Raw genomic sequence first — 57,262 nt, 5'->3', positions numbered from 1 at the left:
GAGCCCGTCGTGCAGGGCGCCGGCGGCATGCGCTTTCACGACCCGCGCTACCTGCGCGACCTGCGCGACATCTGCCGGCGGCACGACGTGCTGCTGATTTTCGACGAGATCGCCACGGGCTTCGGGCGCACCGGCGAGCTGTTCGCCGCCGACCACGCCGGCGTGAGCCCGGACATCATGTGCGTTGGCAAGGCGCTGACCGGAGGGTATCTGACGCTGGCCGCGACCTTGTGCACGGCCGACATCGCCCACACCATCAGCGGTGGCCAGGCCGGAGCGCTGATGCACGGCCCCACGTTCATGGCGAACGCGTTGGCCTGCGCGGTGTCGGTGGCCAGCGTCGAGGTGCTGCTCGGGCAGGACTGGCGGGCGCGGGTCGGCGAGATCGGCGCCGGCCTGGCGGCCGGGCTCGAGCCGGCGCGGGCGCTGCCCGGCGTCAGCGACGTACGGGTGTGCGGCGCCATCGGCGTCATCGAATGCGAAAGCCCCGTCGACCTGGCAGTGGCCACCCCCGCGGCGCTGGACGGGGGCGTCTGGCTGCGCCCGTTCCGCAACCTCGTCTACGCGATGCCGCCCTACATCTGCACGCCCGACGAGATCGCCCAGATCACCTCGGCGATGGTGCAGGTCGCCCGCCTCGTAGGCTGAACGCCGATGAAGGCACCGATCGAGGTCTCCCCGCTCGCCTGGCTTGAAGCCGTGGAGCGGCAGCGCCGCGAGGCCGGGCTGCGCCGCTCGCTGCGGCCGCGTCCCGCGGTCGCCACCGAGCTGGATCTGGCCTCCAACGACTACCTCGGGCTCTCGCAACACCCCGACGTGATCGATGGCGGGATCGCCGCGCTGCGCATGTGGGGTGCCGGGGCGACCGGTTCCCGGCTGGTTACCGGCGACACCGAGTTGCACCAGCAGTTCGAGTCCGAGCTGGCCGACTACGTCGGCGCGGCAGCCGGACTGCTCTTCTCCTCGGGCTACGCCGCCAATTTGGGCGCCGTCGTCGGGTTGTCGGGCAGGGGTACGCTGCTGGTCTCCGACGAGCATTCGCACGCGTCATTGGTGGATGCCTGCCGGCTGTCGCGAGCGCGGGTGGCGGTGACGCCGCATCGCGACGTCGGCGCCGTGGAGGCGGCGCTGCGGGCGCGTGACGAGGAGCGCGCGGTCGTCATCACCGAGTCGGTGTTCTCCACCGACGGCGCGCTCGCGCCGCTGCGCGAACTGCACGAGGCGTGCCGTCGTCACCATGCCCTGCTCATCGTCGACGAGGCGCACGGTCTGGGGGTGCGCGGCGGCGGGCGCGGGCTGGTGCACGAGGCCGGGCTGGCCGGTGCGCCCGACGTGGTCATGACCACCACGCTGTCCAAGGCGCTGGGCAGTCAGGGCGGTGCGGTGCTCGGGCCGGCATCGGTGCGCGCCCATCTCATCGACGCGGCGCGGACGTTCATCTTCGACACCGGCCTGGCCCCGGCGGCCGTGGGCGCCGCGCGGGCCGCGCTGGCGGTGCTGCGGTCCGAGCCTTGGCGGGCGGGCGCGGTGCTGCGCCACGCCGGCATCCTGGCCGAGGTCTGCGGCGTACCCGAGGTGCCGCAGTCGGCGGTGGTGTCGGTGATCATTGGCGACCCGGACGCGGCGCTGGCCGCCGCGACCGCCTGTCTGGATGCCGGCGTGCGGGTGGGCTGCTTTCGGCCCCCGACCGTGCCGGCCGGGACGTCGCGGCTGCGGCTGACCGCACGCGCGTCGCTGGACGACGCCGAGCTGGAGGTCGCGCGCCGCGTGCTGGCCGATGTGCTCGTCAAGCTTGGCTGAGGCGCGCCGGTGACGGTTCTTGTCGTCACCGGCACCGACACCGGGGTCGGCAAGACGGTCGCTACCGCGGCGCTGGCCTGTCACGCCCGTCAGGCCGGCCTCGACGTCGCGGTCTGCAAACCGGTCCAGACCGGCACCGAGATCGGCGACGACGACCTCGCCGAGGTGGCCCGGTTGTCCGGGGTGAGCGAGCTGGCCGGGTACGGCCGCTATCCGCAGCCCCTGGCGCCGGTGGCCGCCGCCGATGCGGCCGGAATGCCGCTGCCCACCCGCGAGCAGCTGCTGGCGCTCATCGGGCAGCTGGACCGGCCGCGGCGGCTGACGTTGGTCGAGGGCGCCGGGGGGCTGCTGGTCGAACTGGGCGAAAACGGTGTCACCGCACGCGATCTCGCCGCCGCGCTGGGCGCCGCGGTGCTGGTGGTGGTCAGCCCGTCGCTCGGCACCCTGAACCACACCGCGCTGACTCTGGAATCGATTGCCGCACAGGGGCTTTCGTGTGCGGGCCTGGTCATCGGCAGCTGGCCCCGGCGACCCGGGGTGGTAGAGACGACCAACCTGTCCGCGCTGGCCCGGCTGGCCGCGGTGCGCGCCGCGCTGCCGGAGGGGGCGGCGTCGCTGGACACCGCCGCGTTCGCGACGTTGTGCGCCAGCGCATTCGACCGCGACTGGGTCACCTCGCTGGTGGCCTGATGGTCCACTCCATCGAGCTGGTCTTCGACCGCGACACCGAGGTGGCGATCCGGCACCTCTGGGAAGCGTTGGCCGCGGCGGGAATTCCCAGTCAGGCGTTCGCCAGCCGGCCGCACGTGACGCTGGCCGTCGCCGAAGGCATCACCGCCGACGTCGACGAGCTGCTGCGCCCCGTGAGCGAGCAGCTGCCGCTGCGCTGCCGCATCGGTGCGCCGGTGTTATTCGGTCGCGCCAGTGCGGTTTTCGCGCGGCTGGTGGTGCCCACCGGCGAGCTGTTGGCCCTGCACGCCCAGGTGCATCGGGTGTGCGCCCCCCACCTGAAGCCCGCTCCGATGCCCAACAGCCTGCCCGGTCAGTGGACCGCGCACGTCACGCTGGCGCGCCGCGTCGGCGGAGCCCAACTCGGGCGGGCATTGCGCATCGCGGGCCGGCCGACCCAAATCGACGGCAGCTTCGCGAGTTTGCGCCGCTGGGACGGCAACAAGAAGGTGGAGCACCTGATCAGCGGCTAGCCCCCAAAGAGCAGGTACAAACCGGTGAAAGTGTAGCCGACCATCACCAGCATCATCGTCAGCTGCCCGGTGAGCTGATGGCCGGCGGGCAGCAGCCGCAGCGCTTTGTCGTGGGCCGCGATCACCGCGACGATGTGCCCGGTGACCACGCACGTCACCTTGACCGCGGCCAGCACCGGAGGGTGCATGGACAACACGTAGGCCACGTGCAGGTGCGCCAGGCCGAGCAGATTCCACCCGTGCCCGAACGGGTCGGCCAGCGCGAAGACCGCCTGCTGTCCACGTTCCACCAGGTAGGACAGGTAGTGGGCGAAGATGTAGCCCACCACGATCGGGATCAACGAATGCGCCATCTGGCCGGGCAAGTCGCGGCGCTGCTCCGCGGTGACCCCGCCGGTGGCGCGTGCCGCGAGTGAAAAGGTCACTGCCACAACGCAAATGAAAACGATCAGTCCGGCCGTCCGCAGCACCGACGACGCCAATGCCGGTGGAGCGCCGAATTCACGGGTGAGCTGATCGGACAAGCCGCGCCACGTCGGCGACGCCGAGAAACTGTCGAACGCCGTCGAGCCCAGCAGCACCGCCAGCAGCACCACGACACCGGGCCGGACCGGCAGCGACGGCAGATGGTCGAGCGGGTTCCCGACGACGATCTTGCCGGTCTCCCGGTTGCGCCGAAACGGCGAGAGCCGCGACACTGCCACGCTGTACACGCCGAACGGGTCGGCACGGGCCAGCCAGCGCTGCCCGCACAGCCAGGCGCCGACCAGCATCAGCACGGCGTAAACGGCTATCCACGCCCTGACCCACGGCAGCGACGCCGAGTTGGGGCTGGCCAGCTCCATCCAGACGAACGCGAACAGGCCGAACGCGGCGGGCCGATAACCCCAGCCCTCGGGGTAGGACAGTCGGGGCCGGCCGAACCGGTCCGGGGCGACGCGACGCAGCAGCAGATACACCGTGCGCATCGGCGACAGCACCCGCCACACCGGCCCGATGACTAATGACAGCGCCACCAGCCCCACCCACAGCAGCACGTAGAACGCGCCGAGAAGTGCGTTGGACTCCGATTCGGGACCCCACACCCCGGCGGCCACCGCCCACGCCGCGAACACCAGGGCCACCAGCGCCGCCGACCACCGCGTCACCCGGGAGTCGACCAGCGTCGTCAGCGCCGCCGGCAAGGGCCGGCCCGGCTTGAGCGGATCGAATCGTGGCCGCCGCCACGCGAACGCCACCAGGGCGAAGGTGAAGGTCAGTGCCCAAGCCGCCCCGACCATCGCGTAGGCGTAGGGCACCGGGAGGTCACCCGACCCACCCAGACCGTGCGCGAGCACCACCGCCGCGGCGGCGGAGCTCACGACTGCACTTGGATGGTTGCGATGGTGCGGTCCAGATGGTGCAGCTCCATCGCGACGTTGCCGGGAACGTCGACGGCGAATCCGAACGTCTGGTTGGGTGCGGCCGCGACCTGAAACTTATGGTCGGGTGTCGAATGCACGTGCAGCTCGTCGGTGGCGTCGCTGGTCACGTGCAGGGTGATCTGCTGATGCACCTTGGCCTGCAGCGTGGCATTGGTCGGAGTGACCTGCCCCTTGGCGATGGTCACGTCGATCGTCAGCGGTGCCGCCGGAGACTTACTGGTCGAGCCGCCGCACGCGACCAGGCCGCAGACCAGCGACGCCGCCCACGCGGCAGCCAGGGTGCCTCGAAATGACATCGTCCTACGCCGCCCGCGGAATCGGTTGCTTGTCTTCCACCGGTTCCGGTTCGGCGAGGGAGTTGTTGAGCCGGCCGGCGCCCCAGGTCAATGCCGCGATCACCATCAGCGTCAGGAACAGCACCACGATCCCGCCCGCGGTGAACAACCAGGCCGGCGCACTCTGGTCGCGTTCGCGCTGCAGGATGGTGACCTCCAGGACGAACGGCCGCGTGCTCGATGCCAGCGCGGGAACCTCGGGGGCCGGAATGGCGGCGTCGGCCGGTTCCCAAATCGGCACGGCCGTCATCGTCCGGCCGTCCTGCACTCGGAGCAGGGTCTTCCATTCCCCCCACACCGGAACCGGTTGAGTGGAGCGGTAATGCCCGGGCCCGATCTTCGCGAGCCGGTCGATGACCAGGCCGCGGTCGTTATTCATGCGCCCCTGCCAGGACAGGATCGTCAGCCAGTCCGGATTGTCGCTGACCATGTCGGCGGGTAGGAGTTGGACGTCGGCCGACACCATGCGCTGCCCCGGTGCACTGGGCAGGTCGGTCAACGTGACGGTGGCGTTGTTCTGGCCTGGCACGACGATGTGCAAGCCGTTGGCGACCGCGCCGCCGATCACCAGCACGGTGGCGACGACCACCGAGATGCCGACGGCGCGCCCCGGGAGCCGCTGTCCGGTCAGCACCATGCCGAACATCGCGCCGCACATGCCCATCAGGACCGCTACCGGCACGGCCATGGCCAGGGCCTCACCCCACATGCTGATCGGCCAGGGGTAGTGGTACACCGCCACGATCCACAGCGACTCCAGCCACAGGCCGACCGTGCCCACCCCGAGCCCGGCGACGGCGCCGAACAGGATGGGGCGCTTGAACAGCGGAGTCAGGGCGATCAGCTCGACCGCCAGCGCGGGGCCCAGGTACAGCGGGAACCAGTTGATCGGCGCCCCCAATATCGGGCCGACCAGCAAGGCGACCCCGCCGCGCAGGGCAATGGCGAAGACGGCCGCGATCAGGGCCGCCCCCCGCCCCATGGTGGTGCGGGCGGCGACCGCCGCCAGGGCCGCCGCGCCGGCGATCAGCATGGGCTGCAGCACCAGGCGGAATTGCGGAACGCCGAAGTCGTATTCGATCTGGTACACCGACAACCCGATGAACAGTCCGCCAAAGGACAGGTACCGCAGGAAGGTGATGAACGCGCCATGGTAGACGCCCTCGCCTTCTTCGGCCTCACCCTCGCGTTCGAGCATCAGCACCGCGAACAACGAAAAGCAGGCACCGCCGATCATCATCAAATGCGTTGGCCCCCAGAGGGTTACGTCTTGGCCGAAGATGCGGTGCCAAATGTCGTCGAGCGGGAATCCGATCATCGCGTACAGCCCACAACCGGCCATCAGCACGCCGCCCACGGGTGCGTGCCAGTTCTGCGTGATGCGCACCGCCGCCGGACCGGGCTGGTCGAACGGGAGCACGACCGCCGTCATTCCCCCAAGGAAGATTCCGAACAAACCGATGATGATGAAGTAGTGGGCCGGGTTGGCCAGCGGCCCGGGGTCGCGGCCGTTGCCGATATGCCAGCTGACGTCCCAGATGAAACCGAACAACGCGCAGATGATGGACGTGGTGAACACCAGCACCGGCAGGGCGACCCAGCCGGGCCGGTGGAATTTATCGCCGACCTTGTCGGCGACGCGGGTCAACCAGTGACTGCGATGGGTGCGATGCGCGTAACCCACCCAAAGCAAAAGCAGCGTGATCACCACCGCGGCGATCGATAGCCCGATCACCTGATTCAGCCCCGCACCGCGTGCCGGTGCCTCAGCAACAATCGTCAGTTCGTTCGACCGCATCGTCGTGCCTCCCAACCGCGCCGGGCTGCCCCGGAGGATCCGATAGATGTCAACCGCTTATTACTGCCAAGTAGCCTCGTGATTGTTTGTTTAATGCCCCGATGCAGGGCTCGTCAATCACGCTTTTTGTCCGGCGTGTCGGAATGGGAGGCGTCGGTTACCGAACGCGTGGCGTTGCGGCCCTCGCGGCGGTCGCGCAGTGCGATGTACAGGATCACCCCTACCACGATCACCGCAGGCAGGAACGCCGGCGCCGCCAACAGCAGGTAGTGGTGGGCCAGGATTTCGACGTGCGGAGTCACCATGGTCGTATACCCGTAGGTAGGTCGTGTACTTCGGCCGTTACCCTACTTTGAACACTTTTCATTCGGGCTGCCATCACCACGTGGCAGGTGTGTCCCCACGTGCGGACACCAAAAAGAGGCAGGGAGTACCTGGTGACGCAAGCGGCAACTCGACCGACGGCCGAGACCGGCAACGACGAGGACATCTTGGCCGTGGCCCGGCAGCAGGTGCTGGAGGGCGGCAAGGGATTGCGCCGGGAGCAGGTGTTGCGGGTGCTGCAGCTGTCCGACGACCGGCTCGATGAACTGCTGGCGCTGGCGCACGAGGTGCGGATGCGCTGGTGCGGACCCGAGGTCGAGGTCGAGGGCATCATCAGCCTGAAGACCGGCGGCTGCCCGGAGGACTGCCACTTCTGCTCGCAGTCGGGGCTGTTCGCGTCGCCGGTGCGCAGCGCCCGGCTGGACATTCCGAGCCTGGTCGAGGCGGCCAAACAGACCGCCAAGTCCGGCGCCACCGAATTCTGCATCGTGGCGGCGGTGCGCGGCCCCGACGAGCGGCTGTTGGCCCAGGTCGCCGCCGGTATCGAGGCGATCCGCAACGAGGTGGAGATCAATATCGCCTGCTCGCTGGGGATGCTGACCGCCGAGCAGGTCGAGCAGCTCTCCGAGATGGGCGTGCACCGCTACAACCACAACCTCGAGACCGCCCGCTCGTACTTCACCAACGTCGTGACCACCCACAGCTGGGAGGAGCGTTGGGAGACGCTGTCGATGGTCCGTGACGCCGGCATGGAGGTCTGCTGCGGCGGCATCCTCGGCATGGGTGAGACCCTCGAGCAGCGCGCGGAGTTCGCCGCCGAGCTGGCCGAACTCGGCCCCGACGAGGTGCCGCTGAACTTCCTCAACCCGCGGCCCGGAACCCCGTTCGGCGACCTGGAGGTCATGCCGGCCAGCGAGGCGCTGAAATCGGTGGCCGCCTTCCGTCTGGCGTTGCCTCGCACCATGCTGCGGTTCGCCGGTGGCCGCGAGATCACGCTGGGGGATCTGGGCGCCAAGCAGGGCATCCTGGGCGGCATCAACGCCGTGATCGTGGGCAACTACCTGACCACGCTGGGTCGTCCGGCCGAATCCGACCTGGAATTGCTTGACGATCTGCAGATGCCCCTCAAGGGGCTCAACGCCAGCTTGTAGGCCGGCTGTCGCGGCTAGGGTTGGAGACTTGTGGTTGGCGATCCGGGCGCTGCGGTGAGTGCGGGCGTCTACAACGTCTACACCGGGGAATTGGGGGGCACCTCAGTGCCGACAGCGGCTGAGTTGGGTCTCGAGCCTCCCCGGTTCTGCGCGGCGTGCGGGCGCCGGATGGTGGTGCAGGTTCGCCCCGATGGCTGGCGGGCGCGCTGCTCGCGGCACGGTGAGGTCGATTCCGGCGATCTGGAGACACAGCGGTGACCGAGCCGGCCGAGTCGCAGGCTGTGGATGTCGCCGCTTCCCGAACGCGAGCGCTCCTGGTCGTCGTCCTGGGGTCGGCGCTCACCGGTGTGGTGCTTGGTGGCGTGTGGGCGTGGATCGCCCCCCCGATCCACGCCGTGGTGGCGCTCACCCGCTCGGGTGAGCGCGTGCATGACTATCTGGGCAACGAGTCCGAGCTGTTCTTCGTCGCGCCGGCCCTGATGCTGGGGCTGCTGACCGTGCTGGCGGCGGTGGCCTCGGTCGGGGTGTGGCAGTGGCGCGAGCACCGCGGGCCGGCAATGGTGGTCGCATTGTCGAGCGGCATGGTGGCGGCGGCCGCCGCGGCCTCGGCGGTCGGGGCGGGGCTGGTTCGGCTGAGGTACGGCGCCCTGAACTTCGATGCGGTGCCGCTGACGAAAAGCCCGTCGGTCGCGTATGTCGTGCAGGCGCCGCCGGTGTTCTTTTCGGACGGCCCGCTGCTGATCGCGGTGACCCTGTTATGGCCGGCCGGTATCGCGGCCCTGATCTACGCCGTGCGTGCGGCCGCGGACGCCCGCGACGACCTGGGTGCGCTTCCGCCGCAGCCTAGGCCTTCCGAAGCGCTGTCGGTTGGGGGCGGAGGCGCCGCGGAAGCGCCCACGTCATAGCGGACGACGGCCGATCCTGCGGCCCGTGACGACCTTTGCCGCGATCTTCATCAGGCGCGCCATCCCGACGTAGGTCATCGGGTTGAACATCGTCGGCCACGTGGTCCGGATCAGGTGTTCGGTCAGCGGCCGACTTTCGAAGCGATCCGTCAGCCAGCGCAGGGCCATGGGCGCCGACAGAGGATGCAGCATCATGTGCTCGTTGAAGGCGTCGCGATGGTAGGTGACGTGGGCGCCGCCGGCGGAATACGCGTCGGCGAGCACGTCGATATCGTGCACATCGATCAGGTAGTCGTGCACCGCTTGCACGATCAGCACCGGCGGGGTCGGGACCGCGGCGCCCAGCTTGATGTGGTCGAAGACGTAGGTGACTTCCGGGGTGGACAGGATCTGCTCGAGCGGCTCGTCGAGGTAGTCGCCCATGTTCTTGCCGGCCATCCGCACCACGGCTTCCACCGTCGTCATCTTCTCCAGCGAGTCGAGCAGGGCGCGCCCCTCCTCGTTGGTGTGCTCCCGGATCACCCGGTCCAGATCGGGGTAGATGTGGGCGAGCGCGGCCACCACCAAGGCGGGAAGCCCGGACAATAAGCTGCCGTTGAGCCGGCGGAAAGTGTTACCGAGGTCCCCGACCGGTGAGCCCAGCACCGCCCCGACGACGTCGAGTTCGGGCGCGTATTCGGCGCACATCTCGGCGGCCCACGCGCTGGCCAGTCCGCCACCGGAGTACCCCCACAGCCCGACGGGGGCCGAGGAAGAAAGGTTCAGGCGCTCCGAGCTCCGCGCGGCCCGGATCCCGTCCAGGACGCGGTAGCCGGGTTCGTACGGCGCGCCCCACAGGCCCCGCAACCCCTCGTGGTCGGGCACCGAGACGGCCCACCCCTCGGCGACTGCGGCGGTAATCAGGAAAAGCTCGAACTGGCCGATGGCGCCCAGCGCCTTCGCCCGACGGCGCAGCGCGTAGGAGGGAAAACAGCGCGACGAGACGGCGTCGATCGCGCACTGATACGACAGCAACGGGCACGACTGGCCCGGTGCCAGGTCGGCGGGGACGATCACCGTCGTGGCGGTGGCCTCCGGCTCGCCGTTCATGTCCATGGTCCGGTAGAGCAGCTGGACGGCCTTCATGGGTTGCGGGATCAGCCCGAGGAATGCCAGCTCGACGTCGCGCGAGCGGAGCACGGTGCCGGGCTCGGCGTGCTGGAAGCCCAGCGGCGGCTGGTAGAACGGGTCGTCCGAGGGCAGCAGGGGACGCACCTTGTGCTGCAGTTCCTCGTGTGGCGGCCGGGCGATCCATTCCGCTCCGTGCGTGCCTGCCAAGTTGCCGAGCTCAGCCATTGAGGCTCCCTTCGTGGCCACCCGGCATTCTCGCGCACGAAAGGCAGGTAACCAAAACGCAATCGCCGCAGTGTGCGCGACTTCTCGTCATATTGGCCAGGTCAGAGACCTAGTGAAGTCGAATTGCCCCCGCGCCGCCCGACGACGCTTTCCCACCAGCCTAGCCTGGCAAACCCGGTGGCTTGAGCGCGGCGAACTCGTCGGTCACCCGCAACGCCGCATCGGTGAACCGATACAGTGCGGCCGGACGTCCGCCGCTGCGACCGGATTGTGCGATGGTGCCGGTCGCCGTGATCACGCCGCGCCGGGCCAGCACTCGCTGCAGGTTCGTCGCGTCGACCTGATAGCCCAAGGCGGCGCCGTAGATGTCGCGCAGCGTGGAAAGCGCGAATTCCCTTGGCGCCAAGGCAAAGCCGATGTTGGTATAGGACAGCTTGGCAATCAGCCGGGTCCGGGCGTTGTTCACCATTTGACCGTGGTCGAAGGCCATCGGCGGCAGGGCGTTCACCGGATGCCAGCGGGTGTCGGGCGGCAGTTCGGGGCTGGCGGGGGAGGGCACCAGGCCCAGGAAGGTCGACGCGATCGCCCGGGTGTCCGGCACCCGGCGCGGGTCGGAGAACACCGCGAGCTGTTCCAGGTGAGCCAACTCTTTGAGGTCCACCTTCTCGGCGAGTTGCCGCCGGACGGAGGTGATCATGTCCTCTTCGTCGCGCAGCTGCCCGCCCGGTAGCGACCACTTGCCCTGTTGCGGCTCCCTGGCGCGCTGCCATAACAGCACGTTCAGCTGCGGTTTCGCCGTGTGGCGTCCCTTTGTAACCTGTCCGGCCACTCCGCGAACCTGGAACACGACCGCGAGCACTTCATGCGCGGTGCTACCATGGGCCATGTTTTCGATTATAAGTCGAAAACCTCCTGGGCCGAAAGGAGCCGCCATGACGGTGATAAATCGCATGGACACGCTCGCCGAAAGCATGGTTGCCGACATCACGAATTCACCCACCGGATACGCCGGTGTGGCAGGTGATGAGCAATGGGCCGCCGAAATCCGTCGCCTGGCCAAGCTGCGTGGCGCCACCGTGCTGGCGCACAACTACCAGTTGCCCGAGATCCAGGACGTCGCCGACCACGTGGGCGACTCGCTGGCGCTGTCGCGCATCGCCGCCGAGGCGGCCGAGGACACCATCGTGTTCTGCGGCGTGCATTTCATGGCCGAGACCGCAAAGATTCTGAGCCCCGACAAGACGGTGCTCATCCCGGACCAGCGCGCCGGCTGCTCGCTGGCCGATTCCATCACCGCCGACGACTTGCGCGCCTGGAAGGGCGAGCACCCCGGCGCGGTCGTCGTTTCCTATGTCAACACCACGGCGGCGGTCAAGGCGCTGACCGACATCTGCTGCACCTCGTCGAACGCGGTCGAGGTCGTCGAGTCCATCGACCCGGACCGCGAGGTGCTGTTCTGCCCGGATCAATTCCTCGGCGCCCACGTGCGCCGGATGACCGGTCGCGAGAACCTCCATGTGTGGGCGGGCGAATGCCACGTGCATGCCGGGATCAACGGCGACGAACTGAACGACCAGGCCCGCGCCAATCCCGATGCCGAGCTCTTCGTGCACCCCGAATGTGGTTGTGCCACTTCGGCGCTGTATCTCGCGGGCGAGGGTGCATTCCCGCCGGACCGGGTGAAGATCCTGTCCACCGGCGGCATGCTTCAGGCCGCCAACCAGACCGACGCGCGCAAAGTGCTGGTCGCCACCGAGGTCGGCATGCTGTACCAATTGCGCCGGGCCGCACCGCAAGTCGACTTCCGCGCGGTCAACGACCGGGCCTCCTGCAAGTACATGAAGATGATCACCCCGGCCGCGCTGCTGCGCTGCCTCGTGGAGGGGGCCGACGAAGTCGATGTCGACCCCGATGTCGCCGCCGCCGGCCGGCGCAGCGTGCAGCGAATGATCGAAATCGGACAGCCGGGCGGTGGCGAATGAACGCCCGCCCCCGGTGGACGCACAGCGCAGACGTCGTCGTCATCGGCACCGGCGTCGCCGGACTGGCCGCCGCGCTGGCGGCCCATCGCGCCGGGCGCAGCGTCGTGGTGCTGAGCAAGGCCGATCACGCTCGCGGGGCGACCGCGACGCACTACGCGCAGGGCGGCATCGCGGTAGTGCTGCCCGACAATGACGACTCGGTGGAAGCCCATGTCGCCGACACCGTGGTCGCGGGTGCCGGCCTGTGCGATCCCGAGGCGGTCTACTCGATCGTCGCCGACGGATACGCGGCGGTCGCCGAATTGGTCAACGACGGAGCACGATTCGACGAATCGAGGCCCGGCAGATGGGCGCTGACCCGCGAGGGTGGACACTCCCGGCGCCGCATCGTGCATGCCGGCGGCGACGCCACCGGCGCGGAAGTGCAGCGCGCCCTCGACCATGCCGCGCGCACGCTGGACATCCGCACCGGCCATCTCGCGCTGCGGATTCTGCACGACGGCGCCGCGGTGACCGGGGTCCTGGTCGGCACCGCGAACGGGTGCGGAATCATCAGCGCGCCCTCGGTGATCCTGGCCTCCGGCGGCCTCGGGCACCTGTACGGAGCGACCACCAATCCCGAGGGCTCCACCGGCGACGGAGTCGCGCTGGGCCTGTGGGCCGGTGTCGCCGTGAGCGATCTCGAGTTCATCCAGTTCCACCCCACGATGCTCTTCGCCGCCGATGCCGCCAGCGGGCGGCGTCCCCTGGTCACCGAGGCCATCCGCGGCGAGGGCGCGAAACTGATTGACCGGCACGGTGATTCGGTGACCGCCGGGGTTCACCCGATGGGTGACCTGGCGCCCCGCGACGTCGTCGCCGCGGCCATCGACGCGCGGTTGAAGGCCACAGGCGATGCCTGCGTCTTCCTCGACGCGCGCCACATCGGCGACTTCGCCGACCGGTTCCCGACGGTGACGGCCGCGTGCCGCGCCGCAGGCATCGATCCGGTTCGGCAACCCATCCCGGTTGTGCCCGGGGCGCATTACAGCTGTGGCGGCATCGTCACCGATGTGTACGGGCAAACCGAGCTGCCCGGGTTGTTCGCCGCGGGGGAGGTGGCACGCACCGGACTGCACGGCGCCAACCGGCTGGCGTCCAACAGCCTGCTGGAAGGTTTGGTGGTCGGCGGGCGGGCCGGCAAATTGGCGGCCACGCACGCCGCAACGACCGGGCAGGTGCGCGCCGTCGCGCCCGAGCCGGTCGTGCCCACCGCACCCGAGCGCGCCGAGCTGCAGCGCGCAATGAGCCGTGAAGCCTCGGTGGTGCGCGACGCCGCCGGGCTGACCCGGCTGTCCACCGCGCTGACACGGGCGCCGATCCGCCCGGTGTCCGGCCGCCGCGACTTCGAGGATGTCGCGCTGGCCGTCGCCGCCCGCGCGGTCACGGCCGCAGCCCTGGCCCGGACCGAGAGCCGGGGCTGCCACCACCGTGAGGAATACCCGCGGACCGCGTCCGAGCTGGGTCGCAGCAACGTGCTGCGCCTGGCCGACGACCAGAGCTCGGTGCTGGTGGAGGCGCTGGCGGCGGTCGTATGACCACGATGTCCGACTGTGAACTGACCGCGGCGCGCGAAACCATCAAGCGCGGTCTGGAAGAGGATCTGCGTTACGGCCCAGACGTCACCACCCTGGCGACGGTGCCCGCCGAAACGATTGCGACCGCGTTCATGGTGCCGCGCGAGCCCGGCGTGATCGCCGGCATCGACATCGCTCTGCTGGTGCTGGACGAGGTGCTCGGTCCCCGCGGCTACGAGGTGGTCGACCGCGTCGAGGACGGGACCCTCCTGGAGCCGGGCCAGCCGGCGCTGACGTTGCGAGCCGAGACCCGCGGCCTGCTGACCGCGGAGCGGACCATGCTGAACCTCATCTGCCACCTGTCCGGGATCGCCACCGCGACCGCGCACTGGGTGGCCGCCGTGCACGGCACCAAGGCCAAGGTGCGCGACACCCGCAAAACCCTGCCCGGCATGCGCGTCTTGCAGAAATACGCCGTCCGGGTCGGGGGCGGCGTGAACCACCGGCTGGGACTCGGCGACGCGGCCTTGATCAAGGACAACCACGTGGTGGCCGCGGGCTCGGTGGTCGGCGCGCTGCGGGCGGTGCGCGACGCGGCACCGGATCTGCCCTGCGAGGTGGAAGTGGACTCACTCGAGCAGCTGGACGAGGTGCTGCCGGAAAAGCCCGAGCTGGTCCTGCTGGACAACTTCCCGGTGTGGCAGACGCAGATGGCCGTGCAGCGCCGCGACGCGCGCGCGCCTGCCGTGCTGCTCGAATCGTCGGGTGGGCTCAGCCTGGAGAACGCGGCCGCCTACGCCGCGACCGGCGTCGATTACCTGGCCGTCGGCGCGCTGACCCATTCGGTGCGGGTCCTCGACATCGGTCTCGATATGTAGCTCGCCGCGGTGCGCTGCCTGATGCGCCAGCGTTGCGTGTGAATCGTGGGCGTTGCGTCTGAGTCGTCGGCGGCACTTCTCGGTGTGTCGCCGCCGTGGCGGCACACCCAACGCCACCAGCGCACACTCGAGTGGGCATGGGCGACGCCAATAGCCCCGAGGCCGCGCCGAAATTCACGACCTCAGGCGATGTCGGCGACGAATACCCCGATCCGGCGCAGCTGCATGCGTGCCATCCCCGGCAGGCCGTCCCCGTCCGAGCCGGCCGGCAGGATCCGCGGGTTAATCAGGTGCACCGTTCGATTGCGGCTGAGTTGCACGTCCGCCTGGCCGGCGGCCAGCACGTTCTTCACCCAGTTCGTCTTGCCGTGGCCCAGCGCGATCGCCAGGGTGTTGCCCTTGCGATACGTGGTCACGATCGTCTCGTAGGGCTTGCCGGAGGTGCGGCCACGATGCTTGATCGTCGCGGTGCCGGGCAGGTATCGCACGATCGGCTTGAGCGCCGGGTTGAAGTATTTGATCTGGAAGCGCTCAAACCAGGGCGGGAAGACCATCGGGATGCCCGGGGCATTGTTGGGATGATCCTTGGCGGACATGGCGGCTCCCTGAGTCGGCAACGCGGGGTATGGCCTCGATACCGGCACTGTACCGGTCGGATATCGACTTGAGTTCCTCTGGGACAATGGACACCGTGAGCACCCTCCAACCGTCGCCGATGGCCCGCATCGACCTGCGGGGCGCGGGGTTGACGGCCGCCCGATTGCGGGCGGCGCTGCCGCGCGGCGGCGCCGATGTGGAGACGGTGCTGCCCAAGGTCCGGCCGATCGTGCAGGCCGTCGCCGAGCGCGGCGCCGAAGCCGCCTTGGAGTTCGGAGCCACCTTCGACGGGGTCCGGCCCCCGGCCGTCCGAGTGCCCGATGCCGCGCTCGAGAAGGCCATGAGCGAGTTGGACGCGGGCGTGGCCGACGCGCTGCGGGTGATGATCGAACGCACCCGCGCCGTACACGCCGACCAGCGTCGCGCCGACGTCACCACCACCCTTGGCCCGGGCGCCACCGTCACCGAGCGGTGGGTCCCGGTCGACCGGGTGGGGCTCTACGTACCCGGCGGCAACGCCGTCTACCCCTCCAGCGTGGTGATGAACGTGGTGCCGGCCCAGGCCGCCGGCGTCGCCTCGCTGGTGGTGGCCAGCCCGCCGCAGGCCCAGTTCGACGGCCTGCCGCACCCGACGATCCTGGCCGCGGCCCGGCTCTTGGGGGTCGGCGAGGTGTGGGCCGTGGGCGGCGCGCAGGCGGTCGCGCTGCTGGCCTACGGCGGCACCGACCTCGACGGCGCCGACCTGGCGCCCGTCGACATGATCACCGGACCCGGCAACATCTACGTCACCGCCGCCAAGCGGCTGTGCCGGTCGCGCGTCGGGATCGACGCCGAAGCCGGCCCGACGGAGATCGCCATCCTGGCCGACCACACCGCCGACCCGGCGCATGTGGCCGCCGACCTGATCAGTCAGGCCGAGCATGACGAGATGGCGGGCAGCGTGCTGGTCACCCCGAGCGCGGACCTGGCCGACGCGACCGACGCCGAGCTGGCCGTCCAGCTACCGGCGACCGTGCATCGCGAACGAGTGACGGCAGCGCTCGGCGGACGCCAATCGGCTATCATCCTCGTCGACGACCTGGATGCCGGAGTCGAAGTCGTCAACGCCTATGCCGCCGAACACCTGGAGATCCAGACCGTCGACGCGGCCGCCATAGCCGGCCGCATCCGTTCGGCCGGAGCCATTTTCGTCGGCCCGTATGCGCCGGTGAGCCTGGGTGACTACTGCGCCGGGTCCAATCACGTGCTGCCGACCGCCGGCAGCGCCCGGCATTCCAGCGGCCTGTCCGTGCAGACCTTCCTGCGTGGCATCCACGTCGTGGACTACACCGAGGCGGCCCTGAAAGACGTGTCCGGGCATGTGATCGCGCTCGCCGAGGCCGAAGACCTGCCTTCACACGGCGAAGCGGTGCGGCGGAGGTTCGAGCGATGAGCGAACGATCCGAGCCCACGCTCGATGACCTGCCGCTGCGCGATGACCTGCGCGGCAAATCGCCCTACGGCGCACCGCAATTGGACGTCCCGGTACGGCTGAACACCAACGAGAACCCGCATCCCCCCAGCAAGGCGCTGGTCGACGACGTGGTGCGGTCGGCGAGTGCGGTCGCGGCCGAATTGCACCGATATCCCGATCGCGACGCGGTGGCCCTGCGCACCGATTTGGCCGCCTACCTGAGCGCCCAGACGGGCGTTCAGCTGGGAGTCGAAAACATCTGGGCGGCAAATGGTTCCAATGAGATCCTGCAACAGCTGCTGCAGGCGTTCGGGGGTCCGGGACGCAGCGCCATCGGGTTCGTCCCGTCCTACTCGATGCACCCGATCATCTCCGACGGCACCCGCACCGAATGGCTGCAGGCCGCCCGCGCCGACGACTTCAGCCTGGATGTCGACGCCGCCGTGGCCGCGATCACCGAGCGCCGCCCCGATGTGGTGTTCGTCGCCAGCCCGAACAACCCGTCCGGGCAGAGTGTTTCGCTGCCCGACCTGCGCCGGTTGCTTGACGCGGTACCCGGCATCCTGATCGTCGACGAAGCCTACGGCGAATTCTCCTCGCAGCCCAGCGCGGTCGAACTGGTGCGGGAGTATCCGACCACGCTCATCGTCTCGCGCACCATGAGCAAGGCGTTCGCGTTCGCCGGTGGCCGGCTGGGCTATTTGATCGCGACCCCGGCGGTGATCGAGGCGATGCTGCTGGTGCGGTTGCCGTATCACCTGTCGGTGCTCACCCAGGCTGCCGCACGCGCCGCGCTGCGGCACGCCGATGACACGCTGGGCAGTGTCGCGACACTGATCGCTGAACGCGAACGCGTCTCAACCGCGCTGACCGGCATGGGTTTTCGGGTGATCCCCAGCGACGCGAACTTCGTCCTGTTCGGCGAATTCACCGATGCGCCGGCCAGCTGGCAGCGCTACCTGGATGGCGGCGTGCTGATCCGCGACGTCGGAATCCCCGGCTACCTGCGCGTCACGACCGGACTGGCGGAGGAGAACGACGCCTTCCTGCGCGCGAGCGCCCAGATCGCCGCCACCGAACTGGCACCAGTTACCCCCAGTCCCGTAGGAGCGATCGCGAGCGCGGCGAAGCCGGGCGAAGCGGGTCGCGACCATGTCTTAGGAGCACCGTGACAGCGAGCGCTACCCGCCGTGCGCGCATCGAGCGCCGCACGAAGGAATCCGACATCGTCATCGAACTCGACCTCGACGGCACCGGCCAGGTCGACATCGACACCGGCGTGCCGTTCTATGACCACATGCTCACGGCGCTGGGCAGTCACGCCAGCTTCGACCTGACCGTGCGCACCAAGGGCGACGTCGAAATCGAGGGCCACCACACCATCGAGGACACCGCGATCGCGCTGGGGCAGGCGCTCGGCCAGGCTTTGGGCGACAAGCGAGGCATCCGCCGGTTCGGTGACGCCTTCATCCCGATGGATGAAACGCTGGCCCACGCGGCGGTCGACGTATCCGGCCGGCCCTACTGCGTGCACGTCGGAGAGCCGGATCACCTGCAGCACACCACCATTGCCGGCAATTCGGTGCCCTATCACACCGTCATCAACCGGCACGTGTTCGAATCGCTGGCCATGAACGCGCGCATCGCGCTGCATGTGCGCGTCCTTTACGGGCGCGACCCGCACCACATCACCGAAGCCCAGTACAAGGCGGTTGCCCGCGCGTTGCGCCAGGCGGTCGAGTCCGACCCCCGGGTGTCGGACGTGCCGTCCACCAAAGGGGTTCTGTGACGGCACTTATTCACCCGAAAAAGGTAGTTGTCCTCGACTACGGCTCGGGCAACCTGCGGTCGGCTCAGCGAGCCCTCGAGCGGGTCGGCGCGTCGGTCGAGGTGACCGGCGACGCCGATGCCGCGGCTGCGGCCGACGGATTGCTGGTGCCCGGTGTCGGCGCCTACGAGGCCTGCATGACCGGGCTACGCGGCATCGGCGGCGAACGCATCATCGCCGAGCGGGTCGCCGCCGCTCGCCCGGTGCTGGGCGTCTGCGTCGGCATGCAGATCCTGTTCGCGCGCGGCGTCGAATTCAGTGTGGAGACGCAGGGATGCGGTCAGTGGCCGGGTTACGTCACGCGACTGCAGGCGCCCGTCATTCCGCACATGGGCTGGAACGTCGTCGAATCCGGGCCCGGCTCTGTGCTGTTCAAGGGGCTCGATGCCGACACCCGGTTCTACTTCGTGCACTCCTACGCCGCGCAACAATGGGAGGGTTCCCCCGAGGCGGTGCTGACGTGGGCCACCCACGAGGGCCCGTTTCTGGCCGCGGTCGAGGACGGGCCGCTGTCGGCCACCCAATTCCATCCGGAGAAGAGCGGGGATGCCGGTGCGGCCGTGTTGAGCAATTGGGTCCAGGGACTGTGAGGGACCTCGCGAAAGCGCTTTCTACCGAGCAACAGCCGGCGATGCACGTAACCCGTTGCAATCTCGGCACACAGGAGGAAATGTGTTGATCTTGTTGCCCGCGGTCGACGTGGTCGACGGCCGCGCCGTGCGTCTGGTGCAGGGCAAGGCGGGCAGTGAAACCGAATACGGCTCCGCGCTGGACGCCGCGCTGACCTGGCAGCGCGACGGCGCCGAATGGATCCACCTGGTGGACCTGGACGCGGCCTTCGGGCGCGGCTCCAATCGCGAGCTGCTGGCCGAGGTGGTCGGCAAGCTCGACGTGCAGGTGGAGCTGTCCGGCGGGATTCGCGACGACGATTCGCTGGCCGCCGCCTTGGCCACCGGCTGCGCCCGGGTGAACCTGGGCACGGCGGCGCTCGAGAACCCACAGTGGTGCGCCCGGGCGATCGGCGAACACGGCGACAAGGTCGCCGTGGGTCTGGACGTGCAGATCGTCGACGGTGACCACCGGCTGCGCGGGCGAGGCTGGGAAACCGACGGGGGTGACCTGTGGGAAGTGCTGGAACGGCTTAACGGGCAAGGGTGTTCGCGGTTTGTGGTCACCGACGTGACCAAGGACGGCACGCTGGGCGGTCCGAATCTGGACTTGCTGGCGTCCGTCGCCGAACGTACCGACGCGCCGGTGATCGCCTCCGGCGGCGTGTCCAGCCTCGAGGACCTGCGTGCCATCGCCACCCTCACGGACCGCGGAGTCGAGGGCGCCATCGTCGGCAAGGCCCTCTACGCGGGGCGATTCACGTTGCCCCAGGCGCTGGCCGCGGTGGCGGAGTAGCACCCATGGACGTGGACACGTTGGTGGCGCAGGCGTCGGCGATTCTCGACGACGCTGTCGAGCCGTTCCTCGCCGGTCACCGCGCCGATTCCGCGGTCCGCAAGAAGGGCAACGACTTTGCCACCGATGTCGACCTCGCGATCGAGCGGCAGGTGGTCGCCGCGCTGGTCGAGGCCACCGGGATCGGGGTGCACGGCGAAGAATTCGGCGGCTCTGCCGTCGACTCGCCTTGGGTGTGGGTCCTGGATCCCGTCGACGGCACCTTCAACTACGCGGCCGGATCGCCGATGGCCGGCATCCTGCTGGGCCTGCTGCGCCGCGGGGAACCGGTGGCCGGACTGACCTGGCTGCCGTTCATGGACCAGCGCTACACAGCGGTGGCGGGCGGTCCGTTGCGCAAGAATGGCGTGCCGCAGCCGCCGCTGACCTCCATCGACCTGGCCGACACCCTGGTCGGCGCCGGGTCGTTCAGCGCGGACGCGCGGGGCCGATTCCCCGGACGCTATCGAATCGCGTTGTTGGAGAACCTCAGCCGGGTCTCGTCGCGTTTGCGGATGCACGGCTCCACCGGACTCGACCTTGCTTTCGTTGCGGACGGAATACTTGGTGCGGCAATAAGCTTCGGCGGTCACGTGTGGGACCATGCCGCCGGGGTCGCGCTGGTTCGGGCCGCCGGTGGCGTCGTCACCGATCTGGCCGGTGAGCCGTGGACGCCGACATCGGATTCCGCGCTGGCGGCCGCTCCTGCCGCGCACGCCGAGATCCTCGAGATCCTGCGCGCCACCGGACGACCGGAGGACTTCTGACATGCCCCCTGCCCCCAACGGCCTCGCTGTGCGCGTGATCCCGTGCCTGGACGTCGACGGCGGCCGGGTGGTCAAGGGCGTCAACTTCGAGAACCTCCGGGACGCCGGCGATCCCGTGGAGCTCGCGGCCGCCTATGACGCCGAAGGCGCCGACGAGCTGACCTTTCTCGACGTGACCGCATCCTCATCGGGACGGGCCACCATGCTCGATGTGGTACGCCGCACCGCCGAGCAGGTCTTCATTCCACTGACTGTCGGCGGCGGGGTGCGCACCGTGGCCGACGTCGACGTCTTGCTTCGTGCCGGAGCCGACAAGGTTTCCATCAACACCGCCGCGATCGCCCGGCCCGAGCTGCTGGCCGAGATGGCGCGGCAGTTCGGCTCTCAGTGCATCGTGCTGTCCGTCGATGCCCGCACGGTTCCGCCGGGCGCGGTGCCGACACCGTCGGGCTGGGAGGTCACCACCCATGGCGGCCGCCAAGGCACCGGGCTCGATGCGGTCGAGTGGGCAGCGCGCGGAGCGGATTTGGGGGTCGGGGAGATCCTGTTGAACTCGATGGACGCCGACGGCACCAAAGCCGGATTCGACCTGGAGATGCTGCAGGCGGTGCGCTCGGCGGTCACGGTACCGGTCATCGCCAGCGGTGGCGCGGGAGCGGCCGAACACTTCGCACCCGCCATCGCGGCCGGCGCCGATGCGGTGTTGGCGGCCAGCGTGTTTCACTTCCGGGAACTGACCATCGGTCAGGTGAAGGCCGCGATGGCTGCAGAAGGGATCACGGTGCGATGACGCTCGACCACCGGATCGCCGCCCGGCTGAAGCGCAATGCCGACGGCCTTTTTACCGCCGTGGTGCAGGAGCGCGGCAGCGGTGACGTGCTGATGGTCGCCTGGATGGACGACGCCGCCCTGGCCCGGACCCTGGAAACCCGTGAGGCAACCTATTATTCACGGTCCCGCGGCCAGCAGTGGATCAAGGGAGCGACGTCCGGCCACACCCAATATGTCCATTCGGTGCGGCTGGACTGCGACGGCGACACCGTGCTGTTGACGGTCGACCAGGTCGGCGGGGCCTGCCACACCGGCGACCACAGCTGCTTCGATGCCGACGTGTTGCTGGCGCCCGAGCGCTGAACCGCCCAATCAGCCCGGCAGCGCATTGAGCCCGTTTGCGGCGACCAGCGCGGCGCGTGTCCATTCCCGCCGGGCGACGGCCGGTTCGATGCGGTCCCGGCGAATGGCTTCGACGTCGATACCCGTTCCATTGATCGCCGCGGCGGGCACCCGGAAGGAAAAGCCGCGCTCCTCGGTGGCGACGGCCAAGATCGCGTCGGTGTCGGTGAAGTTGTTGGCGCGCATGGTGTCCTCGGCCCACCGGAACGGCTTGAGGCCCGCGAAACCCTTGACATACACCACCCAGAGCCGAACGCCACGAGCGGCGCGCAGGTTGTCCAGCGCGCGTTCGACCGTGTTGTGCTCGATCGGACCGAGGGCGCCCACCTGGTCGGTGATCTGGCCGGACAGCTTCAGGGCCGATGTCGACGGCGGCACAACGGTACTCGCGCCCGCCCGCGCCGCGGACGGCGACGAGGCACCGGGATCGGGCTGGCCGGGGTTGGCCCGCAGCAGGCGAACGCCGACGACGGCGGCCAGCGCGACAAGCGCGACGGCGACGAGCGCCGCGGCCAGCGGAACCGCCCGGACGCGGCCGCCGCGGGCCCGCGGCGGCGTGGCGCCGGCCGGGCCGGGCGGCGTTGCGATCGCTTCCGTTGGCGCAGAGATGATTTCCGTGGGCCCCTGATCAGCGCGCGAAGCGGCGCCCGCTCGGCCGGCCAGGGCCGCCGCGAATTCGGTGCACGTCGCGTAGCGCTCGTTCGGTCGCTTGGCGAGCGCCTTGGCGATGACGGGATCGAGTTCCGCCAGGTCAGGTCGCCGCTGACTGATCAGTGGCGGCGGTGCGGACAGATGCTGACCGATGACCACCGCCGGGTTGGAATGATGAAAAGGCGCGGTACCGCTCAACAGGTGGTAGGCGGTACAGCCCAGCGCATACTGGTCGGCTTTCGCGTCGAGGTCCGCACCCTGCAGTTGCTCGGGTGCGCAGTAGGCGGTGGTCCCCACCAACATGTTCGTCGCGGTCAGGCCGCTGATCTCACCCAGTTCGCGGGCAATGCCGAAATCGGCCAGCAGGATCCGTCGGCGCGGGTTGCCAGGAGAACTCGAGCCGAGCAAAATGTTGGCCGGTTTGACGTCGCGGTGCAGCAGCCCGCGCGAGTGGGCGTAATCGAGCGCGTCGGCCACCGCCGAAATGATCTCGACGACTTCGGCTTTCGGCATGCCGGACGGATACCGGCCGCGTAACAGCTCCGCGGCGTCGATGCCCTCCACGTAGTCCATCGACAGCCATAGCTTTCCCTCGAATTCGCCACGGTCGTGGATGCCGACGATGTGCTCGTTGTACAGGCCGGCCGCCAGATCGGCCTCGCGGTTGAAACGTTGGCGGAACTCGTCATTCGCGGTCAGTTCGGCGGACAACACCTTGAGCGCGTCGCGGCGGGGCAGCCGCGGGTGCTGAGCGAGATAGACCTGACCCATGCCGCCGGCGCCCAGCCGACGAACGATGGTGTAACCGGCAAACATCTGTCCTTCGCTCAGGCGTTCGTGATCGCCACCGCGGTCGGGCATGTGAGCATGCTACTGACGCCGCCGCCGCCGCAACCGGTTATCGCCCACCGAGGCGGGCCGAGTGGCTGCGGGCGCGCGACCGGCCATGCGCCGCCGAGCGTGTCAGGGGTCACTTTCCGCACGCGTGGGAGCACTACTTCGACAAGAATGGCGGTCAATGTCGAAATGGTCGTCCTGGAACATCGTTGTGCCAGTGCTTTCCGTCGTCGTGCTGGCGCTGATCTGGGGCAGGACGCTCGGTCCCGTGCTGGTCGGGCTGACGGCGTTGTTTCTCATCGGCGCAGTGGTCGCGGCGGTGCATCACGCGGAGGTGGTCGCACACCGGGTCGGCGAGCCGTTCGGATCGTTGGTGCTCGCGGCCGCGGTCACGGTCATCGAGGTCGCCCTGATCGTCGAATTGATGGCGTCCGGCGGTAACGAGACGGCGACCCTGGCCCGCGACACGGCGTTCGCCGCGCTGATGATCACCACCAACGGCATCGCCGGGCTGTCGCTGCTGCTGGGTTCCCGGCGGTACGGCGTGACGATATTCAACGCCGAAGGCAGCGGCGCCGCGCTGGCGACGGTGACCACCCTGGCGACGCTGAGCCTCGTGTTGCCCGCGTTCACCACCACCACCGTGGGCAAGGAGTTCTCACCCGGGCAGCTCGCCTTCGCCGCGGTCGCGTCGCTGCTGCTCTACCTGCTGTTCGTGTTCACGCAGACCGTGCGGCATCGCGACTTCTTCCTGCCGATCGCGCAGAAGGGTCAGAAGAGCCTGTTCGCCGACGAAAGCCATGCCGAACCGCCGACCGCCCGCGCGGCGCTGACCAGCCTCGCGCTGATGCTCGGCGCCCTGGTGGCGGTGGTGGGCCTGGCCGAAGAGGAGTCACCCGCCGTGGAGAGCGCGGTGACCGCGGTCGGCTTCCCGCAGTCGTTCGTGGGCGTGATCATCGCGGCGCTGGTGTTGCTGCCCGAAACGCTCGCGGCGGTGCGGGCGGCGCGGCAAGGCCGCATCCAGATCAGCCTGAACCTGGCGTACGGCTCGGCGATGGCCAGCATCGGGCTCACCATCCCGGCGATCGCGCTGGCATCGATATGGCTCAAGGGGCCGCTGCTGCTCGGCCTCGGCGCCATCCAGCTGGTGTTGCTGGCCCTGACCGTCGTCATCAGCATGCTGACGGTGGTGCCCGGCCGGGCGACCCGCCTGCAGGGCGAGGTGCATTTGGTGCTGCTGGCGGCCTACGTGTTCCTGGCGATCAACCCCTGACGGTTACGCGCGGGCACGCAGCGTCGCCAGCGCCTTATCGGCGTGGCTGTCCATGTTGAACTCGCTGGAGATCACCTCGAGCACCGTGCGGTCGGTGTCGATGACGAATGTCGTGCGTTTGACCGGCATCAGCTTGCCGAGCAGGCCCCGCTTGACGCCGAACTGGGTGGCGACGGTTCCGTCGGTGTCCGACAGCAGCGGGTAGTCGAACTTCTGCATGTCGGCGAATTTGGCCTGCTTCTGCACGGCGTCGGCGCTGATGCCCACCCGGTTGGCTCCGACCGCGGCGAACTCGGAGGCCAGATCGCGGAAATGGCACGCTTCTTTGGTGCAGCCGGGCGTCATCGCGGCCGGGTAGAAGAACAGCACCACCGGGCCCCCGGAAAGCAGTTCGCTGAGCTTGCGCGGCGTCCCGGCCTGATCGGGTAGTTCGAAGTCCGCGACGGTGTCACCAGGTTTCATGGCCGACACGCTACGCCGCCGTCATCGTCGTCCGGCCGGGTCCGATCGCCCGGCTCCTCCACACCCCGGGCTGCGTCGTCGTCAGGCTGGGCGCACCGAAGCACAGCAACGCGTCTGGGAGGATGGTTCGGTGCACGCCCACCCCGCCGCGACGACCTCACGAGAGGATTTCCGCCAGCTGGCAGCCGAGCACCGCGTGGTCCCGGTGACCCGCAAGGTGCTGGCCGATAGTGAGACGCCGTTGTCGGCCTACCGCAAACTCGCCGCCGACCGCCCGGGGACTTTTCTGCTGGAATCCGCCGAGCACGGCCGTTCCTGGTCGCGCTGGTCGTTCATCGGTGCCGGGGCGCCATCGGCGCTGACCGTGCGTGACGGTGAAGCCGTATGGCTGGGCTCGGTGCCCCAGGACGCACCGACCGGGGGCGACCCGCTGCAGGCTTTGCGGGCCACGTGCGAGCTGCTGGCCACCGGCCCGGTCCCGGGGCTGCCGCCGCTGTCGGGCGGCATGGTCGGGTTCTTCGCCTACGACATGGTCAGGCGCCTGGAACGCCTGCCCGAACTCGCGGTCGACGACCTCCAGCTCCCCGACATGTTGCTGCTGCTGGCCACCGACGTGGCGGCGGTCGATCACCACGAGGGCACCATCACGCTGATCGCGAACGCGGTGAACTGGAACGGCACCGACGAGCGGGTGGACGAGGCCTACGACAACGCGATTGGGCGTTTGGATGTGATGACCGCGGCGCTGGGCCAGCCGCTGTCATCCACGGTCGGCACGTTCGAGCGGCCCGAGCCGCGCTACCGCGCGCAGCGGACCGTCGAGGAGTACGGCAAGGTCGTCGATTACCTCGTCGAACAGATCGCCGCGGGCGAGGCCTTCCAGGTGGTGCCCTCGCAACGGTTCGAAATGGACACCCACGTCAATCCGATCGATGTGTACCGGATGTTGCGGGTCACGAATCCGAGCCCCTACATGTATCTGCTCCACGTCCCGAATGACGCTGGCGGAACTGACTTTTCAATCGTCGGCTCCAGCCCCGAGGCGCTGGTGACCGTCGCCGACGGCATCGCGACCACCCATCCGATCGCCGGAACGCGGTGGCGCGGGGGCACCGACGAAGAGGACCAGCTGCTGGAAAAGGAGCTGTTGGCCGACGAGAAGGAACGCGCCGAGCACCTGATGCTGGTCGACCTGGGCCGCAACGATCTGGGCCGGGTCTGCGCGCCGGGGTCCGTGCGCGTCGAGGACTACAGCCATATCGAACGCTATAGCCACGTGATGCACCTGGTGTCGACGGTGACGGGCACGCTCGGCGAGGGTCGTACCGCGCTGGATGCCGTGACCGCCTGCTTCCCGGCCGGCACGCTCTCCGGCGCACCGAAGGTACGGGCCATGGAGCTCATCGAAGAGGTGGAGAAGACCCGCCGCGGCCTGTACGGCGGCGTCGTCGGCTACCTGGACTTCGCCGGCAATGCCGACTTCGCGATCGCCATTCGCACCGCCTTGATGCGCGACGGCACCGCCTACGTGCAATCCGGCGGCGGGGTAGTCGCGGACTCCAACGGCCCCTACGAGTACACCGAGGCGACCAATAAGGCGCGCGCGGTGCTCAGCGCGATCGCCGCCGCCGAGACGCTGACCGAACCCGCGGCCGATGACTGAGGCCGGCGCCGGCACCGGACGGTCGAGGAGCCGGTGGTTGATCCGAATTGCCCAGGCAGCGCTGGTGGTTGCCGCCGGGACGCTGTGGGTGGCCTCGCGCCTGCCGTGGGTCGTGATCCGATCGTTCGACGGGCTGGGGCCGCCCAAACAGGTCACCTTGGCCGGGGCGGCGTGGTCGACGGCGCTGCTGCCGTTGGCGTTGCTCCTGCTGGCCGCGGCCGTGGCAGCCATCGCCGTGCGGGGCTGGCTGTTGCGCGCGCTCGCCGGCCTGCTGGCGGTGATCAGTCTGGCGGTCGGCTACCTGGGAGTCAGCCTGTGGGTGCTGCCCGATGTGGCCGTCCGCGGTGCGGAACTGGCGCACATCTCGGTGATGTCGCTGGTCGGAAGCGAGCGGCGGTACTGGGGCGCGGGCATCACGGTGCTCGCCGCGGCCTGCACGTTGATCGCCGCCGTCCTGCTCATGCGGTCGGCGTCGGATTCCGGGTCGGCCCGCTCGAGCGCAATACGGTATGCGGCACCGGCGACGCGCCGGTCGATTGCGCGACGCAGATGCGCCGACGGGGCGATCCTGGAGGAGCCGAAGACGCCGGGAATGTCGGAGCGGATGATCTGGGACGCGCTTGACGAGGGACGCGACCCGACCGATCGGGCAGGTGAGTCTGACACCGAGGGTCGGTGAAGGGCCGCAAGCCATGGGCCGCTACCCTTCATTGACGTCGTTGCAATCGGCTGGGACACACAGGAGCCGTGGGATGACAACGGGCGGCATGGCGAAGGGAAACGACAGGCATGAGTCCGGCAACCGTGCTTGACTCCATCCTCGAGGGAGTCCGGGCCGACGTTGCCGCGCGCGAAGCGCTCATCAGCCTGTCGGAGATCAAAGCCGCCGCCGCGGCCGCGCCGGCGCCACGCGATGTGATGGCCGCTCTGCGCGAGCCCGGGATCGGCGTCATCGCCGAAGTCAAGCGCGCGAGTCCGTCGGCGGGCTCCCTGGCGACGATTGCGGATCCGGCCAAGCTGGCGCGAGCCTACGAAGACGGTGGCGCCCGCATCATCAGTGTCTTGACCGAGGAGCGACGGTTCCACGGCTCGCTCGATGACCTCGACGCGGTTCGCGCGGCGGTCTCGATACCGGTTCTGCGCAAAGACTTTGTCTTGCAGCCCTATCAGATCCACGAAGCGCGTGCGCACGGCGCCGACATGTTGCTGCTCATCGTCGCCGCGCTGGAGCAGTCGGCGTTGGTGTCGATGCTGGACCGCACCGAATCGCTGGGCATGACGGCGCTGGTCGAGGTGCACACCGAAGAAGAAGCCGACCGGGCGCTGAAGGCCGGCGCCAGTGTAATCGGCGTCAACGCCCGCGATCTGGCGACGCTGGAAGTGGACCGGGATTGCTTCGCGCGCATCGCTCCCGGTCTGCCGAGCAACGTGATCAGGATCGCCGAGTCCGGTGTGCGCGGCACCGGAGACCTGCTGGCTTATGCCGGTGCCGGTGCCGACGCCGTTTTGGTCGGCGAAGGCCTGGTCAAAAGCGGTGATCCGCGCGCCGCCGTTGCCGACCTCGTTACCGCGGGCACCCATCCGTCCTGTCCGAAACCGGCTCGCTAGTCGTTACGTCACTGAAGAGCCCCGCGCTGATACGTTGAACCCATGAGCCATCCCCGCGTAGAGCCTTGGTGATGGTGGACCTGTCCCGCCCGGACCTTCCGCTCCCGAGCGCAGCCATCGCAGAACCCACCCGTCACGAGCCCGATGCCGGTGGCCATTTCGGCGTGTACGGGGGCCGCTACGTCGCCGAGGCGTTGATGGCCGTGATCGAAGAGGTCACCGCCGCCTACGAGAAGGAACGTGTCAACCAGGATTTCCTGGACACGCTCGATTACCTGCAGGCGAACTACGCGGGCCGACCGTCGCCGCTGTATGAGGCGCCCCGGCTTTCCGAGCAGGCCGGTGCGCGCATCTTCCTCAAGCGAGAAGACCTGAACCACACCGGTTCTCACAAGATCAACAACGTGCTCGGGCAGGCGTTGCTGGCCCAGCGGATGGGCAAGAAGCGGGTGATCGCCGAGACCGGGGCCGGCCAGCACGGCGTGGCGACCGCCACCGCGTGCGCCTTGCTCGGCCTCGACTGCGTGGTTTACATGGGCGCCGTCGACACCGAGCGTCAGGCGCTCAACGTGGCTCGGATGCGCCTGCTCGGGGCCACGGTCGTCTCGGTCGAAAGCGGTTCGAAAACGCTCAAGGATGCCATCAACGAGGCATTTAGGGATTGGGTTACCAATGCCCACAACACTTTCTACTGTTTCGGCACCGCGGCCGGCCCGCACCCCTTCCCGGCCATGGTGCGCGACTTCCAACGCATCATCGGCCTCGAGGCGCGCGCCCAGATCCAGGCCCAGGCGGGCCGGTTGCCCGACGCCGTGGTGGCCTGCATCGGCGGCGGTTCCAACGCCATCGGTATCTTCCACCCATTCATCGACGACCCGAACGTGCGGTTGATCGGCTTCGAGGCGGCCGGTGATGGTGTCGAAACCGGAAGACACGCCGCGACATTCAGCGGCGGCTCGCCCGGTGCGTTTCAGGGATCGTTCTCGTATCTGCTGCAGGACGAGGATGGGCAGACCATCGAATCTCATTCCATCTCAGCGGGTCTCGATTACCCGGGAGTGGGTCCAGAACATGCGTATCTACGCGAGACGGGGCGCGCCGAGTACCGTCCGATCACCGACTCGGAGGCAATGGATGCGTTCCGCGTGCTGTGCCGCACGGAAGGGATCATCCCGGCGATCGAATCGGCGCACGCGATAGCCGGTGCCCTGAAATTGGGCCCCGAATTGGGACGGGGCGCGATCATCGTGGTGAACCTGTCCGGGCGCGGCGACAAGGACGTCGAGACCGCCGCGAAATGGTTCGGGCTGTTGGGATCCAGCGATCGATGACGGTTAAACACAGCGAAGCGGACAAGCTCGGGTCGGTTTTCGATGGCTGCCGCAGCGACAACCGCGCGGCGCTGATCGGCTATCTGCCCACCGGTTACCCCGACGTGCCGACGTCGGTGAAAGGGATGATCGCACTGGTCGAATCCGGTTGCGACATCATCGAAGTCGGGGTTCCCTATTCGGATCCCGGCATGGACGGCCCGACCATCGCCAAGGCCACCGAGATCGCGCTGAACGGGGGAGTGCGCGTTCGTGACACCCTTGCCGCGGTCGAGGCGATCAGCGCGGCCGGCGGCCGTGCCGTGGTGATGACCTACTGGAACCCCGTGGTGCGCTATGGCGTTGACGCGTTCGCGCGGGATCTGGCATCGGCCGGCGGGTACGGCCTGATCACGCCCGATCTCATCCCCGACGAAGCCGGGCAATGGTTGGCGGCCTCCGACGAGTATCGGTTGAACCGGATCTTTCTCGTCGCGCCGTCCTCGACACCACAGCGGTTGGCGATGACGGTCGAGGCTTCGCGTGGCTTCGTCTACGCGGCTTCGACGATGGGCGTCACGGGTGCGCGTGACGTCGTGTCCAACGCGGCGCCCGAATTGGTGAGCAGGGTCAAGGAGCTATCCGACATACCCGTCGGTGTCGGTCTGGGGGTGCGATCGCGAGAGCAGGCCGCCCAGATCGGCAGCTACGCAGACGGTGTCATTGTCGGGTCCGCGCTGGTGTCGGCGCTGGGAGACGGAGGTTTGACTGCATTGCGTGCACTGACTGAAGAACTCGCCGCCGGTGTTCGTGAGAGGGCGGCCGCCTCGTGACGAAGCTACTGGCCTATTTCCCGAGCCCGTCGCAGGGTGTATGGCACCTCGGGCCGCTGCCCATCCGGGCCTACGCGCTGTTCATCATTGCGGGCATCGTGGCCGCATTGCTCATCGGTGACCGGCGTTGGGCCGCCCGCGGTGGCGAGCGCGGGGTGATCTACGACATCGCGTTGTGGGCCGTGCCGTTCGGGCTGATCGGTGGCCGGCTCTACCACCTGGCCACCGACTGGCGGACATATTGGGGCCCCGGCGGCGCGGGACTCGGGGCGGCCGTGCGGATCTGGGACGGCGGCTTGGGCATTTGGGGCGCGGTGGCGCTCGGCGGCGTCGGCGCCTGGATCGGCTGCCGCCGGCGTGGGATCCCACTTCCGGCCTTCGCCGACGCGCTGGCGCCGGGAATCATTCTGGCGCAGGCCATCGGTCGCCTCGGCAATTACTTCAACCAGGAACTCTACGGCCGCGAAACCACCCTGCCGTGGGGTCTGGAGATCTTCAACCGCCGAGATGGGTCGGGATTTGAGAGCCCGCATTTGCTGGACGGTGTCTCGACGGGCCACGTCGCATTCGTGGTGCAGCCCACGTTTCTTTACGAATTGATCTGGAATGTACTGGTTTTCGTAGCGCTGATCTACGCCGACCGGCGCTTCAATCTTGGCCACGGCCGGCTGTTCGCGCTGTACGTCGCGGGCTACTGCGTGGGGCGGTTCTGTGTCGAGTTGCTGCGCGACGACACCGCCACCCACATCGCCGGCATCCGGATCAACTCGTTCACATCCACTTTCGTGTTCATCGGGGCCGTCGTGTACCTGATGGCGGCGCCGAAGGGCCGCGAAGATCCCGCCAGCCTGCGCGGCAACGAGTACCTCGACGAGGAAGCGGCCGCCGCTGAGCCGGAGGATGAACCCGCAACCGTGGCCGCCGCGACGGCCGCGGCGGGCGCTGCGGCGGCGGCCGACGCGCCGACAGGCTCCGCCGCGACGGCGGAGCCCGCCGACACCACCCCCGCCGACGCGGAAGCCGAAGAACCGGTGGCGGACTCGACGGAAGCGGCCGCCGAGGTGGAGCCGGGCGAGGACGGGACGGACAGGCCCGAGGCCGAACCGGAAGCCGAGCCCGAAACCGAGGCCTTGGCCGAGGGCTCCGAGTCGGACGAGCCGGTGGCCGAGGCCGAAGAGCTCGAAGCGGAACCGGAAGGGGAGGACGCGGCGGAGCCCGAGGCCGCCGCCGAGCGGGCCGAGGAACCGGAACCGGAAGCCGAGGAAGCAGAAGCAGAGCCCGAGGCCGCCGCCGAGGAGGCCGAGGAACCGGAACCAGAAGCCGACGAACCAGAACCGGAAGCCGAGGCGGCAGCACAAGATCAAGATGCCGAAGAGTCCGAAACCGACAAGCCCGAGGCCGAGTCCGACGAACCGGAAGCGGAAACCGCGGCGGCCGACGACGAAGAACCGCAAGCCGCAACGCAAGACGAGCCCGTCGACGAGGACACGGACCACGAGCCCGCCGCCGAAGCAGCCGAAACGGACGAAACGTCCGAAGCTGATGCCGCTGATGACTCGACGGCGGCCACCGAACCCGAACCCGCCGCCCAAGAGACCGCCGAAACAACCCCGGCCCAGCCGGAACCCCGTCGGCGATGGGGCGCGCGACTGCGGAATCGCTTGTCGGGCCGCTAACCGCCGCCGTGTCCGGATTTCGCGCGGTCGGTGGGCAATGGATCTGGCATGCTGAAATGCGTGACCAACTCAAGGTCAGCGGCCTAGATGATGCAGCCGCGCCCAGCCACGCATGCTCCGGGGCGACCGCATCCGCACGGCCTGCGGCGTCATCGCCTCTTCACCGCGGCCGGTACCGGCGTGGCGGTGGGTGGCGCGCTCGGCTACGTCGCGCTGGTCGACCCGCACAGCCCGAGTTCGGTCTACCCGGCGTGTCCGTTCAAGTTGCTCACCGGCTGGAATTGCCCGTTCTGCGGCGGCCTGCGGATGACGCACGACCTGCTGCACGGCGACTTGATGGCCGCCATCCACGACAACGTCTTCGCGCTGATAGGAATCCCGCTGCTGGCCGCATGGCTATTGGTGCGACGCGCGCGCGGCAAGGGGTTGCCGCCCAGAGCGGCGTTGCTGACGGTCGTGGTCGCGACGATCGCCTGGACGGTGCTGCGTAACCTGCCCGCCTTCCCGTTGTTTCCGACCGTTCTTGGTGGGTAAGAGCACACTGCGCGGCGGCGGTTATGTGCGGGCCGCGGGGGTCGCACGCGACTATGCTGGGTCGGCGTGAGTAGACGCGGAAAGATCGTCTGCACCCTTGGCCCTGCGACCAGTTCGGATGAGTCGATTCTGGCCCTGGTTGGGGCCGGAATGGACGTCGCCCGGCTGAACTTCAGCCACGGCGACTACGCCGATCACAAAGCCGCCTACGAGCGTGTCCGGTCCGCGTCCGACGCCACGGGCCGAGCCGTCGGCGTCCTCGCCGATCTGCAGGGCCCCAAGATCAGGCTGGGACGTTTCGCCACCGGCCCCACGTACTGGGCCGACGGTGAAACGGTGCGGATCACCGTCGCCGACTGCGAGGGCGACCATGACCGAGTGTCGACCACCTACAAGAAGTTGGCCCAGGACGCGTCCGTCGGTGACCGGATTCTGGTCGACGACGGCAAGGTCGGCCTGGTCATCGACGGGATCGAGGGCGACGACGTCATCTGCACCGTGGTCGAGGGCGGGCCGGTCAGCAACAACAAGGGCATTTCGCTGCCCGGCATGAACGTGTCCGCACCGGCCTTATCGGAGAAGGACGTCGAGGACCTCACCTTCGCGCTGGAACTCGGTGTCGATCTGGTCGCGCTCTCTTTCGTGCGTTCGCCGTCCGACGTCGAGTTGGTGCACGAGGTGATGGACCGCGTCGGCCGGCGGGTGCCGGTGATTGCGAAGCTGGAGAAGCCGGAGGCCGTCGACAATCTGGAAGCCATCGTGCTGGCTTTCGACGCGATCATGGTGGCCCGTGGCGACCTCGGCGTCGAACTGCCCCTGGAGGAAGTTCCGCTGGTGCAGAAGCGGGCCATCCAAATGGCCCGGGAGAACGCGAAACCGGTGATCGTGGCGACCCAGATGCTGGATTCGATGATCGAGAGTTCACGGCCGACCCGGGCCGAGGCTTCTGACGTCGCCAACGCCGTCCTCGACGGCGCCGACGCGGTCATGTTGTCCGGGGAGACCTCGGTCGGGAAATACCCGCTGGCGGCGGTCCGGACGATGGCGCGCATCATCTGCGCGGTCGAGGACAATTCCACGGCCGCGCCGCCGCTGACACACGTGCCGCGCACGAAACGTGGGGTGATCTCCTACGCCGCCCGCGACATCGGCGAGCGGCTCGACGCCAAGGCGCTGGTCGCGTTCACCCAGTCCGGTGACACGGTCAAGCGCCTCGCGCGCCTGCACACCCCGCTGCCGCTGCTCGCCTTCACCGCGTGGCCCGAGGTGCGCAGCCAGCTCGCCATGACCTGGGGCACCGAAACGTTCATCGTCCCGATGATGACCTCTACGGACGGCATGATCCGCCAGGTCGATAAGTCGCTGCTGGAGCTCGGTCGCTACAGGCGTGGCGACCTGGTGGTCATCGTCGCCGGCGCGCCACCTGGCACAGTAGGGTCAACCAACCTCATCCATGTGCACCGGATCGGGGAGGACGACGTCTAGCTAGAGGAGAACGTGTGGCGGACGGCTGTGGGTCTCAAGAGCCAGAAGACGCCGCGACACACGCCCATCCGGATTTCGCGGAGCTGCTGGCGACGCTCGACCTCGAGCGTGTCGACGACAACCTGTTTCTCGGCTCGCATCCGAGCAAGAACCCGATGCGGACCTTCGGCGGCCAGCTGATGTCGCAGTCGTTCGTCGCGAGCACTCGCAGCCTGATTCGCGGCGACCTGCCGCCGAGTGCGCTGTCGGTGCACTTCATCAACGGCGGAGACACCGCCAAGGACATCGAGTTTCACGTCACCCGGCTACGCGACGAGCGCCGCTTCGCCAATCGGCGCGTCGACGCAATGCAAGGCGGCACGTTGCTGTGCTCCGCGCTGATCTCCTACATGGCGGGCGGCCGCGGCCTTGAGCACGGCATCGAGCCGCCCGAGGTAGCCGAGCCGCACACGCAGCCCACGATCGGCGAACTGCTGCGCGGCTACGAGCAGACGGTTCCGCACTTCGTCAATGCACTGCAGCCCATCGAATGGCGTTACACCAACGACCCGGCATGGGTGATGCGCACCAAGGGCGACCGGCTCGCGCACAATCGGGTCTGGCTGAAGGCCCTGGGCGAACTTCCCGACGACCCGTTATTGCACACGGCAACAATGGTGTATTCGTCGGACACCACGGTATTGGACTCGGTTATCACGACGCACGGTCTTTCGTGGGGATTCGACCGCATATTCGCCGCGTCGGCCAATCATTCCATTTGGTTTCACCGGCAGGTCGACTTCAACGACTGGGTGTTGTATTCCACATCATCGCCGGTAGCGGCTGATTCGCGCGGGCTGGGCACCGGGCACTTCTTCGATCGGTCCGGGCAACCGCTGGCCACGGTGGTGCAAGAAGGCGTCCTGAAATACTTCCCTTCTTCCGGTCGCCAAAACGTGACCGAATAGGCGCGAAATCTCTCGTTCGAATTCGGCCCCGAAACGGTCGTCTCCGGGCGTAGCGTTGGCGTGGTCGGGTATTCGATGCAGAGGCGGCCATCGAGCCGCAAGCTGGTGTCAGCGCATCGGGAGGTGATTGTGAACGGGCCAGTGGTGGACGTCAGGACCGCGAGAACCCGCGCGCGCGAACGCGTTGTCGTGTCGGTCGATTCACTCGCGGCCCGCTTGATCGGTGCCCTGGCGCTGTTCTGTGCTGCCTGCTGGTTCATCGCGATACTCGCTCGGCACCACAGCCATCCCAGCTGGGACTACACCGACCGGCTGGCCTGGTCGCTGACCGTTTTGGTGGCGGTGGCCTGGATGGCTCGCGGCATTTTCCTGGGCCGCCCCGTGACGACGATGCATGCCATCGCTGCCGCGTGTTTCGTGCTGGTCGGGCTGGGCTTGCATGTGTTGTCCTTCGATCTGTTCGGTGACGTGGTGATAGCCAGCTCGGGCATGGTGTTGATGTGGCCGACGACCTCCCATCCCCGGCCCGATGACGTGCCCCGGCTGTGGAACTTGATCAATGCGACCGGCGGCGACGCGCTCGCCCCGTTCACCATGCAGACCGGCAAGAGCTACCACTTCACCGCCGACGGGACCGCGGCGCTCGCCTACCGCACGCGGATGGGAATCGCCGTGGTCGGCGGTGACCCGGTCGGTGACGAGGCGCGCTTCCCGGAACTCGTCGCCGATTTCGCCGCCACCTGCCACGCCCATGGGTGGCGCATCGCGGTGGTGGGGTGCAGTGAGCGGCGGCTGGGCCTGTGGAACGATTCGTCGGTATTGGGACAATCGTTGCGGCCCGTACCGATTGGCCGTGATGTCGTGGTTGACGTCGCGAGCTTCGACATGGTCGGCCGCAAATTCCGCAACCTGCGTCAGGCGGTGAAACGCACCCACAATTGCGGTGTGACAACCGAAATCGTGGCGGAGCAGGAACTCGACGACAAGCTGCTGGCCGAGCTCACCGAGGTGGTGCGGGAGTCCTCCAAGGGGGCCCACGCCGACCGCGGCTTCCACATGAACCTCGACGGCGTACTGGAAGGCCGTTTCCCCGGAATCCAGCTGATCATCGCCAGGGACAAAGCCGGCACTGTGCAGGCGTTTCACCGCTACGCGACGGCCGGCGCGGGCAGCGACATCACCCTCGACGTGCCGTGGCGCCGGCGCAGTGCGCCCAACGGGCTCGACGAGCGGCTCAGCGTCGACATGATCATGGCGGGCAAAGAGACTGGGGCACAGCGGGTGTCGCTTGCTTTCGCCGCGTTCCCCGAGATCTTCGACGACAAGAACCGTGGCTGGACCCAGCGCGTCTTTTATCGGTTGATCCACGTGCTCGACCCGTTGATCGCGCTCGAGTCCTTGTACCGGTATGTACGCAAATGGCATGCCCTTGACGCCCGGCGTTATGCGCTGATCTCCATGACGCAGATCGTCCCGTTACTGTTCGTGTTGCTGTCGCTGGAATTCATGCCGCGCCGGCGCCACCTCTGAGTGTGCCCGCGTCTGCGTGATGGTCAGTTGCCCACAGTCCAGTCCCTCGGGCAGGTGGTGAGTCGCGACCACCACGGTCCGGTGCGGAGAGATCAATCCTGAGTCCGGGGCCAACAGGTTGCGCAGCACGCGCTCCGCGTCGGTGACGTCGAGATGTTCGGTGGGCTCGTCGAGCAGCACGATCCTCGCGGGCGAGATCACCGCCCGGGCGAGCAACAGCCTTCTGCGCTGGCCGGCCGAAAGAGCTTGCGCCCCACCGCTGAGCACCGTGGACAAACCTTCGGGCAGGCCGGCGATCCACGGGTGCAGGCCGACCGCTTCCAGTGCTGCCGTCAATTCTTCGTCGGGGCAGTCCCCCCGCGCGACCAACAGGTTGTCGCGGACGGTGGTGGCAAAGATGTGGGCGTCCTCGGCGAAAAACCCGATCGCGCGGCGCAGATCGACTTCGTCTAGCTCGCTAATGTCCGTATCGTTCAGCCTCACCTGCCCGTCCAGCGGCGGCAGCAGGCCGGCGAGCGTCATCAGCAGGGTCGTCTTCCCGGAACCGCTCGCGCCCGTGATGCACAATCGAGCCCCCGGCGGCAGGTCCACCTTGATGCGGATCGAGCGCGCGGCATCGTCGTGCCCCGGACGGACGTCGGCCGACAATTCCGCGCATTCGGACGGTTCCCCCGAGCCGACGTGGCCCGGAATGGACGCGCTCGTTGTCGCGGTCTCGGGCCCGGGCGGGGCCAGTTCGAGCAGCCGACGGGCGGCGATCCGCGACCGCGTCAATTGAACGGCTGCCGCCGGCAACGGCGACATCGCCTCGAAGGCGGACAGCGGCAGCAGCATCAGCACGGCCAGGGTGGTGGGGGCGACGGCGTGCGCCAGTCCGATCCCGGCCACCACCGCGCCGAGCACGCTGGCCCCGATCGCGGCGGTGTGCATCGCCTCGGCGACCGCGGCCGGTCTGGCGGCGGCGTCCAGCGAATCGCCCCAAGCGCGTTGACAGCGTTGCGATTCGGCGATGATCTCGGGAAGCAGGCCTGCCACCCGAAGCTCGGGCGCGTGTTCGAGGGCGATCATGGCCGACGTGTCGCGCTCGGAATGATGTTGCCGGGCAAGGCCTTCCTGCGTGGCGGCGGCCCGACCGGCAAGCCGGGGAGCGACAAACCCGGCGATCAGCAGGCAGAGGGTCAGCACGACGGCCGCCGACGGTGAGATGACACCGACGACCGCCGTTGCCGCCAACGCAAGCACTACTGCGACGCCGATCGGCACCAGCGCGCGCACCAGGACGTTGGCCAACTCGTCGACGTCGGTGCCCACCCGGGCCACCAGCTCGCCGCTGTGCAGCCGGACGGAGGCCGCCGCCGGTCCGCGCGCCAGCCGTTCGTAGACCTGGACGCGCGCGGTGCCGGCCGCGCGGAGGGCCGTGTCGTGGGTGGCCAGTCGCTCGCAGTAGTTCAGCACTGCCCGCGAGATCGCGAACATGCGAACCGCGACCGCCGCCACCGACAGGTCCAGCACGGGCGGCATCTGCCAGGCCCGCGTGATCAGCCATGCCGAAACGCCGGCCAGGGCCAGCGCGCTGCTGAGCGAGAGCACGCCGAGCGCGATCGCCATAAGGACGCGGGGTAGCCGCGGGCGCAGCAGGTCTGCGGCGGCCAGCAGAGGCTCAGCGCGGTGACCCGCAGCGGCTTCACGCTGGGGCATAGCACACCCCCCGCTCGGCGACGACCTCGATGACCTGATCGCCGATGGCTAGGACCGGCGCGCGATGGCCGACGACGATCACGGTCGCACCCGTTCGCGCCCGCTCGACGATCGCCCGCAAGACGCGTTCTTCGGTGGCTGCGTCCAGGTGTGCGGTCGGCTCGTCGAGCAACAGCACGGCGGCCGTCGAGCCGAGCGCCCGTGCCAGACCCAACCGTTGTCGTTGTCCCAGCGACAATCCGACACCGCCGCGCCCGAGTGCGGTGCTACCCGCATCTGGCAGCTCGGCCAACACCGCGTCGAACCCGGAATCGGCACAAGCCTTTTCGACGTCTTCGAGGTTCCCGAGCAGCATCAGGTTCTCATCGACGGTACCCGGCACGAGTACCGGGCGTTGCGGGAGCCAGGACAGCTGCGCCCACCATCCGGTCGGCTCCAGGTCGGCGACGTCGACGCCGTCCACGATGACCCGGCCCGACGAGGGCATGCCGATGCCGGCGATCGCCCGCAGGGTCGTGCTTTTGCCGGCGCCATTACGTCCGGTCAGCACTGTCACCGAGCCCGGTTCGATGAGCGCGTTCAGATCGAGCGGCGCCCGGCCGTCCCGGCCGTCCACGGTCAGATGATCGAGGTGAATCCCAGCGCCGCGCGCGGTGACCGTCTGAGTCCTTTCCTTCGGCACGGTCGGCTCGCCGATGAGGGCAAAGGCCGCACCGGCGGCGGCCCTGCCGTCCTGCGCGGCGTGAAACTCCACGCCGATGCGGCGCAGCGGCCAGTAGACGTCCGGCGCCAGCAGCAGGACCGTCAAGCCGGCGGCCAGGGTCATTTCACCGAACACCAGCCGAAGGCCTATCCCGACGGCGATCAACGCCACCCCGAGTGTGGCCAACAGCTCCAGCACCAAAGCCGACAAGAATGCGATCCGCAGCGTCGCCATGGCCGAACGGCGGTGCGCTGCAGCCAGTTCGGCGATGCGATGCTCGGGGCCCACGGTGCGTCCCAGCGCGCGCAGGGTGGGGATGCCGGCGATCAGGTCCAGCAGGCGGGCCTGCAGCGTCGTCATCGCGGCCAGCGCTGCGGCCGAACGGTCAGCGGTTGCCAGTCCGATCAGCACCATGAAGATCGGTATCAGTGGCAGCGTGATCGCCACGACGACCGCCGATTTCAGGTCGTATGCCGCGATCACGACGACGGTGGCCGGGGTCAGGATCGCGGCGAGCAGCAACGTCGGCAGGTAACCGGTGAAATAAGGGCGCAAGCCATCCAGCCCGCGGGTGACCACGACGGCGGCGGAGTCGCGTTGTGTTGCGAGTTGGCCGGGTTGCCCGGCGGTCACCGCGGAAAGCACCTGGCCGGACAGGTCGGCGACGACCGCGCTGGCTCCGCGTTGCCCCAGCCGGGCCTGGAGCCAATGCGTCACAGCGCGAACGGTCCACAGCGTCAACAGGATTGACAGCGGGACAACGAAGACGTGCAAGCTCCGGGCGGTGGGATCGCCGACGGCGCGGGCGACGAGGCCCGCCAAGACGATCGCCGAGCCGATCGCGCAGCCGGAGATCAGTACGCCGCAGCCCACCACGCCGACCAGGTAGCGGCGCACCGCCGCCGACGCCCGCCACAGGCGCGGGTCTAGGGGCGCCCGGCTGGCACGGTCCGTACCGCTCAGGACGCGCGCCTTGCCAGGCCGATGGGCGCCGGTATCCGGTCAGCCGAGATCCGTTGGCGGAAAATCCAATACGACCACGCTTGGTAGATCACCGTCAGCGGGGCCATGAACGCCGTCACCCACGTCATGACTTTGAGCGTGTAGTTGGTGGAGGAGGCGTTGTAAATGGTCAGGCTCCATTGCTGGTTCAGCGTCGAGGGCACCAGGTTCGGATACAGCGACGCGAAGAGCAGTATCACCACGGCCGCGACCACCAGCGCGACGCAGGTGAACGCCCACCCGTCCGAGGCGCGCCGCCACACCAGCAGCACTGCCGCCAGTTGCGCCAGCACCGCCGCGGCCAGCACCAGCCAGCTCCAGTCCTTGCCATGAGCCAACTGCGTCCACAGGCCGAAGGCCGCGACCAGTCCGGTGACGGGAAGGGACAACCAGACGCCGAATCGGTATGCGTCGTCGCGGATTGCGCCGGAGGTCTTCAACGCGACGAACGTCGCGCCGTAGAACAAGAACAATCCGGCGGTGGCCAAGCCGCCCAGCACCGTATACGCGTTGAGCACATCGGTGACCGAAAGGTGAATGTGACCGTTGGCCTCGACCGGGAGTCCACGCACCAGGATGGCGAACGCAACTCCCCACAGGAAGGCCGGCAGCCACGACCCGGCCGCGATGCCGACATCGGCCCAGCCGCGCCATTTGGTGTCATCGATCTTGCCGCGCCACTCGATCGCCACCGCTCGCACGATCATGCCGAACAGGATCGCCAGCAGCGGCAGGTAGAGCGTGGAGAACACGGTGGCGTACCAGCCGGGAAAGGCGGCGAACATGGCCGCGCCGCCGACGATCAGCCACACCTCGTTCCCGTCCCACACCGGTCCGATGGTGTTCAGCGCCGTGCGGCGCAGCGGTTCGGGCTCACCGATGCCGACGCGCGCAAACGGTTCCATCAACATGCCCACGCCGAAGTCGAAGCCCTCGAGGATGAAGAATCCCAGGAACAGCACCGCGATGATGCCGAACCACAACTCCTGCAGTCCCACCGTCTTTACTCCTTTCGGCGTCGGATAAGTTCTCGTCAGTACGCAAAGGACAGGGGCGCCACCTCGTCATCGCTGGGCGCCTGCGGGGGAGTGGGTTCCGCGTCGTGTTCCAGCGGCCCTTCGACCACGTAGCGCATGAGCAGGAAGAACCACAGCACCGCGAGCACCGCGTAGACGAGGGTGAAGGTCACCAGCGAGGTAATGACCATCCCGGGCACGTGATTCGACACGCCCTCACGGACCGTCATCCGAATCAATTGATCTCCGGTGGGATTGGGCGCCACCACCCAAGGCTGACGGCCCATCTCGGTGAATACCCAGCCCGAAATGTTGGCCAGGAACGGTGTGGGAATGGTGAGCAGCGCGAACCAGGACATCCAGCGGCTCTTGGGTGTTCGCCCACCGCGGGTAACCCACAGCACGGTCAGGGCGAACAACACTGGGATGGCCAAGAACCCGATCATCGCCCGGAAGGACCAGTAGGTGACGAACAGGTTCGGCCGATAGTCGTCGGGTCCGAAGCGCTGCTGGTACTCCTGTTGCAACTCGTCGACCCCGCGCAGTGTCACGCCGCTGAATTTGCCCTCGGCCAGGAACGGCAGCACGTAGTGCACCTTGATGACTTCGGCGACGCTGCCGCAGTTGTTGTGCGTGCCGATCGTCAGCACGGAGAAGTCGGGGTCGGTCTGCGTGTGACACAGCCCCTCGGCCGACGCCATCTTCATCGGCTGCTGCACGAACATCAGCTTGCCCTGACGGTCACCGGTGAAGAACAGGCCGACAGTGGCGAGCAGCACCACCCCGCAACCCAGGATGGCGGCAGGACGAAACATGGTGCGGGCGTCGGTTTGCGGATCGGGTGCGGCGGACTCGGTCTTGCGCGAGCGCACCATCCACCAGGCGCTGACCGCGGCGACGAAGGTGCCCGCAACCAGCAGCGCCCCGGTCACGGTGTGTGAAAACGCCGCTTGCGCAGTGTTGTTGGAGAGCAGGGCGAAGATGTCGTCCAACTCGGCGCGACGCGTCGCCGGGTTGTAGTGCGCGCCGACGGGATGCTGCATGAACGAGTTCGCCGCGATGATGAAGAAGGCCGACGCGTTGACCCCGAACGCGACAATCCAGATGCAGGCGAGGTGTACCAGTTTCGGCAGTCGGCTCCAGCCGAAGATCCACAACCCGATGAACGTGGACTCGAAGAAGAAGGCGAACAAGCCCTCCATGGCCAGGGGCGCACCGAAGATGTCGCCGACGAACTTCGAGTACTCCGACCAGTTCATCCCGAACTGAAATTCCTGGACGATCCCGGTCGCCACGCCGATGGCGAAGTTGATCAGGAACAGCTTGCCGAAGAACTTGGTCAGTCGGTACCAGGCGGCATTACCGGTGGCCACCCACACCGTTTGCATGATGGCGATCAGCGGCGCCAAACCGATGGTGAGCGGCACGAAGATGAAGTGGTAGACGGTAGTGATACCGAACTGCCACCGCGAAATATCGACGACATTCATCTGTCATCTCCCCAGACTGCGGAGGCCCGACCAACGGCTACGACAGAGTGTAGTAGATGAGTCGGCCTCAGTGCTAGCTGCGTCCTCCTCAGCGGGCGAGGGTTTTGGAGGCCTTGCGGATTCCGAACGACGAAACGATCTCGAACACGCCGATGACCACGAACCACGCGCCGACCACGATCGCCAGGGTGACGATGGATTGAAACGGTGATGCCAGGACGACGATGCCGGCGAGGAGGCTGATCACGCCGACGAAGATGTTCCAGCCGCGACCCGGCAGGTGCGGGTCACTGATCGCGGAAATCGTTGTTGCGACACCGCGGAAGATGAAGCCGATGCCAATCCAGATGGCCAGCAGCAGGATTGCGTAGCCCTGACCAAAATGGCGGAAAGCCAGCACCGCCAGAATCAACGACGCTGCGCCACTGATGAACAGCAGGATCCGGCTTCCCGCCGAGACATGAAGTGAGAACGCGAAGACGACCTGCGCGATGCCCGTAATCAGTAGATAAACGCCGAAGGCGATGGCGGCGACCAGGATGGAAATTCCCGGCCACGCCAACACTAGGACACCGAGGACAAGCGACAGAATTCCCGACAGCAGAGCGGATTTCCACAGATGCGGCAGCAAGCTCGGAACGGGGTGGGTTCCAGGAGAGCCAGGGGAGATAGTCATGGCCGCAGTCTGGCACAAACGTGGGCCGTGGTACAGGGACTTTGGTCAGACGTGGGCCGTGCGTGGATCCTTGGCACGCAGGTCGGTGGGTTCTTCGCCTGCCCTGCGGCCGATGAGATACCAGGTGCGCATAAAGCCCTTGCCCTTGACTTCAATGCGGCCGCGCTCTTGCAGAACAAAGTCGTTTTTGAGGCGCTCGTACATCGCCTCGGGCACCTGGATTCGCCCCACCGAATCGGTGGACTCCATCCGTGACGCGACGTTGACCGCGTCGCCCCACACGTCGTAGAAGAACCGGCGGGAACCCACCACTCCGGCCACGACGGGCCCGCAGGCCATGCCGATCCGCAACGGGACCGCCTCACCGTGCGGATCATGTAGTGCGGCAGCAACATTGGCCATATCGATCGCGAAATCGGCCAGGGCAACGGCATGATCCGGCCGCACCCGTGGCACCCCGCTGACCACCATGTAGGAGTCCCCGCTGACCTTGATCTTCTCCAAGCCGTGCTTGTCGACCAGCTCATCGAAGGCGTTGTACAGCCGGTCCAGGAACCGCACCAGGTCGGCCGGGGCTGTACTGCTGGCGCGCTCGGTGAATCCGACGATGTCGGCGAACAGGACGGAGGCCTCGTCGTACTTGTCGGCGATCACGTTGCGGTCGGCGCTCTTGAGGCGTTCGGCGATGCTGCCCGGCAACATGTTGGCCAGCAGCGCCTCCGATCGCTGGTACTCGGATTCCATCACCGCCTCGGCGCGGGCTGTGTCTCGCAGGGCGAACCACAGCGTCACGACCACCATCACGACACTGGAAATCGCGGTGACGACGAACCCCGTCGACTGCACCCAGGCTGGCTGCAGTCCGGTGTTGCGGGGCACCAGGAACTCGACGGCGATTATCAGCCCGGCGGCGCTGGCCGCCAGGATAGACGCCAAAACGATGTGTTCGACGCCCAGCAACAGCACGACGATGCAGGCGCCCACCAGGAAAAAGAACTGAGCCCCCGCGCCGGTACCCACGTCCAGACAGCTGGCGAAGACCGAGACGTACGCAGTGCCCAGGAAGGTAAGCGGCGCAACCAGTTCCCCGAATCGCTGCAACCACGGAACCATCGCGAAGACCATGGCGCCGACAACGTTGATGGTGCTGACCTGCCACAGCCACGCTCCACTGACGATCTGTACAACCACAAAGCTCACGCTGACCAATACGGCCAGCCACGCGGCGATGGTGAGAATCCGCGCGCGGCGTGCCGCACTGTCGGCGTAGTGCTGATTGCGGTCGCGCGACTGAGCGCGCGCCGCGGCAACGCAGTCCGGGCGCTCCGACGAGCCGTCTGGGCGTCTTGGTGGGGCACCACATTTCCTGGCCGCCACGCGTGTAAGCCTAACCGCTGAGCGGTACGCATGGCGGGGTGTCTTTATAGAAGTCGGGAATGAGCCGACTGCCCGGCCGGGTGAATGCCGCGACTAGCTAGCCATCGGGGACCGCAGTTTGGTGTGCCGCACCGACTCGCCCATCGGCCGATATCCGACCAAATCGGCTTTTCGCGCCAGCGATTGCGGGCGAGGTCTGCGAGCAACCGGTCGGGCGCTGGTCCTGACCTCTGCGATAGGCCGTAAGTGCTCTCGGCGATTGGTCCGTAAGCGGTTCCTTTTCATCCCACGGCAGCGAGCAAACCACGCGATCGGCCGCCTCGCCGCGCAGATCGGGGCCAGCAGCGCCAACGCCACAAAAATGGCTTGCTGTACATGGGACACTTCAGTTCTCCAATCTTTGGGTCGCGCCCGGCAGGTCGACGCAACCACCCCTGCAACGCCGCGACATGCATCAGAGAGTATGAGAGGACACCGCCGACTTCCCCTAACGACGCGCCAAATTGCGGCTGCGAATAGTCACTTTTTGATAACCGGCGACGATGTCGGCTTCTTCGAATGGCACGCGTGCTGAAAGATCATTCTTTTACCCGCCAGAAAACTGCCGCGGACGCTGGGCCGAAACCGTAGTCGATTAGTCACCGCAGGCCTGAAGAACGTTCCGGGATGAATTCAAATGCGCACGACCGCGTCATGCCGCTGGCGCGACTCGCACGCGGTTCCGTCGTGATTGATCAGCGGTACACAGGGTCGCCGGTGGGGCCTCGTCGCCGCATTGGTGCCGGGCCGCTCTAGCCCGCCTGCCAGTATTCGTTCATCGGCTGGGCGAATTTGTCATTGTTCGTGAGGCGGGGAAGTTGCAGTGAGTCTTCGATGGTGCGGAGCAGGCTGTAGTGGTTGTTGTAGTTGGCGGCAACGATGTGGCCTTGGCGCATACCGGAGTTCGGTGACGGGATGACGATCATGGGGACGTGGTTGCCTTCGTTGCCAATGCCCAGCGACAGGTTGTTGTAGTCCTCGTCCCATGTGATGAAGATGGCGCTGCGCTGGTTTTGGAATGCGGGCGAGTTCAGGATCGTGGGCAGCGTCGCCGCGAGGAACTGGTCGCCGGCCTTGATGTTGTACTGATGGGTCGTCAGCAGACTCAGGATGAACTCGATGTTGACGGGGCCCTCCATGTTGTGGTCTTCGTCCGCAGCCCACCACACGTAATTCGGGGTCGTGGCGGGCGTGGCCAGGTCGACGGCCATCCGCTCCAGCGGCAGCACGTGCGCCCGGCAGCGAGCGTCGTTGGCCACGATGTCGTGGAACGCCAGGAACGGTAATTCGCCGGGGCTGTAGGGACCCGCGGACTGCTTGAAGCATGGCTCTGGCATCGATTGCTCGTAGGAGGCCCATCCCTTGCCCGCTTTTTCGACGTTGTCGGCCAGGTTGGTTTGGTCGAAGCAGTCCAACTCGCAGTTGTAGTTGAAGCCGAAATCGGATCCGCCGAGAATCGGGTAGTAGTTCGGAAGGCTTGGATGGGTTTGCGCGTAATAGTTTTCGCCGTACCCGTAGTTATTGATGAGGCCGTTGGTGTATGGCGCGTTGCGGCTGCCGACGATGTCCTTCACGCCATGGTTCTCCAGATAAATCATGAATACGTGGTCCAGGGGGCCGACTTTCGATGCCGGTGGTGTCGGCGGCGGTGGGACAGGCAGCGGGGCGCCGACGTTCAACGAGATGTTGTCGGCGTAGGCGTTGTTGTAGTTGCCGATCACCGGGTTCCGGTCCTTGAGCGTGACGACCACATTCGCACCGCGGGCTCCCCGGGGAATGGCCCCGGTGGTCTCACGTGGGAGGAGTGCGGTTTTCAAGCGGCGGTCCAGCACAGTGACCGGCCCGATCTTGCCGGCGCTCAGCGGCGTTTGGCGGTCGGCGGCAACGAATGTCACAGTGACCGACGCTTCGGACGGGTCTTCGAGGAAGCCTCCCAGCCATCCGCTCAACATGTATGGCACGGTGCCGCTGTCGATCTGCGGTGCCGCTCCGGACAGATCGACGAACTGGGTGAGCGTCGATGTGGCTACGTTTCCGCCGCCGAAGAACTGCACGGCGCCGTCGGGGGGCCCGTTCTGAGCCCGCGGAAATCCCAGTGCCGCCGGCAGAGTCGGACCCGGCGATCCCAGCGGCCACGGCAGCCGGCGCGCGGTGCCGTACTTGATCACGGTCGGTGTGCCGGTCACGGTCCACGCCGGAATGGACACCGAACTGTATGCCGACAGGGACGGGTCGCCGAACTCGGCACCCGGATTCATCAACAGATTCGGGCTCATCACAACGGCGGCGGAGACTTTCGGCGCAGTGAACGCCGACAGCACCAGCAGGGCAGCACCGGCGACGCCACCAACCGCACGACCAAGCCGACCGAACATCAGGTACCACCTCTGCGGTTAACGCGCCGCGAATTGCTCCGTCGATCGTGAGCTATGTCACGCTGAACTCCTACGTTGTTGCGTGAATTGATATCCAGCGGTTGCCATTCGGTGACCGAGTCCGCGACGCAATTTTCGATGCAGTCGTGTATGAGCGGTCTTTATTCCGGGTGGGGAAGCAGGCCTTTGCGGACCGGCCGGCCACGGCGAAATTCGGCGACACACGGGTGGCGCGATACTGCCCCGAGCGCCTGCCGCCTGTGCCGAGCGAGGGCTCGACCGCGGCGCGGTCCGCTGCGGTCGATCGACGTGGCGGATGCGCTGCCGGGATCAACGCGGTAACCTGATTGGTTGTATACATGTCTAACAATTCCGCAAACCCCGGCGCGCCGCCAAATCGCGCCAGGTTGAATCAGGTATCTAGATGACTATGCCGTTGCGTCACGAAGACCTGGCCAAAGCTTTCGCAGACCTCGCCGCTCAACTGCAGCTCAAGAAGGGGTCAACGGACACGCTGCAAGCGATCGTTCATTCCGCGGCGCGGATCGTGCCCGGGGCGCGCTGGGCGGGCGTCTCGATCGTGGATGGCAAGGCGGTTGTGCCGAAAGTGCCTACCAGCCCTGAGGTGGCCGAGCTTGACCGGATGCAGTCGGACCTCAGTGACGGGCCGTGTTTGACGTCATTACGAGGCCACCACACCGTGCTGGTCGATGACATGCGCACCGATCCCCGATGGCCCAGGTATGTCCGCGCAGCGCGGCAACAGGGCATCCTCAGCCTGTTGTCATTCCGGCTGTTTGTCGAGGGCAGCAGCCTTGGCGCGCTCAACATCTACAGCGACAAAAGCTGCGCCTTCACCGAGGACTCGATCATCCAGGGTGAAGTCTTGGCCCAGCACGCTGCGGTGGCCATGATCGGAGCCGCCGCGGAGACACAGTTCGAGGTCGGATTGGCGACCCGCGACATCATCGGCGAGGCCGAGGGCGTTCTCATGCGCTGGATGGACTTGACCCGTCTGCAGGCTTTCAGGCTGCTGACCCGCCTTTCGCAACAGTCCGACACGAAACTGGTCGAGATAGCTCGCTTGGTCGTCGAACAGCATCGATCCAAGGTAGAACCCGCGAATCCCTGAGCCCTGCCGCACCTCCGCCGAGGGACCTCTTGGTTAGTCGATCTTGCCGGTCAGATCGAAGTCGGCGAGGGTACGCCGAGCCAGCTCGCGCACAGCGTGCTTGGTGTTCTCGGCGCCCGGTTGGTAGGCGTTGACGGTGAGGTAGATCGTGGAGCCGCCGGTGCGCCAAGACTGGAGGGTCATCTGACCGCCTGTCTGCTCGAGCCACTGTCGCGTCACGTGTTGCCCGGTCGCTCGTGTCATCACAAGCTCGCCGTCAGTGCCGTCGAGGCGGCATACCAGCGGGCCGAAGTCGCCGAGGTTCGAGCAGAGCATGGGCACGTCGGGGTCGGTGAATCCCGCGTCGACCATCCGCTTCAACGCCCGCTTCGGGGTGAACGGGATCAGCGAGCGTAACTGCAGTGCCTCATCTGGACTCTCCCGCAGCGTCGTCAACGCCTTCGTGATGTCGGCACGGAGGTCACTCAGATCCGTCGTTACCCGCGTCGGATCGACGCGCACGATCGCAATCGACATTGCGTTTGCGCGCATATCACCCTCAGTGCGGTCGTTCATCGGCAGGTGCAAGGTGACCACACCGTCCCCGTCACGTCGACGCCCCGCGTGCTCAGCGAATTTCGCGGCAAAAGCTGCGACCAGCGTCTTGCCCGTTCCGCCGAGATCCTTTGCGCGGGCATCCCAGTCGGCGCCGTCCACCTGGATCCAGGCAGCCGGCACGACGAGAGGGTCGTCGCCGTCACATGCGCGGGGCGCGACGGCCCGGGGAGCCGGTGACCCGGCAAGGTCGCGTCGCGCACGACGGGCAATCTTCCCCGCCATGGCGAGAGCCCGCGCGACGTCCGGGACGTCCCGCGCGGTGCGGCGGGCGTCCTGGACTAGCGCGCGCAACCGAGTCCGTGAACGCGGGAGCGAATAGTCAAGGGCGGCGGGGTTGCTAAGGACGGCGTCGACGACTGCGAGGGCGAGCCCGAGGCCATCGAGCAGGTAGTGGGAAAGGACCAGGCTGACCGCGGTTGAGCCGTCAGTAAGAGGAAGCACGCCAAGATGCCAGCCGCGCTGTTGTTCAACATCGATCGGCAGTTGTGAGCGTTCATCGGCCCAGTCGCTGAGTTCGGTGGGTGGACGGGCGTGATCTGCGACGTCGATGTCCGACGGGCCGCGATCCAAGACCCAGCGAGGCCGGCCGAACGGCAACGGCGAGCGCTCGATGCGCCGCCCCAGCAGCCCCTGACCGAGATTGTGGTGAAAACGTCTCAGCTCGGCGAAGTCGATAGCGTGCTCATAGATCCACACGCACTGGATGACGAGGTTCAGACCGGCGGCGCGATGGCCGGCAAACAAGCCTTGGTCCACCAACGCGAGCCGATCATCCGGCCGCGCATCAACGCGGGATGCGCGGGCGTCAAGGTATGCGCTCACCCGGCCAGGCCAATTCATCAGATGAGAGTAGCCGAGCCAATCTGTCGGCCGGCTCGGCGCGGGATCACGCGGGTCGCCGTTGAGTGCAGGGAAGCCGTTTGCCTCGGCCAACCGCTTACCAACGACATCGGCCGGCTCGAATATGGGGTTGCAACAGGGCTTTTCGAGCGCTTGAATGGCCCCTGACGTTGTGCACGCCGCACGATAATCGAAAGGCCAACCTCCGCGATGAAATTTGTGCTTGCCGTTTACGGAACCCGCGGCGATGCCGAGCCCGGTGTCGCTGTCGGTCGTGAACTGTTGCGCCGCGGACACGACGTACGTATTGCCGTCGCGCCCGACCTGGTTGGTTTCGTTGAGTCGGCGGGGTTGACGGCGACCGCCTGCGGGCCGGATGCGCGGGCGTGGCAGGACGTCCACCGCGACCTTTTGACGCGGTTGTTCCGCGCACCATGGCAGGTCCGGGAACTCAGAAGCTTGGTGCGCGAAGATCGGGAGCTGTTCAACCAGCTCTGGGAGGAGATCAGCAAGGCGCTGATGTCGCTGGCGGATGGGGCCGACGCGCTGGTCACCAGCGCCATTGGTGAGCAGTCCGCGGCCAACATCGCGGAGCATTACCAAGTTCCGTTGGCGATGCTGCACACCTTCCCGATACGGGCCAACGGCCAGCTCCTGCCGGGCCTGCCTGCGCCGGTGGGCCGTTCGACGATGACGCTGTCCGAGCGGCTGAGTTGGCCCATGATGAAGAGGCGCGATGACGGGCAGCGTCGTGAACTCGGGCTGCCGAAGGCAACGGGCCTGTGGTCGCGACGGGTCGCTGAACGCGGATCGTTGGAAATCCAGGCATACGACGAGGTGTGCTTTCCCGGGCTGGCGGCCGAATGGGCGAAGTGGGATGGCCAACGCCCCTTCGTCGGCGCGCTGACCATCGAGTTGCCGACGGACGCCGATGCCGAGGTCGCTTCATGGATTGCCGCGGGAGCACCGCCGATCTTCTTCGGGTTCGGCAGCACGCTGGTCAAGTCTCCGGCCGAAACGGTGGCCATGATCGGCGCGGCTTGTGCGCAGCTCGGCGAGCGGGCGTTGATCTGTTCCGCGGAGACTGACTTCAGCGAGGTTTCACATCTCGAGCACGTCAAGACCGTGGGCGCGGTGAATTACGCGACCGCCTTTCCCGCCTGCCGCGCGGTCGTCCATCATGGCGGCACCGGCACCACGGCGGCGGGTCTGCGCGCCGGAGTTCCGACGTTGATCCTTCCGACGTTCGGCGATCAGACGCTCTGGGGAACTCAGGTCAAAAGGCTGAAAGTCGGTTCCGCCCGGCGGTTTTCGAGCACAACCAGCGAATCGCTGGTTGCGGACCTGCGCCGGGTCCTCGCCCCGGAATGCGTGGCCCGGGCTCGTGAGATCTCGGCTCGCATGACGACATCCGCCGAAAGCGTTGCCGCCGCCGCCGATCGTTTGGAAAATCTCGCCCGGCTGCGGCACCCGAGCTGATCCTCGGGCCCCGCTCGCGCGATACCGCGGCAGGCATGGCACCCTATTGGACGTCTGTGCAGTGAGCGGAATGACGCTAGATGGGCGGGTCAATGCCAGCATGCGTATTCGGGCGTAGCGACGCCGAGATCGACTTCTTGGTGCGTGGCCAGCGGTCGGGGATCGCAGTCGTGGGCTTCGGCTACATCGGCACGGTGATCGGTGCCGTGCTGGCTGACCGTGGCTGGCCGGTGACGGGGATCGACGTGCGGCAGAGCGTCGTTGACGAGATCAACCTGGGTAAGACCACGGTGCCTGAGCCGGGGCTCAGCGAGCTCGTGTCCGACAATGTACGGGTGGGCCGCCTTCGCGCCACGACCGACTTCGGCGCCGTCGCGGACAACGACTTCGTGATCGTGAACGTCGGTACGCCGCTCGGTCCGGCCTATGAGCCCATCGTCGACGACATCAAGGCGGCCGCTCGGGCCGTGGGGGAGCACCTGCAACCAGGCCACATCGTCATCCTCAAGAGCACGGTTCCACCCGACACCACCGAAACCCTCGTTCTGCCGATCCTGGAAGAGGCCTCGGGTCTACGGGCCGGGGTCGACTTCGGGTTGGCGTTCTGCCCCGAGCGGCTCGCCGAAGGCCAAGCCATCCGCGAGCTCACGTCGATCCCCGTCGTGGTCGGTGCCGTCGATGAGCGCAGCGCACGCGCCTGCGCGACGCTGTGGCGACATGCCCTCGGGGTCGATTCCGTGATCGTCGACAATCCCCGGACCGCGGAGATGGTCAAGCTGGCCGACAACCTCTGGGTGGACCTCAATGTCGCGCTGGCGAACGAGCTGGCCAAGGTTTGCGACAGACTCGGGATGGACGCCCTGCAAGTCATCGACGCGGCAAACACCATGCCGAAGGGCGGCGGTGATGTGAACATCTTGCGGCCGAGCATGGGCGTCGGCGGTTACTGCTTGACGAAGGATCCGTGGTTCGTCCATCACTTGGGCGAGTCCGTAGGACTGAACCTGGCGATCCCGCGGACATCGAGGACCGTCAACGACACGATGCCCGCCTACACCTATGGGCTGCTCGAGCAGCTCCTCGCCGATCAGGGTAAGGAGCTCGAGGCGAGCACGATCGCGGTATTGGGCGTCGCGTTCAAGAACAACACCGGCGACTGTCGCCTCACACCCACCAAATACGTCGTCGACTTGCTGGAGAAGTCCGGCTGCCGGCTTTCGATCCATGACCCGTGGGTGACGGACGCGGAGGCACGCGCGGTGACCAAGATCCCCCTGACCGCAGACATCGAGTCGGCGGTCGAGGATGCCGATGCATTGGTGCTCCTGGCGGGCCACCGGCAGTTCCACCAGATGCCTCTGGTTCGGCTCGCGGCCCTGGCGCGGCCCCGATGTGTTTTCCTCGACGGGCGCAATAGCTTCGACCCCGCAGCGGTGCGCACAGCGGGCTTCGTCTACAAGGGCATCGGCCGGTAGGCGTGCCCGAACCCGGAATGAAAGAGCGTTCATGTCCAATGTCGTCGTGACGGGCGGCTACGGCTTCATCGGATCGCACCTGGTCGCCGCGTTGCTGGACCGCGGGGACTCCGTCACGGTGTTCGATCTGGAAAAGGACACGCGCGACAGCGATCTCGACTTCGACCGGCACGCCAACTTCCGGTTTGTGCAGGGCGACGTCACCGATCTGAGCGCACTCCAGACCGCCCTGACCCCCGGCGTCGACAGGGTCTTCCACCTGGCCGCGATCGTCGGTGTCGAAAACTATCTCAAAGACCCGCTGCGGGTTCTCGATGTCAACGTGACCGGCACTCGCAACGTGCTCGAGCTGAGCCGTCGACACCAAGCGCATGTGGTGTTCGCCAGTACGTCCGAGGTGTTCGGGAAGAACCCGAACCCGCCGTTCGCCGAGGACGACGATCGCGTCCTCGGTTCCACACGAACCGCGCGTTGGAGCTACAGCACCAGCAAGGCCATGGCCGAACATCTCGTCTTCGCCATGCATGCGTCCCATGCACTGCCGGTGACGGTGGTTCGCTACTTCAACGTTTACGGCCCGCGGCAACCTCCGATCTTCGTGATCTCGCAGAGCATTCACCGGATCCTCAACGGCCGCAGGCCGTTGCTCTACGACTCCGGCGACCAGACGCGATGCTTCACCTATGTCGACGACGCCGTCGCCGGCACCTTGCTCGCGTCCGAGAGCGCCGCGGCGATCGGCGAGGCCTTCAACATCGGCAGTATGACCGAGACGACGGTGGGCGAGGCGGTCGCTCTGGCGATCGAGATCGCATCTGTCGCCTCGGTGACCAGCGCCGAAACCGTCGACACTGCAGCGCGTTACGGGGATCGCTATGAGGACATTCCGCGCCGTATCCCCGATTCGACCAAGGCGCAGCGGGAGTTGGGGTGGCGCCTCCGGATAGACCTCGAGGAAGGGATCCGTCGCACCATCGATTGGGCGCGTGCGAATCCGTGGTACCTCAAGGGATTTGCAACGCATCAATCGGGAGGTCCAACTGAACGAGATCAGTGAAGAGTGCCGCCTATGCGGATCGAGCGGGCCTCATCGGCCAGTGGTAGTTCGCGAAATGATGTTCGGAACCCGCGAGCGGTTCGACTACTACCTCTGCGCCGCGTGCGAGACGTTACAGATTGTGGATGTGCTCGAGGGCGAAGAGCTCATGCGTCATTATCCGCGAAACTATCACTCGTACAACGAGCCTGCGATTCTCCGGTGGATCATCACGCAGCAGGACCGGTACAAGTTGCGTGCCGGCGGCCGGCTCGTCGGGCCCCTGCTGACGAGGCGGCTGCCCGACGGTATCCTTCGCCTTCTCCTCGGCGGAGACGTGCTCGGCATGCTCGCTGCGCTCCCGGTTGACCGTGACGCGCGAATTCTGGACGTAGGCTGCGGCAGTGGTCTGCTGCTTGACCGATTGGCCAGAGTGGGATTCACCAACTTGTGCGGTGTGGATCCGTTCATCGCGGGCGATGGCCAGACGCCGCGGGGAGTGCCGTTGCGCAAGCGCGATTTCAGTGAAATGACGGGCGAATTCGATCTCATCATGTTCAATCATTCGCTCGAGCACGTTCCGGACCCTGTCGGCATGCTCAAGGTGGCGCGCGGGAAGCTCGCCGCCGGAGGCATGTGCCTGGCTCGGGTACCGACGACCTCGTCGGAAGCGTGGACGAGTTATGCGGCGGACTGGGTGCAGATCGATGCCCCTAGGCATTTCGTCATACCCTCACGGCGGTCGATGGCACTGGCAGCTGAGAGGGCGGGGCTGCGGGTGGAGCGGACATTCGATGATTCCAATCTGGGTCAGTTCTTGGGGAGCGAAGCCTATCGGCGAGACGTCGGGGTGACCGACCCGCAAATCCTTCGGATGTTCGGGCCTTGGCAGATGTGGAAGTGGGCACAACGCGCGGATCGGCTCAACCGGCAGGGCCGCGGCGACCAGAAGGGTTTTGTCCTGCGGGCCAACTGATCCCGTCAGATGACGCCCGCGCCCCGTGCCACCAGCGAGAGACCGACCACCGCGAAGATCGCGGCCAGGACCTGTGCACGGTGGGCGAGCGCCCATTCATGCAGCGGTTGCAGCATCGCTTTGGTTCTTTCCGGCGTGAGCAGATAGCTCAGCAGGGTGATTTCGAAAACCGCAAGCATTCCGACGACGAACGCGACGGCAGCGATGACCTGTGTGCCGATCGGGGCTCCCGACGCGACGATGGTGGTGTCCACGAGGAGGACCAACAGCGGGCCCGGCAAGATGGACATGCCGACCACCAAGGCCACCCACAACGAGCCGTTCTCCCACGCATCGTTGGCACGGCCGACCAGCCGCCGGATTGCGGATCCGCGTTCGTTCGCCGCGTCGTGGTCGCGGCCCTGCGGCAGCGAGGGCGCGGCCGGCTTCGAGTCGAGCACTAGGGTCGAGGATTTGGCGAGCGGCGCCGGCTCGCTTCGCCGCGCGCGGGAGCGCACCACGATCAGCGCCGCGATCGCCAGCCCGAGTACACCCAGGCCGAGTTGAATGTGCCGGGCCACGGAATTCGGGCCCGCGGCGGCCAATCCATCTGCTGTAGACCTGAACGCTGGCATGACGTGCAGCGCCACCAGCGGAACCAACAATGCGGGAACGTTCGTGATCAGGCAGCCGACCCAGCACGCGAGCAGGCTTTGCACCGGCCGCGGCCGCGAAATCAGGAGCAGGATGAGGCCGAGAAGCACGGGGTTGAGCGCCCACAGCAGCGCCATCCCGAGCACGGAACCCCACACCGGCCGAGACACTACCCTGTCCAGTCCCGACCGGGGGGCGCGGTCCCGGTGCGCACGGCCGCCTGGCCGGCGTCAGCCGTTGCGGCCTTTCGTCCAGGGGGCCCTGCTGGTCACACCGCGTCAGCCAACGTGCCTCAGTCGGGCGAAGTTCTCCAGTAGGTCGGCGGTGTTGGCAACGCTTTCGGTGGGTTTCGTTGTCCGGGTGGCCACCTCGCGGGCCCGCGCGACGTAGTCGGGGTCGAGGATCGTGCGCAGGTCCGCGACCAACGATTCCTGGCTAGCGGTCGAAAGGCGGCGCCCAAAGCCGAGTTTCAGCTGTTTCACGTGTGCCGCCCAGAGCGCCTGATCGGGCGCCGTCCAAAGGATCAGCATCGGGACGCCTGCGCGCAGAACCGCGGCGATGGTGCCCATGCCACCGTGGTGCACGACCGCGCGGCAGGCGGGAAAGACCGCCGCGTAGTTCACCGCGTCCACCACCTTGACATGGTCGAAATGGGGGAGACCGCTGAAGTCACTCCAGCCGGAGCAGACCACCGCGCGCTCGCCCAACTGCGCGCAGGCCGCGCCGATCATGGCGAGTGTGTCGGCCGGGGATTTCACCGGGGTGCTGCCGAAGCCGAAGAAAATCGGTGGCGTTCCCGCGGCAATCCACGACGCGACCTCCTCATCGGCGTCGGTGGTCAACTCCATCGTCAGCGCCCCGACAAAGGGGCGTTGGCCGTTCGATGCCGCCCATTCGGCCGCCAGTCCGGGGAAGCACACCTGTTCGTAGGCCTGAATTTCCAGCGACCCGTGCTCGGTGATCCGTCGTGGCGCGGAGCGTGTCGCTTTTGGCAGGCCCAGCTCCCGGCGCTGCACGTCATCGAACTTCTTCATCCCGCGCCAACCCAGCCACTCGTACGCCCGCACCGCGGAGCGGCCCCACGCCGGCGACAGGAACGGCAGGAGATGGCCGTTGACCCGCACTGGGGCCAGATGCAGCGTGGCCAACGGAATGTCGTAGTACTCAGCAACATTGGCGGCGGGCTGCTCGAAGTTCAGAAAGGTGATCAGCAGGTCGGCGCCGTCCGCCAGCGACCGGAGCGTAGCGTTGATCTCCGTCCAGTACCTGGTGACGGAGTCCCCGATCTCGCGCCACGAAGTGATCAGCTCTCGCACCTTCCAGAAGTTCTGGAACGAGCGCGTCCATAAGTCGCGGTGCGCGCTCCACCACTCACGCGTATCCGGTCCGTAGGCGACCGCCGTAAGTCCAGCCGCCTCGGCGAAGCCGACCAGATCGGGCGGCACGGCCATGCTCACCTCGTGCCCACGACGCAGCAGCTCGCGGCCGACAGCGACGCAGGGCTCGACATCGCCCCGCGTCCCGTAGCTCGCCAGCACACATTTCATCGCGCATCCCGCGGCATGGAATCTCCTTTTAAGCTGCAGCGAACTGCGCTATATGTCCGGCGCTAGGTCGTTGACGGCTAACCCGCGATGTGCGGTGCCGTGTGCGATGTGACTATAACTCAGTAGTGCTAACCGCAGACCGCTTCGACCAGCAGGAACGAAGACACCTAGTCGGAAGTACGGTACGACGATGAACAACGTGCTCGACCCGTTCGACCAGCTCACGTTCGACGCCGAGCGAGCGACGGGAGTCGCGTCGATCCCACATCCGTTCTGGGTGTACAACCGCCCGGTCGACATCGACGGTCTGCGGAAGTTCCATCATCACCTTCAGTGGGGATTGTTGGCCCGCCGCATCGAACCGTCCCGGTTGCGGTTCGGCCGCCACCGCTGGGTGTCAGCCGACCGCCC

Annotated in this window: 53 protein-coding genes and 1 pseudogene (1 of these 54 cut by a window edge); 35 read left to right on the top strand and 19 right to left on the bottom strand. The window is 67.4% G+C overall.

Annotated features, from left to right (window positions below):
• The 4 genes in view from AC5Y4H_RS19270 to AC5Y4H_RS19255 are tightly spaced (at most 9 nt apart) and all read left to right on the top strand, a layout consistent with a single transcriptional unit that may run on beyond the window.
• Positions 1–648 carry the final stretch of an adenosylmethionine--8-amino-7-oxononanoate transaminase gene (locus AC5Y4H_RS19270; protein WP_499984078.1) on the top strand. 657 nt of this gene lie to the left of the window's left edge, so only the last 648 of its 1,305 coding nucleotides appear in the window; the start codon falls outside the window, past its left edge; the stop codon is at positions 646–648.
• A gap of 6 nt (positions 649–654) precedes the next feature.
• Positions 655–1,800 carry an 8-amino-7-oxononanoate synthase gene (locus AC5Y4H_RS19265; RefSeq protein ID WP_499984076.1) on the top strand — a complete coding sequence of 382 codons (1,146 nt, stop codon included), beginning with the start codon at positions 655–657 and terminating at the stop codon, positions 1,798–1,800.
• A gap of 9 nt (positions 1,801–1,809) precedes the next feature.
• Entirely contained in the window at positions 1,810–2,490 is a 681-nt protein-coding gene (gene bioD, locus AC5Y4H_RS19260; protein ID WP_499984075.1) for a dethiobiotin synthase, read from the top strand.
• Complete coding sequence (locus AC5Y4H_RS19255) at positions 2,490–3,002, top strand: 2'-5' RNA ligase family protein (RefSeq protein WP_499984073.1); 513 nt, start codon at positions 2,490–2,492, stop codon at positions 3,000–3,002. The genes bioD and AC5Y4H_RS19255 overlap by 1 nt, the downstream gene beginning before the upstream one ends.
• Here the strand turns inward: AC5Y4H_RS19255 and AC5Y4H_RS19250 are convergent.
• From AC5Y4H_RS19250 to AC5Y4H_RS19235, 4 genes are all read right to left on the bottom strand, one after another.
• Entirely contained in the window at positions 2,999–4,363 is a 1,365-nt protein-coding gene (locus AC5Y4H_RS19250; RefSeq protein WP_499984072.1) for a hypothetical protein, read from the bottom strand. The two genes, AC5Y4H_RS19255 and AC5Y4H_RS19250, sit on opposite strands and share 4 nt — an antisense overlap.
• The gene (locus AC5Y4H_RS19245) at positions 4,360–4,722 is read right to left on the bottom strand and encodes a hypothetical protein (RefSeq protein ID WP_499984071.1); all 363 of its coding nucleotides are present in this window, start codon (positions 4,720–4,722) and stop codon (positions 4,360–4,362) included. The genes AC5Y4H_RS19250 and AC5Y4H_RS19245 overlap by 4 nt, the downstream gene beginning before the upstream one ends.
• Positions 4,723–4,726: 4 nt before the next feature.
• Positions 4,727–6,559, bottom strand: a complete 1,833-nt coding sequence (locus tag AC5Y4H_RS19240; protein ID WP_499984070.1) for a hypothetical protein — start codon at positions 6,557–6,559, stop codon at positions 4,727–4,729.
• 113 nt (positions 6,560–6,672) lie between these two features.
• Positions 6,673–6,864: a hypothetical protein gene (locus tag AC5Y4H_RS19235; RefSeq protein WP_499984069.1), complete on the bottom strand. Its 192-nt coding sequence runs from the start codon at positions 6,862–6,864 to the stop codon at positions 6,673–6,675.
• 132 nt (positions 6,865–6,996) lie between these two features.
• On the opposite strand from AC5Y4H_RS19235, the gene bioB reads away from it, so the two are divergent.
• Genes bioB through AC5Y4H_RS19220 form a run of 3 tightly spaced genes read left to right on the top strand, consistent with a single transcriptional unit; the run spans position 6,997 to position 8,939 of the window.
• The gene (gene bioB, locus AC5Y4H_RS19230; protein ID WP_499984068.1) at positions 6,997–8,034 is read left to right on the top strand and encodes a biotin synthase BioB; all 1,038 of its coding nucleotides are present in this window, start codon (positions 6,997–6,999) and stop codon (positions 8,032–8,034) included.
• Positions 8,035–8,064: 30 nt separating this feature from the next.
• A complete protein-coding gene (bsaP, locus tag AC5Y4H_RS19225) occupies positions 8,065–8,292 on the top strand; it encodes a biotin synthase auxiliary protein BsaP (RefSeq protein WP_499984066.1) in 228 nt (75 codons plus the stop codon).
• Positions 8,289–8,939, top strand: a complete 651-nt coding sequence (locus tag AC5Y4H_RS19220) for a DUF2567 domain-containing protein (RefSeq protein WP_499984065.1) — start codon at positions 8,289–8,291, stop codon at positions 8,937–8,939. The genes bsaP and AC5Y4H_RS19220 overlap by 4 nt, the downstream gene beginning before the upstream one ends.
• Here the strand turns inward: AC5Y4H_RS19220 and AC5Y4H_RS19215 are convergent.
• Together AC5Y4H_RS19215 and AC5Y4H_RS19210 are read right to left on the bottom strand one after the other, a co-directional pair.
• On the bottom strand, positions 8,934–10,274 hold the full coding sequence (locus AC5Y4H_RS19215) for a lipase family protein (protein ID WP_499984063.1): 1,341 nt from the start codon (positions 10,272–10,274) through the stop codon (positions 8,934–8,936). The genes AC5Y4H_RS19220 and AC5Y4H_RS19215 overlap by 6 nt on opposite strands.
• A gap of 160 nt (positions 10,275–10,434) precedes the next feature.
• Positions 10,435–11,160, bottom strand: coding sequence for an NUDIX hydrolase (locus AC5Y4H_RS19210; protein ID WP_499984062.1), 726 nt, complete (start codon positions 11,158–11,160; stop codon positions 10,435–10,437).
• 46 nt (positions 11,161–11,206) lie between these two features.
• Between AC5Y4H_RS19210 and nadA the strand changes: the two genes are divergently transcribed.
• The 3 genes from nadA to nadC are packed head-to-tail and all read left to right on the top strand — an operon-like array spanning position 11,207 to position 14,690.
• Positions 11,207–12,256, top strand: coding sequence for a quinolinate synthase NadA (gene nadA / locus AC5Y4H_RS19205; RefSeq protein ID WP_499984061.1), 1,050 nt, complete (start codon positions 11,207–11,209; stop codon positions 12,254–12,256).
• Entirely contained in the window at positions 12,253–13,833 is a 1,581-nt protein-coding gene (locus AC5Y4H_RS19200) for an L-aspartate oxidase (RefSeq protein ID WP_499984059.1), read from the top strand. The genes nadA and AC5Y4H_RS19200 overlap by 4 nt, the downstream gene beginning before the upstream one ends.
• Entirely contained in the window at positions 13,830–14,690 is an 861-nt protein-coding gene (nadC, locus tag AC5Y4H_RS19195) for a carboxylating nicotinate-nucleotide diphosphorylase (protein ID WP_499984058.1), read from the top strand. Before AC5Y4H_RS19200 ends, nadC begins: the two co-directional genes overlap by 4 nt.
• Before the next feature lie 182 nt (positions 14,691–14,872).
• Here the strand turns inward: nadC and AC5Y4H_RS19190 are convergent, their stop codons facing one another.
• A complete protein-coding gene (locus AC5Y4H_RS19190) occupies positions 14,873–15,286 on the bottom strand; it encodes a nitroreductase family deazaflavin-dependent oxidoreductase (protein ID WP_499984056.1) in 414 nt (137 codons plus the stop codon).
• An 86-nt stretch (positions 15,287–15,372) separates the two neighbouring features.
• Between AC5Y4H_RS19190 and hisD the strand changes: the two genes are divergently transcribed.
• The 8 genes from hisD (at position 15,373) to hisI (ending at position 21,912) form a co-directional block, all read left to right on the top strand.
• Positions 15,373–16,719, top strand: coding sequence for a histidinol dehydrogenase (gene hisD / locus AC5Y4H_RS19185; RefSeq protein ID WP_499984055.1), 1,347 nt, complete (start codon positions 15,373–15,375; stop codon positions 16,717–16,719).
• Positions 16,716–17,912 carry a histidinol-phosphate transaminase gene (locus tag AC5Y4H_RS19180; RefSeq protein WP_499984053.1) on the top strand — a complete coding sequence of 399 codons (1,197 nt, stop codon included), beginning with the start codon at positions 16,716–16,718 and terminating at the stop codon, positions 17,910–17,912. Before hisD ends, AC5Y4H_RS19180 begins: the two co-directional genes overlap by 4 nt.
• Entirely contained in the window at positions 17,909–18,529 is a 621-nt protein-coding gene (gene hisB, locus AC5Y4H_RS19175; protein WP_499984052.1) for an imidazoleglycerol-phosphate dehydratase HisB, read from the top strand. The genes AC5Y4H_RS19180 and hisB overlap by 4 nt, the downstream gene beginning before the upstream one ends.
• Before the next feature lie 8 nt (positions 18,530–18,537).
• Entirely contained in the window at positions 18,538–19,158 is a 621-nt protein-coding gene (gene hisH, locus AC5Y4H_RS19170; RefSeq protein WP_499984142.1) for an imidazole glycerol phosphate synthase subunit HisH, read from the top strand.
• 82 nt (positions 19,159–19,240) lie between these two features.
• Positions 19,241–19,972: a bifunctional 1-(5-phosphoribosyl)-5-((5-phosphoribosylamino)methylideneamino)imidazole-4-carboxamide isomerase/phosphoribosylanthranilate isomerase PriA gene (gene priA, locus AC5Y4H_RS19165; RefSeq protein ID WP_499984050.1), complete on the top strand. Its 732-nt coding sequence runs from the start codon at positions 19,241–19,243 to the stop codon at positions 19,970–19,972.
• 5 nt (positions 19,973–19,977) lie between these two features.
• Positions 19,978–20,778 carry an inositol monophosphatase family protein gene (locus AC5Y4H_RS19160; RefSeq protein WP_499984049.1) on the top strand — a complete coding sequence of 267 codons (801 nt, stop codon included), beginning with the start codon at positions 19,978–19,980 and terminating at the stop codon, positions 20,776–20,778.
• A gap of 1 nt (position 20,779) precedes the next feature.
• A complete protein-coding gene (gene hisF, locus AC5Y4H_RS19155; RefSeq protein WP_499984047.1) occupies positions 20,780–21,568 on the top strand; it encodes an imidazole glycerol phosphate synthase subunit HisF in 789 nt (262 codons plus the stop codon).
• Positions 21,565–21,912, top strand: a complete 348-nt coding sequence (gene hisI, locus AC5Y4H_RS19150; protein WP_499984046.1) for a phosphoribosyl-AMP cyclohydrolase — start codon at positions 21,565–21,567, stop codon at positions 21,910–21,912. The genes hisF and hisI overlap by 4 nt, the downstream gene beginning before the upstream one ends.
• A 9-nt stretch (positions 21,913–21,921) precedes the next feature.
• Here hisI and AC5Y4H_RS19145 read toward each other — a convergent pair whose 3' ends face one another.
• Complete coding sequence (locus tag AC5Y4H_RS19145) at positions 21,922–23,463, bottom strand: serine/threonine-protein kinase (RefSeq protein ID WP_499984044.1); 1,542 nt, start codon at positions 23,461–23,463, stop codon at positions 21,922–21,924.
• A gap of 157 nt (positions 23,464–23,620) precedes the next feature.
• Here AC5Y4H_RS19145 and AC5Y4H_RS19140 point away from each other — a divergent pair, with 157 nt between their 5' ends.
• On the top strand, positions 23,621–24,712 hold the full coding sequence (locus tag AC5Y4H_RS19140) for a calcium:cation antiporter (RefSeq protein WP_499984043.1): 1,092 nt from the start codon (positions 23,621–23,623) through the stop codon (positions 24,710–24,712).
• A gap of 3 nt (positions 24,713–24,715) precedes the next feature.
• Here AC5Y4H_RS19140 and AC5Y4H_RS19135 read toward each other — a convergent pair whose 3' ends face one another.
• Positions 24,716–25,174, bottom strand: coding sequence for a peroxiredoxin (locus AC5Y4H_RS19135; RefSeq protein WP_499984041.1), 459 nt, complete (start codon positions 25,172–25,174; stop codon positions 24,716–24,718).
• A gap of 130 nt (positions 25,175–25,304) precedes the next feature.
• On the opposite strand from AC5Y4H_RS19135, the gene AC5Y4H_RS19130 reads away from it, so the two are divergent.
• From AC5Y4H_RS19130 to AC5Y4H_RS19085, 10 genes are all read left to right on the top strand, one after another.
• Entirely contained in the window at positions 25,305–26,837 is a 1,533-nt protein-coding gene (locus tag AC5Y4H_RS19130; RefSeq protein WP_499984040.1) for an anthranilate synthase component I, read from the top strand.
• Positions 26,830–27,516 carry a TIGR02234 family membrane protein gene (locus AC5Y4H_RS19125; protein ID WP_499984038.1) on the top strand — a complete coding sequence of 229 codons (687 nt, stop codon included), beginning with the start codon at positions 26,830–26,832 and terminating at the stop codon, positions 27,514–27,516. Before AC5Y4H_RS19130 ends, AC5Y4H_RS19125 begins: the two co-directional genes overlap by 8 nt.
• Positions 27,517–27,626: 110 nt before the next feature.
• Positions 27,627–28,445 carry an indole-3-glycerol phosphate synthase TrpC gene (gene trpC / locus AC5Y4H_RS19120; RefSeq protein WP_499984036.1) on the top strand — a complete coding sequence of 273 codons (819 nt, stop codon included), beginning with the start codon at positions 27,627–27,629 and terminating at the stop codon, positions 28,443–28,445.
• Positions 28,446–28,513: 68 nt separating this feature from the next.
• Positions 28,514–29,776 (top strand): tryptophan synthase subunit beta, encoded by a 1,263-nt coding sequence (trpB, locus tag AC5Y4H_RS19115; RefSeq protein ID WP_499984034.1) that lies wholly within the window; start codon positions 28,514–28,516, stop codon positions 29,774–29,776.
• Entirely contained in the window at positions 29,773–30,588 is an 816-nt protein-coding gene (gene trpA, locus AC5Y4H_RS19110) for a tryptophan synthase subunit alpha (protein WP_499984033.1), read from the top strand. Before trpB ends, trpA begins: the two co-directional genes overlap by 4 nt.
• Positions 30,585–32,264 (top strand): prolipoprotein diacylglyceryl transferase, encoded by a 1,680-nt coding sequence (locus AC5Y4H_RS19105; RefSeq protein WP_499984031.1) that lies wholly within the window; start codon positions 30,585–30,587, stop codon positions 32,262–32,264. The genes trpA and AC5Y4H_RS19105 overlap by 4 nt, the downstream gene beginning before the upstream one ends.
• Positions 32,265–32,351: 87 nt before the next feature.
• On the top strand, positions 32,352–32,798 hold the full coding sequence (locus tag AC5Y4H_RS19100) for a DUF2752 domain-containing protein (protein WP_499984030.1): 447 nt from the start codon (positions 32,352–32,354) through the stop codon (positions 32,796–32,798).
• A gap of 66 nt (positions 32,799–32,864) precedes the next feature.
• The gene (gene pyk, locus AC5Y4H_RS19095; RefSeq protein WP_499984029.1) at positions 32,865–34,283 is read left to right on the top strand and encodes a pyruvate kinase; all 1,419 of its coding nucleotides are present in this window, start codon (positions 32,865–32,867) and stop codon (positions 34,281–34,283) included.
• A gap of 14 nt (positions 34,284–34,297) precedes the next feature.
• A complete protein-coding gene (locus AC5Y4H_RS19090) occupies positions 34,298–35,230 on the top strand; it encodes an acyl-CoA thioesterase II (protein ID WP_499984028.1) in 933 nt (310 codons plus the stop codon).
• Positions 35,231–35,359: 129 nt separating this feature from the next.
• The gene (locus tag AC5Y4H_RS19085) at positions 35,360–36,760 is read left to right on the top strand and encodes a bifunctional lysylphosphatidylglycerol flippase/synthetase MprF (RefSeq protein ID WP_499984027.1); all 1,401 of its coding nucleotides are present in this window, start codon (positions 35,360–35,362) and stop codon (positions 36,758–36,760) included.
• Here the strand turns inward: AC5Y4H_RS19085 and cydC are convergent.
• From cydC to AC5Y4H_RS19050, 7 genes are all read right to left on the bottom strand, one after another.
• Positions 36,707–38,458, bottom strand: coding sequence for a thiol reductant ABC exporter subunit CydC (cydC, locus tag AC5Y4H_RS19080; protein WP_499984026.1), 1,752 nt, complete (start codon positions 38,456–38,458; stop codon positions 36,707–36,709). The two genes, AC5Y4H_RS19085 and cydC, sit on opposite strands and share 54 nt — an antisense overlap.
• Positions 38,445–40,058 carry a thiol reductant ABC exporter subunit CydD gene (gene cydD, locus AC5Y4H_RS19075; protein ID WP_499984025.1) on the bottom strand — a complete coding sequence of 538 codons (1,614 nt, stop codon included), beginning with the start codon at positions 40,056–40,058 and terminating at the stop codon, positions 38,445–38,447. The genes cydC and cydD overlap by 14 nt, the downstream gene beginning before the upstream one ends.
• Before the next feature lie 62 nt (positions 40,059–40,120).
• Complete coding sequence (cydB, locus tag AC5Y4H_RS19070) at positions 40,121–41,161, bottom strand: cytochrome d ubiquinol oxidase subunit II (RefSeq protein ID WP_499984024.1); 1,041 nt, start codon at positions 41,159–41,161, stop codon at positions 40,121–40,123.
• 35 nt (positions 41,162–41,196) lie between these two features.
• On the bottom strand, positions 41,197–42,669 hold the full coding sequence (locus tag AC5Y4H_RS19065) for a cytochrome ubiquinol oxidase subunit I (protein ID WP_499984023.1): 1,473 nt from the start codon (positions 42,667–42,669) through the stop codon (positions 41,197–41,199).
• An 88-nt stretch (positions 42,670–42,757) separates the two neighbouring features.
• Complete coding sequence (locus AC5Y4H_RS19060) at positions 42,758–43,363, bottom strand: HdeD family acid-resistance protein (RefSeq protein ID WP_499984022.1); 606 nt, start codon at positions 43,361–43,363, stop codon at positions 42,758–42,760.
• A gap of 27 nt (positions 43,364–43,390) precedes the next feature.
• Positions 43,391–44,722, bottom strand: coding sequence for an adenylate/guanylate cyclase domain-containing protein (locus AC5Y4H_RS19055; RefSeq protein ID WP_499984020.1), 1,332 nt, complete (start codon positions 44,720–44,722; stop codon positions 43,391–43,393).
• A gap of 791 nt (positions 44,723–45,513) precedes the next feature.
• Positions 45,514–47,136, bottom strand: a complete 1,623-nt coding sequence (locus AC5Y4H_RS19050) for an alkaline phosphatase family protein (protein WP_499984018.1) — start codon at positions 47,134–47,136, stop codon at positions 45,514–45,516.
• A 424-nt stretch (positions 47,137–47,560) separates the two neighbouring features.
• Here AC5Y4H_RS19050 and AC5Y4H_RS19045 point away from each other — a divergent pair, with 424 nt between their 5' ends.
• Entirely contained in the window at positions 47,561–48,268 is a 708-nt protein-coding gene (locus AC5Y4H_RS19045) for a GAF and ANTAR domain-containing protein (protein WP_499984016.1), read from the top strand.
• A 33-nt stretch (positions 48,269–48,301) separates the two neighbouring features.
• Here AC5Y4H_RS19045 and AC5Y4H_RS19040 read toward each other — a convergent pair whose 3' ends face one another.
• The gene (locus AC5Y4H_RS19040; RefSeq protein WP_499984140.1) at positions 48,302–49,705 is read right to left on the bottom strand and encodes a hypothetical protein; all 1,404 of its coding nucleotides are present in this window, start codon (positions 49,703–49,705) and stop codon (positions 48,302–48,304) included.
• Positions 49,706–49,915: 210 nt separating this feature from the next.
• Here AC5Y4H_RS19040 and AC5Y4H_RS19035 point away from each other — a divergent pair, with 210 nt between their 5' ends.
• The 4 genes from AC5Y4H_RS19035 to AC5Y4H_RS19020 all read left to right on the top strand — a co-directional run bounded on the left by AC5Y4H_RS19035 (position 49,916) and on the right by AC5Y4H_RS19020 (position 54,671).
• Positions 49,916–51,184 (top strand): glycosyltransferase, encoded by a 1,269-nt coding sequence (locus tag AC5Y4H_RS19035; protein WP_499984015.1) that lies wholly within the window; start codon positions 49,916–49,918, stop codon positions 51,182–51,184.
• Between the two features lie 80 nt (positions 51,185–51,264).
• A complete protein-coding gene (locus AC5Y4H_RS19030; RefSeq protein ID WP_499984014.1) occupies positions 51,265–52,659 on the top strand; it encodes a nucleotide sugar dehydrogenase in 1,395 nt (464 codons plus the stop codon).
• A gap of 31 nt (positions 52,660–52,690) precedes the next feature.
• The gene (locus AC5Y4H_RS19025) at positions 52,691–53,716 is read left to right on the top strand and encodes an NAD-dependent epimerase/dehydratase family protein (RefSeq protein WP_499984012.1); all 1,026 of its coding nucleotides are present in this window, start codon (positions 52,691–52,693) and stop codon (positions 53,714–53,716) included.
• A gap of 55 nt (positions 53,717–53,771) precedes the next feature.
• Positions 53,772–54,671 carry a class I SAM-dependent methyltransferase gene (locus AC5Y4H_RS19020; protein WP_499984011.1) on the top strand — a complete coding sequence of 300 codons (900 nt, stop codon included), beginning with the start codon at positions 53,772–53,774 and terminating at the stop codon, positions 54,669–54,671.
• A gap of 5 nt (positions 54,672–54,676) precedes the next feature.
• Here AC5Y4H_RS19020 and AC5Y4H_RS19015 read toward each other — a convergent pair whose 3' ends face one another.
• Both AC5Y4H_RS19015 and AC5Y4H_RS19010 read right to left on the bottom strand, forming a co-directional pair.
• Positions 54,677–55,462, bottom strand: coding sequence for a GAP family protein (locus AC5Y4H_RS19015; RefSeq protein ID WP_499984010.1), 786 nt, complete (start codon positions 55,460–55,462; stop codon positions 54,677–54,679).
• A gap of 120 nt (positions 55,463–55,582) precedes the next feature.
• Positions 55,583–56,851 (bottom strand): glycosyltransferase, encoded by a 1,269-nt coding sequence (locus AC5Y4H_RS19010; protein WP_499984008.1) that lies wholly within the window; start codon positions 56,849–56,851, stop codon positions 55,583–55,585.
• Between the two features lie 190 nt (positions 56,852–57,041).
• Between AC5Y4H_RS19010 and AC5Y4H_RS19005 the strand changes: the two are divergent.
• Positions 57,042–57,262, top strand: a pseudogene (locus tag AC5Y4H_RS19005) (hypothetical protein); the annotation flags it as partial.

The organism is Mycobacterium sp. NGS58 (assembly GCF_059812385.1).
The sequence above is the reverse complement of the archived record's forward strand: the minus strand, read 5'-3'. Positions and strand labels throughout refer to the sequence as shown.

Bases quoted from the DNA above. Each gene is read 5' to 3' on its own strand.
- AC5Y4H_RS19265 (WP_499984076.1), top strand. From the start codon at position 655: ATGAAGGCACCGATCGAGGTCTCCCCGCTCGCCTGGCTTGAAGCCGTG.
- AC5Y4H_RS19255 (WP_499984073.1), top strand. From the start codon at position 2,490: ATGGTCCACTCCATCGAGCTGGTCTTCGACCGCGACACCGAGGTGGCG.
- AC5Y4H_RS19245 (WP_499984071.1), bottom strand. From the start codon at position 4,722: ATGTCATTTCGAGGCACCCTGGCTGCCGCGTGGGCGGCGTCGCTGGTC.
- AC5Y4H_RS19240 (WP_499984070.1), bottom strand. From the start codon at position 6,559: ATGCGGTCGAACGAACTGACGATTGTTGCTGAGGCACCGGCACGCGGT.
- AC5Y4H_RS19235 (WP_499984069.1), bottom strand. From the start codon at position 6,864: ATGGTGACTCCGCACGTCGAAATCCTGGCCCACCACTACCTGCTGTTG.
- AC5Y4H_RS19215 (WP_499984063.1), bottom strand. From the start codon at position 10,274: ATGGCTGAGCTCGGCAACTTGGCAGGCACGCACGGAGCGGAATGGATC.
- AC5Y4H_RS19210 (WP_499984062.1), bottom strand. From the start codon at position 11,160: ATGGCCCATGGTAGCACCGCGCATGAAGTGCTCGCGGTCGTGTTCCAG.
- nadA (WP_499984061.1), top strand. From the start codon at position 11,207: ATGACGGTGATAAATCGCATGGACACGCTCGCCGAAAGCATGGTTGCC.
- AC5Y4H_RS19200 (WP_499984059.1), top strand. From the start codon at position 12,253: ATGAACGCCCGCCCCCGGTGGACGCACAGCGCAGACGTCGTCGTCATC.
- nadC (WP_499984058.1), top strand. From the start codon at position 13,830: ATGACCACGATGTCCGACTGTGAACTGACCGCGGCGCGCGAAACCATC.
- AC5Y4H_RS19190 (WP_499984056.1), bottom strand. From the start codon at position 15,286: ATGTCCGCCAAGGATCATCCCAACAATGCCCCGGGCATCCCGATGGTC.
- hisD (WP_499984055.1), top strand. From the start codon at position 15,373: ATGGACACCGTGAGCACCCTCCAACCGTCGCCGATGGCCCGCATCGAC.
- AC5Y4H_RS19180 (WP_499984053.1), top strand. From the start codon at position 16,716: ATGAGCGAACGATCCGAGCCCACGCTCGATGACCTGCCGCTGCGCGAT.
- AC5Y4H_RS19160 (WP_499984049.1), top strand. From the start codon at position 19,978: ATGGACGTGGACACGTTGGTGGCGCAGGCGTCGGCGATTCTCGACGAC.
- hisF (WP_499984047.1), top strand. From the start codon at position 20,780: ATGCCCCCTGCCCCCAACGGCCTCGCTGTGCGCGTGATCCCGTGCCTG.
- hisI (WP_499984046.1), top strand. From the start codon at position 21,565: ATGACGCTCGACCACCGGATCGCCGCCCGGCTGAAGCGCAATGCCGAC.
- AC5Y4H_RS19145 (WP_499984044.1), bottom strand. From the start codon at position 23,463: ATGCCCGACCGCGGTGGCGATCACGAACGCCTGAGCGAAGGACAGATG.
- AC5Y4H_RS19140 (WP_499984043.1), top strand. From the start codon at position 23,621: ATGTCGAAATGGTCGTCCTGGAACATCGTTGTGCCAGTGCTTTCCGTC.
- AC5Y4H_RS19135 (WP_499984041.1), bottom strand. From the start codon at position 25,174: ATGAAACCTGGTGACACCGTCGCGGACTTCGAACTACCCGATCAGGCC.
- AC5Y4H_RS19125 (WP_499984038.1), top strand. From the start codon at position 26,830: ATGACTGAGGCCGGCGCCGGCACCGGACGGTCGAGGAGCCGGTGGTTG.
- trpC (WP_499984036.1), top strand. From the start codon at position 27,627: ATGAGTCCGGCAACCGTGCTTGACTCCATCCTCGAGGGAGTCCGGGCC.
- trpA (WP_499984033.1), top strand. From the start codon at position 29,773: ATGACGGTTAAACACAGCGAAGCGGACAAGCTCGGGTCGGTTTTCGAT.
- AC5Y4H_RS19100 (WP_499984030.1), top strand. From the start codon at position 32,352: ATGATGCAGCCGCGCCCAGCCACGCATGCTCCGGGGCGACCGCATCCG.
- cydC (WP_499984026.1), bottom strand. From the start codon at position 38,458: ATGCCCCAGCGTGAAGCCGCTGCGGGTCACCGCGCTGAGCCTCTGCTG.
- AC5Y4H_RS19065 (WP_499984023.1), bottom strand. From the start codon at position 42,669: ATGAATGTCGTCGATATTTCGCGGTGGCAGTTCGGTATCACTACCGTC.
- AC5Y4H_RS19050 (WP_499984018.1), bottom strand. From the start codon at position 47,136: ATGTTCGGTCGGCTTGGTCGTGCGGTTGGTGGCGTCGCCGGTGCTGCC.
- AC5Y4H_RS19045 (WP_499984016.1), top strand. From the start codon at position 47,561: ATGACTATGCCGTTGCGTCACGAAGACCTGGCCAAAGCTTTCGCAGAC.
- AC5Y4H_RS19040 (WP_499984140.1), bottom strand. From the start codon at position 49,705: ATGAATTGGCCTGGCCGGGTGAGCGCATACCTTGACGCCCGCGCATCC.
- AC5Y4H_RS19035 (WP_499984015.1), top strand. From the start codon at position 49,916: ATGAAATTTGTGCTTGCCGTTTACGGAACCCGCGGCGATGCCGAGCCC.
- AC5Y4H_RS19030 (WP_499984014.1), top strand. From the start codon at position 51,265: ATGGGCGGGTCAATGCCAGCATGCGTATTCGGGCGTAGCGACGCCGAG.
- AC5Y4H_RS19025 (WP_499984012.1), top strand. From the start codon at position 52,691: ATGTCCAATGTCGTCGTGACGGGCGGCTACGGCTTCATCGGATCGCAC.
- AC5Y4H_RS19020 (WP_499984011.1), top strand. From the start codon at position 53,772: ATGATGTTCGGAACCCGCGAGCGGTTCGACTACTACCTCTGCGCCGCG.
- AC5Y4H_RS19010 (WP_499984008.1), bottom strand. From the start codon at position 56,851: ATGAAATGTGTGCTGGCGAGCTACGGGACGCGGGGCGATGTCGAGCCC.